The sequence below is a fragment of the Sphingopyxis sp. GW821-FHT02C12 genome (assembly GCF_059421785.1).
In genome coordinates this window covers 115,343-169,580 of record NZ_JBWKVQ010000002.1, presented here as the reverse complement: position 1 = coordinate 169,580, position 54,238 = coordinate 115,343, and the positions used below count along the sequence as shown (strand labels likewise).

Here is a 54,238-nt window from a genome sequence, read left to right as displayed (position 1 = left end):
GCGATCTTCGCCGCGAGCGCGATCATCCCCAAGGGCGCGACGGCAACGCCGCTGACCGTCGGCATCGCGCTGGTCCCCGGCCTCGCGATCCTCGGCTTCATCTGGGCGATCGGCCGCTATTTCACCGAGCTGAAGGACGAATATGTCCGGATGCTCGAGGTGCGCAAGGCGCTGGTCGCGACCGGGCTGACGCTCGCGCTGACCGCGACCTGGGGCATATTGGAACTCTATACCGACGTGCCGCGCATTCCGCTGTTCTGGGTCTTTCCCGTCTGGTGCCTCGGCCTCGGTGTCGGCGCGCTGTTCAACCGGCTGACGCTGGGCGACAGCGGGGCCTGTCCGTGAAGAACCGCCTGAAGGTCCTGCGCGCCGAGCGCGACTGGAGCCAGCAGGACCTCGCCGAGCGTCTGGAGGTGTCGCGCCAGTCGGTGAACGCGATCGAGACGGGCAAATACGACCCCTCGCTCCCCCTCGCCTTTCGCATCGCCGACCTGTTCGAGATGCGCATCGAAGAGATTTTCCAGAGAGATTGAAGCCATGAAACATCGCTTTTCCGTCGCCGCCCCGTTCATCCTGGGGATCGCGTTGCTCATCGGCGCGCGCGCCGAGGCCGCCGAGGCATGTCCCGCGGGCCTCAATGACGGCAAACGCATCACCGTGCTGGTCGAGGGCGAAGGTCCGGATGTCGTGCTAATCCCCGGCCTGTCGAGCCCGCGCGCCGTATGGAACGCGACCGCCGCGCGGCTGAAAGGAAAATACCGCCTGCACCTTGTACAGATTCGTGGTTTCGGTGACGACGCCGGCGTCAATGCCGAAGGCCCGGTGCTGGACGGCGTGGTGACCGAAGTCGCCGACTATATCGACGATTGCATCACCGATGCCGGGCGCCCGGCACCGGCGGTGATCGGCCATTCGATGGGCGGCCTGACCGGGTTGATGGTCGCGGCGCGCGCACCGCAGGAGGTCGGCAGGCTGATGATCGTCGACGCGGTGCCGTTCATCGGGCTGCTCTTCAATCCCGCTGCGACGATCGACAGCGTGACGCCGCAGGCCGACCAGATGGCGGCGATGATGCGCGCGCAATATGGCCAGCCCGCACCGACCGGGCCGGTCGTCGACCCCGGACCGGCGAGCATGGCGGGCGGTATGTCGAACACGGCGGCCGGACGCACCGCGATCGCCGGCTGGATGCGCGAGGCCGACGCGCGGGTTACGGCACAAGTCTTCCGCGACGTGATGACCACCGACATGCGCGGCGAACTGGCGGCGGTGAGCGCCCCGGTGACCCTGCTCTATGCGCAGGACGAAAGCCTGATGCCCGCCGGGCAGGCGAAGGCGGCGTTCGAGCCGCAATATGCGGGGCTGGCGCACTTCACGGCGCAGATGGTGCCGGGGAGCCGCCACTTTATCATGCTCGACCAGCCCGAGGCTTTCGCGAAGGCGGTGGAGGGGCTTCTGGGGGAGTAACGGAGCTCGTCATTGCGAGCGTAACGGAGCAATCCAGAGCGGTGTACGCCTGCTCTGGATTGCCGCGTCGCCTTCGGCTCCTCGCAATGACGAGGCTTTTGGTTGCCCCCTTCGCGCGCCGCCGCTAGGGCGACGGGCACGGAAAAGGAGCCTCCCCCATGTTCAAGCGCCTGTTCGTCGACCATCCCAAGAGCGTCGATGAAAATTACATCGAACATTTCGGGGTCGCGTCGAAATTCGGCGTGACGATGATCTGGGGCGGGATGTGTGCGCTGGTCCATGCGGTGGTCCCCGGCTGGTGCATCACCACCGGCAGCGACACGATTTCGCGGCTCAACAAGATCATGGTCGAACAGCGCCGCGCCAAGGGGCAGGCCGTGATGCAGATGAGCACCATCGACTGGGTGATCTGACCGGCGTGACCGGCGCCATCGACTATCTCGACCGCGCGGCACGGCCGCGGCTGGCGTACCGCCATGTCGCGGGTGCGGGCCCGACGATCATCTTCCTGCCCGGTTACATGTCCGACATGGCGGGCGGCAAGGCGACCGCGCTGTTCGACCGGGCGGCCGCCGAAGGGCGCGCGTGCCTGCTGCTCGACTATGCCGGATGCGGATTGTCGAGCGGGTTGTTCGCCGAACAGACATTGCTCGACTGGCGCGGCGACGTGCTCGACCTGATCGACACGAAGATCGAGGGGCCGGTGATCATCGTCGGATCGTCGATGGGCGGGTGGCTGATGCTGCTGACCGCGCTGGCGCTGACCGCACGCGACGGACCGGGGCGCGTCGCGGGGCTGGTCGGGATCGCGGCGGCGCCCGACTTCACCGACTGGGGTTTCACCGCCGAAGAGAAGGCGATCATCCTCGCCGAAGGACAGCTTCGCGAAGACACGCCATACGGCGACCAGCCCTATGTCACGACGCGCGGCTTCTGGCAGTCGGGGGAGGCGAACCGCCTGCTCGATGCCCCGATCGCCCTCGCCTGCCCGGTCCGCCTGCTCCATGGGCAGGAGGACGGCGATGTGCCGCCCGAGATCAGCCTGCGGCTCGCCTCGGCGCTGACCAGCGACGATGTGCAGGTGACGCTCGTCAAGGGCGGCGACCACCGGCTGTCGCGCGACACCGATATCGCGCTGCTGGTCGACGCCGTCGCGCGGCTCACCCATTAACCCGAAGGATCATCATGGCTCGCAGCGATTTCAAGTTCAGCGTCAAGAAGCGCGTCCGCTATGCCGAAATCGATGCGCAGGCGGTGGTGTTCAACAGTCGCTACCTCGAATATTTCGACATCGGCATCACCGAATATTGGCGCGCGGCCGGGGTCTATGACCGCTGGCCCGCCAATGACAGCCCCGAATTCCACGTTGCGCGCGCCGAGGTCGATTACAAGGTGCCGATCCTGCTCGACGAGGAGATTGACATCTGCGTGCGCTGTTCGCGCGTCGGGCGCAGTTCGATGACCTTCCTGTTCGAACTGCACGGCGCGGGCCGGGACGATCTGCGCGCGACGGGGGTCGAGGTCAGCGTCCATGTCGAGGAAGCGCGCGGCGCGACCGCGCCGGTGCCCGATGCATTCGTATCCCTGTTCGAGACGTTTGAACAAACGTCGCTGCGCGCCTAAGTTCGCGCGATGACCAAATATCTCCACACCATGATCCGCGTCACCGACCCGGATGCGACCGTCGCCTTCTTCAACCTGATCGGGCTGGAGGAGGTGCGCCGCTTCGACAGCGAGGCCGGGCGCTTCACGCTGATCTTCCTCGCTCCGCCGGGACAGTCGGGGGTGGCCGAGGTCGAGCTGACCTACAACTGGCCGCCCGCCGACGGCAGCGCCGCCGAAAGCTATGGCGGCGGACGCAATTTCGGGCATCTGGCGTACCGGGTCGACGATATCTACGCCACCTGCCAGCGGCTGATGGACGCCGGGGTGACGATCAACCGCCCGCCGCGCGACGGCCATATGGCGTTCGTCCGCTCGCCCGACGGGATTTCGGTCGAGCTGCTGCAGGACGGGCACCTGCCGCCGCAAGACCCCTGGGTGTCGATGCCCAACACGGGCGAGTGGTAAGCTGAACCATGCCGGGCCTGTTGATCAATATCGACGTGCCCGACCTGGCCGCCGGCGAAGCCTTTTACACCGCCGCGCTCGGGCTGACCGTCGGACGGCGGTTCGATGACGATATCGTCGAACTGCTTGGCAGCGACGCACCGATCTATCTGATCGCCAAGCCTGCGGGCTCGGCGATCGGTCCGGACGGCGGCACGACGCGCGATTATGCGCGGCACTGGACCCCGGTGCATCCCGATTTTACCGTCGCCAATCTCGATACCGCGGTCGCGAAGGCATTGGCGGCGGGGGCGGTGCAGGAGGGCGAGACGCTGACCCTGCCCTATGGCCGGCAGGCGATGTTCGCCGATCCGTTCGGCCATGGATTCTGCCTGATCGAATTCAACGACGCGGGCTATGACGCGCTGGCGACGGACTGAACCGCGTCAGGCGGCCGCAGCGCCGATGACGGGCCTATCGGGCTGTTGCCAGCGGTCAGTGACCATGCAGTCGCGCCCGCTATGCTTGGCGGCGTAGAGCAACCGATCCGCCTCGGCGAACAGGCGGTCGAAATCGAGTGCGGCGCCGTCGGTCGAGGACTCGAAGATCAGAAGTCCACCGCTCGCGCTGACCGGATCGGGGATTTGCGGCACGTCGGCGGCGACGCGGCGCGCCAGCGCCTGGCGGCAGCGTTCGGCGGTGCCCGCCGCGTCGGGGCGGTCGATCAACAGGAAAAACTCTTCGCCGCCGATCCGCGCGACGACCCCGCCATGGCCTTCGCGCAGACCCGCGGCGGCGGCGCACAGCACCGCGTCGCCGGCCTGATGGCCGTGGAGGTCGTTGACCGACTTGAAATGATCGATGTCGATCAGCGCCGCGGCAGTGAAGCGGCGTCCGCCGCCGGCGAGCAGGTTTTCGAGCCCGCGCCGGTTGCTGAGTCCGGTCAGCGGATCGGTCTGCGCCGCATCCTCCATTGCGCCGGCGCGCGCCTGCGCCCAGTCGCGCTCGCGGCGCATGATCATGAACCGGTCGGCAACGCCGAGCGCGGTGATCACCAGTTCGAGCGCGATCGCGAGGTAGAGCAATTGGTCGAGCCACATCGGCCCGACATACAGGCCAAGCCCGCGCGCCACGCGTTCGAAGCCGCAGGCGATGATCGGCATCCACGCGATCGTCTGAAACCGCGCCGCGCGGCTGCCGCGCCGCCAGGCACGGGTGAGCACGACGACATAGGTGAGGAGGACCGGGAGGTAGCCGGCGAAATAGAGCTTGCTGCCCCATGGCCGCACCCATTCGACCGGCGCCATCGAGACGGCCGCGAACAGCGGCAGCCAGAAGGCGCAGGCGAGCAACGCGCGCCGATCGCCGCGCGTCGTCTTTTCGGGTTCGAGGAAGTTGAGGCAGAACATCGTCGCCGCGAGGATGCCGACGCTGAAACTGATCTGCGACAGATAGCCATAAGCCAGCGCGCTGATCCCCGGCACGACGGCAAAGGCAAGCCCCGACGACAGGCTGGTGTGCAGGATGATGCACACCGCGAGTGTCATGTGCCAGAGCAGGAAACGTTCGCGCAGGACGCGGAAAAAGGCGATATTGAAGACGATCGGCGCGAGCGCGAGGCCGGTGAACAGCGCGATCAGCAGCATCGTCTGGGTCGACCAACCGCCGGTTCCCGCCGGGGCGAGGCGCGCGGTTTTCAGCGTGGTCGGAAAACCGAGGCGGTCGAATGCGACGGCGACCTCGACAGGCGGCGCCGCGCGCTGCGGCAGCGTCAGGTAGAAATCGGGACCCGCGGCGCGATAGGGCATCGCCTGGCTCCCCCGTCGCACGATCGATGCCGTTGCCCCGTCGGCGTAGCGGACATGGAGCGCGATGCGATCGAAGCGGCTCGTCCGCGCGTTGAATTCCAGCGGCCCCTGCCCGGCGGCCGCGATCGCGCGGGCATCGAAGAACAGCCAGCTGCGCTGTCCGGCGAGCGACCAGCGATCGGGGCCGCAATCGCGGCGGACGCCCGGCGCCGATACTGTCCCGTAATCGTCCCAAAGGGTCGATTGCAGCGTGCAAGGCGCCGGACCCGACGCGGCGCGCGCCGGGGCCAAGCCCGCCGCCAGCATGACCGCAAAAACCAGAAACGCCAGACGCAGCAAAGACATGACCCCCAATGTCGTTGGCGCAAGGCTATACCCAAGGGCTTGCAACATGGTTAACTTGGCGGTCGACGGCGAGCCGTGGGTCGATTATCCTTGCCGCATGCTCGAAATCGTCCGCATCCCCGTCCTCAGCGACAATTATGTCTGGCTGGTCCACGAACCCCAAAGCAAGGCGACGATGGTCGTCGACCCCGCGGTCGCCGACCCGGTGCTGGAGGCGGCGGCGGCGCGCGGCTGGACGATCACCGACATCTGGAACACCCATTGGCATCCGGATCACACCGGCGGCAACGCCGCGATCAAGGACGCGACCGGTTGCACGATCACCGGCCCGGCCGCCGAGTTCGCGCGCATTCCGACGCTCGATGTGCAAGTGACGGGCGGCGATACCGTCAGGCTGGGCGATGTGGTCGCCGACGTGTGGGACGTGCCGGCGCACACTGCGGGCCATATCGCCTATCATTTCGCCAACGACGCCGCGATCTTCGTCGGCGACACGATGTTCGCGATGGGTTGCGGCCGCCTGTTCGAGGGCACCGCCGAGCAGATGTTCGCCAATATGCAGCAACTGGCGACGCTCGACGACGCGACGCGCGTCTATTGCGCGCACGAATATACGCTGTCGAACGCACGCTTCGCGGTGACGGTCGAACCCGAAAACGATGCGCTGGCGGCGCGGCTGGCGGCGGTGGAGTCCGCGCGTGCGGCGGGCGAAGCGACGGTGCCGACGACGATCGGCGCCGAGCGCGCGACCAATCCTTTCCTGCGCGCCCCGACCGCCGCCGAACTCGGACGGATCCGCGCGTTGAAAGACGCCGCGTGACCGCTTCAGCAACCATTCATCGCCTCGTCCGTAAAGTGTCATAGTCGCAGGAGTGCCGTGATGGCGAAGTTCAACCCGATCCGTGCCGCGGTGCTCTGCGCCGCAATGGCGCCGCTGCTCGCAAGCTGCGCGTCCTCGGACATGGGGGCGCCGCGCACCGAGGCGCTGACCCCGAAACAGGCCAAGACACTCGAAAAGCAGCTCGCGGGGAAAATCCCCGGCGACCCCGTACGGTGCCTGTCGAGCAGCGGAACCTATGACACGATCCGCGTGTCCGACAACATTCTGATTTATCGCCAGTCGGGCCGGCTGGTGTACCGCAACGACCTGAAAGGCAGTTGTCCGGGGCTCGGCCGCGACAGCGACATCATGGTCATCCGCCAGTTCGGCAGCTCGACCTGCAGCGGCGATTTCTTTCATCTGGTCGACCGGTCGAGCGGCATTCGCGGTCCGACCTGTGTGCTTGGCGATTTTGTCCCCTATCGCAAACCGGCGGGGGACAAAGGCTGAACCCTTGAGGTTCAGCGACGGGCGGGGTTCCGGTTTGCGCCGAGCTCTTCGGGTCGCACCCCCGCCTGTCATCTGGCAAAAGCCATTCAACAATATCCGTCGCCCCCGCGCAGGCGGGGGCCGCATGAGGTCGACACCCTCGTCGCAGCGTCACGACGACAACGGCCCCCGCCTGCGCGGGGGCGACGGTCAGGCCTTGTACATCGCCGCGATCCGGTCGGCGTAGACTTCGCGCAGTACATGACGGCGGATCTTCATCGACGGGGTCATCTGTTCATTCTCGATCGTGAACGCCTCGTCGGCGAGGTCGAATTTGCGGACCTTTTCGATCACCGACAGCTGGCCGTTGACCCGGTCGACCGCGGCGCGGAGCGCGGCGCGGAATTTTTCATGTTCGCGGAGCAGCGCCATTTCCCTGGGCAGCCCCTCGGCCTCCGCCCATTCGGCGGCCCATTCGGGATCGGGGACGAGTAGCCCGACGAGATGCGGGCGCTTATCGCCATAGACCATCGCCTGCAGGATTTCGGGCTGGAGCGTCAGCATGCCTTCGACCCGCTGCGGCGCGACATTGTCGCCCTTGTCGTTGACGATCAGGTCCTTCTTGCGATCGGTGATGACGATGCGGCCCTGCGGGTCGATATGGCCGATGTCGCCGGTGTGCAGCCAGGGTCCCTTGTCGGGTTCGGCGGGATCGACGACCAGCACGCGCGCGGTCTCGGGCTTGTTGCGCCAATAGCCCTTCATCACGAGTTCGCCGCGCACCAGGATTTCGCCGTCGTCGGCGATGCGGACCTCGGTGTTCATCAGCGGCGGGCCGACTGTGTCCATCTTCAGCCCGACCGACGGGCGGTTGCAGCTGATCACCGGCCCCGCCTCGGTCTGGCCATAGCCCTGGAGCAATGTTAGTCCGATCGAGTGGAAAAATACACCGATCTCGGGGTTGAGCGGCGCGCCGCCCGACACGAGCGCCTTCATCCGGCCGCCGAAACGCTGCTGGATCTTGGGGCGGAACAATTTGTCGAGGATCAGGTCGACCGGGCGGTCGAGCACGCCCATCCGGCGCTCATAATCCTTTTCCCCGACGCGGATCGCCTGGTTCAGCATCCAGTTGGCGAGCTTGCCCTGTTTTTCGACCGACTTGATCATCCGGGCGCGGATCACCTCGAACAGCCGCGGCACGACGACCATGATCGTGGGACGCGACTCCTCGATGTTCGAGAGCAGTTTTTCGAGACCCTCGCTGTAATAGATTTGCGCGCCGACCATGATCGGCAGGAACTGCCCGCCCGAATGTTCATAGGCGTGGCTGAGCGGCAGGAACGAGAGAAACACCTCCTCGTCGCCGATGCCGAAGTCGTTGACGAGCACCTCGGCGGCGCCGGCGGCATTGTGCAGGATCGCACCATGATGCTGCATCACCCCGCGCGGCGCCCCGCCGGTGCCGCTGGTGTAGATGAGGCAGGCGACATCGTCGCGGGTGACGCCCAGCCCGCGCGCCTTGGTCTCCTCGACATAGGCGGCGCCATTTTCGACCAGCGGCGCCCAGTCATGGACGCGCACATCGCCCTGCTGGCCAACGCGCAGGCTTTCCATGCTGATGACGAGGCTCGCGTCCGAACGCATCACCGCCGGCATCAGCACGCGGGCCAGCTTGGCGGTCGAGACGATCACCGCCTTCGCCCCGCTGTTGTCGAGAATGTGCTGGTGGTCGCGTTCGGTGTTGGTGGTGTAGGTCGGCACGGTGATGCAGCCCGCCGCCATGATGCCGAGGTCGGCGATGCAGAATTCGGGGCGGTTCTCGCTGATCAGCACGACACGGTCGCCGTCCTTGAGGCCGAGTTCGCGCAGATTATGCGCGAGCGCCGACACCTGGTTCGCGACCTGGCGCCAGCTCATCGGCTGCCAGGCGCGGTCGGCCTTGCGCCACAGAAACGGGTCCTCGCCGCCCTTTTCGGCGCGGTCGAAGAACATCGCGACCAGGCTCGGGAAATGGTCGAGATGGGGGTTTTCCAGCTTCATGCCTCTTGCTCTCCCGGGGAGGTATTCAACAAATAGGAACAGTCCCTATTTAATTTCTTCTGTTTCTTGGCCGTTCTCGGTTAGCCCGAATTAAATAGGGACTGTCCCTATTTATTGGCGCGCCGCGGCTTCTATCATTCCTAGCTCTGCGGCGGAGCGCCGTCGACCGACGACGTGCCGGGGCCGCGCGGATCGGCGGCGCCATGCCATATTTCGCCAACGCGCTGCGCGGCGTTGAGTTTCGATCCGAGGTCGGTGGGGGTGATGGGATAGCCGAAGGGCGCCATCTTGCCGGCGATCGCCTTGCCCGCCGCGTCATTTTCGATCAGCACGCCCTGCTGCCCGAAGAACAGGTTGGGCAGCGCGATCGCATCCTCGGCGCTCAGCCCCCAGTCGAGCACGCCGACCAAAGTCTTGGTGACGTGCATGATGATCCGCTTGCCGCCCGCAGAGCCGACCGCGAGCACGACCTTGCCGTCGGGGCCATAAACGATCGTCGGCGACATCGACGACAGCGGGCGCTTGCCGGCCTGCACGCGGTTCGCCGCGGGCGCGTCGCCGCGCACCGGATTGAGGTCGAAATCGGTGAGCTCGTTGTTGAGGAAAAAGCCGTTGGCGTTGAGGTTGCTGCCGAAGATGCTCTCGATCGTCGAGGTCATCGACGCGACATTGCCGTCCTTGTCGACCGCGACAAAATGCGTCGTGCCCTGTTCGGGAATCGGACCCGACGGGGTGCGCGGCTGCGCGCCCGGCGGGTTGCCGGCGGGATAGGACGCGGCACGGCCATAGGGCGAGATCAGCTGGCGCCGCTGCGACAGATAGGCCTTGTCGAGCAGGCCGGCGACGGGGACATCGACGAAATCGCTGTCGCCCAGATATTTCTCGCGATCGGCATAAGCGAGCTGCATCGCTTCCGACAGCAGGTGCCAGCTCATCGGGTTGTCCTTGCCCATCGTCTTCATGTCCCAGCCCTCGATCATGCCGAGGATGCCGAAGACGGTGGTCGCGCCCGACGAGGGCGGCCCCATGCCGCACACCTTGTAGACGCGGTAGGTGGTGCAGACGGCGGGCTTGTCCTGCGCCTTGTAGGCCGCGAGGTCCTTGGCGGTGAGCAACGCGGGGTTGCGCGTCGATTTTGCCACCGCGTCGCTGATCGCCTTGGCATTGGCACCGGTGTAGAAAACGTCGGGGCCCTTCGCCGCCATGTCGCGCAGCAGCTTGGCATAAGCGGGATTCCTGATCACCGTGCCGACCGGCGCGGGCTTGCCGTCGACATAATAGAGCGCGCGCGCGGCGGGGAAGTCCTTCCACGTGTCCTGGAAGCGGTCGAGCCAGCCATAAAGCGCGGGGGTGACCTGGAAGCCTTCGTCGGCGAGCTTGATCGCCGGCTGGAACAGCGCCTTCCATTCGAGCTTGCCCCATTTCTTGTGGGTCAGCTCCATCAGGCGAACATTGCCCGGGACACCGACCGAAAGCCCGCCGGGGATGACGTCGCCATAACCGCGCGACTTGCCGTCTGGACCCATGAAGCGGTCGGGCTTGGCCGAGGCGGGCGCCATTTCGCGGCCGTTGATCGTACCGATCTGGTCGCTCTTCGCGTCATGATAGACGAGGAAGCCGCCGCCGCCGACACCGCTCGACTGCGGTTCGACGAGGGTGAGCACCAGCATCATCGCCATCGCCGCGTCGGCGGCCGAGCCGCCGTCGTGCAATATCTGGCGTCCGGCCTCGGTCGCGCGCGCATCGGCGGACGAGGTCACGCCCTGCGCCGCGGCGAGCGAGGGAAGCGTTGTCAGGAAAAGGGCGAAGGCGGCGAAGAGTCTCTTGTTCATGCCGGGACATTGGCGCGGGGGGAAGGATGGCGCAACCCCATCCCTATTCCTCCTCGTCGCGAAGCAATGCCGAGGGGTTATGACGCCGGCGTTGCCGGCCCCTTCCCCATCCACTTGCTCAGTCGCCCACCCCGACCGCGTCGGCGACGCGGGTGAAGCCGTCGCGCACCGCCAGATCCTCGAGTCCGCGCGAGATCCGCGCGGCGAGGCCCGGGCCGGCGAAGACCATCGCCGAATAGATTTGCACGAGGCTGGCCCCGGCGCGGATGCGCGCCCAGGCCGTTTCGGCCGTGGCGATGCCGCCAACGCCGATCAGCGGGATCGCGCCGCCGCTCGCGGTGCGAAAATCCTTGAGCCGCTGGAGCGCGAGGTCATGGAGCGGGGCGCCCGACAGCCCACCTGCCTCGTGTGCATGGCGCGACACAAGCGCCGGCCGCGCGATGGTGGTGTTCGACACGATCAGCGCCGCCAGCCCCTTGTCGAGCGCGACGGTTACCAGATCGTCGATGTCGGCGGGTTCGAGGTCGGGCGCGACCTTGAGGAAAACGGGTTTCGCGGCGCCCGTGGGCTGCGCGGCATTGACCGCGTCGAGCAGCGCTTCGAGCGCGCGCCTATCCTGCAGCGCGCGGAGGCCCGGGGTGTTGGGCGAACTGATATTGACGGTCAGATAATCGGCGAGCGGCGCCATTGCGGCGGTGCCCTTGGCATAGTCGGCGATGCGATCGGCGCTGTCCTTGTTCGCGCCGATGTTGATGCCGAGCGGCACAGCGATACCGCAGGCCCGCAGCTTTTCGATGCGCGTCGCCGCCGCAGCCTGCCCGCCGTTGTTGAACCCCATGCGGTTGATCACCGCGCCATCCTCGACCAGCCGGAACAGGCGCGGACGCGGATTGCCCTCCTGCGGCAGCGGGGTCAGCGTGCCGACCTCGACGAAGCCGAAGCCGAAGCGCGGCATCACCGCGGCGGCGCGGGCATCTTTGTCGAAGCCGGGGGCGAGACCAACCGGGTTCGGGAATGTCAGCCCCGCAACCTCGACCCGCAGGATCGGGCTGGTCAGCGCGCTGCGCGCGCGTGGCAGCGGTTCGAGCGCGGCTAGGGTCAGATTGTGCGCGGCCTCGCCGTCGGTCGCATGGACGATCGGGCGGACGAGCGCATAGGCGGCATCAGTGAGCGAGGCGAAGAGCGACATGACCCGCCATTGCGCCGCACCGGCCCCTATGGCAAGCCCCTGTCCGACCAGCAAAGTCCAACGAAAAGCCGGAGAAAATCGTGTCGCACCCCCGTATTCTTGCCTGCCTGTCCACCTCGCTGTTCGCGATCGCTCTCGTGGGCTGCGCGCCGACGGTTGCCGAGCAAGCGCCCGCGACGGTGGCCGCGCCCGCCGATGTCGCGCCGGCGGGCGCCAACCTGGCCGAATTCTTCGACAAATATGACGCGGCGCAACTGTCGCTGTCGCCCGAGACCAAGGCGCGGCGCGGGGTGCGCGACGGCGATTATGGCGCGTGGGACGATGTGTCGGACGAGGCCGCGGTCGCGCGCTTCAAGCTGCAGACCGCGACCGCCGAGGCGATGCGCGGCAGTTTCGATCCCAAGGCTCTGTCGGCCGACGAGGCGCTGTCGTTCGAACTGTTCAACGCGCAGGCGGCGCGCGCCGAACGCCTGTTCCCGTTCCGCGACCATGGCTATATCTTCGACCAGATGAACGGCGCGCAGAGCCAGATGCCGGCGTTCCTGATCAACATCCACCGCGTCGCCAATATCGCCGAGGCCGAGGCCTATATCAGCCGCATTCGCGGCATGGGACCGATCCTCGACGCGCTGTCGGCGCAGTCGGCGGAGCGCGCCGCGAAAGGCTTTGCGCCACCGAAATGGGTCTATCCCTATGTCATTTCGGACATCGCCAACCTGACCAAGCCCGACAATGCGGTGATCGAGGACATCAGCGCGAAGGTGAACAAGCTGGACATCGATGCCGCCGAAAAGACGCGGCTGATCGGCGCCGCCAAGGCCGCCTGGGTGGAGAGTGCCGGCCCGGCCTATACGCGCCTCTCGGCCGAGATGGCGCGCCAGCAGGCGTCGGCGCCGACACAGGACGGCGTGTGGCGTATGCCCGGCGGCAAGGCCTATTATGAGGCTTTGCTCGCCAATTATACGACGACCGACATGACCGCGGCGCAGATCCACGACCTCGGCCTGTCCGAAGTTGCGCGCATCCATGGCGAGATGAAGAAGATCATGGTCCAGGTCGGGTTCAAGGGCACGCTGAATCAGTTTTTCGACCATTTGCGCACCAGCCCGCAATATTATCACACGACGCGCGAGGCCTATCTGGCCGATGTCGACGCGCATGTGAAGGCGATGGAGGCACGGTTGCCCGCCTTCTTCAACACGCTGCCCAAATCGGCGCTGCAGGTGAAGGCGGTCGAGGCGTTCCGCGAGAAGTCGGCGGGCAAGGCCTTCTACTCCTCGCCCGCGCCCGACGGGTCGCGGCCGGGCATCTATTATGTGAACCTCTACGACCTTCGCGACATGCCCAAGACCGAGCTCGAGGCGCTCGCCTATCATGAGGGCGTTCCGGGGCATCATCTGCAGCGCGCGGTGCAGACCGAGCTCACCGGCCTGCCGCCCTTTCGCCGCTTCGGCGGTTTCACCGCTTATACCGAGGGCTGGGGCCTCTATTCGGAGGAATTGGCCAAGGACATGGGTTTCTATACCGATCCCTATGCCGATTTCGGGCGGCTGGGCATGGAGCTGTGGCGCGCGACACGGCTCGTCGTCGACACCGGCATCCACGACAAGCGCTGGAGCCGCGAACAGGCGATCCAGTATCTGAAGGACAATACCCCCAACCCGCAGGGCGATATCGAAAAGGCGATCGAGCGCTATGTCGTCTATCCGGGACAGGCGACCGCCTACCTCATTGGCAAGCTCAAGATCATGGAGCTGCGCGGCCGTGCGCAGGCGGCGCTCGGCGACAAGTTCGATTTCCGCACCTTCCACGACGTCGTCCTCGAATCGGGTCCGGTGCCGCTCGATGTGCTCGAACGCCGCGTCGATGCGTGGATCGCGACCCAAAAGAGTTAATGCTGGCGATTTGCGGGCTTGACGCAGCGCGCCGAAAGGCAAATGACTTGACCTAGTTAAACAGGCGGCGATGCAGCCGCCGGGGGTCGGGTCTCGTCATGACGGAAGCTTCATCCACGCCCACAGGCGCGGACGGCGAAACGCCGTTCGAACTGCAATATTTCCCGCCCGATCCCGATCTGGCGGAAATGGTGTCGAGCTTTTATTTCGTCCGCGTCGATCTGCCCTTGTTCGACGAAAGCGAGCGCGCCGACCGTCCGCAATTCCGCATCATGGACGTGCCCAAGGGCGAATATATCTTTCCCGACGGCTATCGCTTTCCGGCCGGGCGCGCGACGATCATCGGCCCGACCAGCGGCAGCGTGCAGGCGCTCGCCCCCGGACCGCTGCGCATGTACGGATTCGGACTGATGCCCGCCGGCTGGGCGACGCTGATGGGGGCGCACGCCGACAAGCTGACCGACCGCGCGATCGACGCCGCCGACCTGTTTGGCGACTGGATCGAGGAGGTAGTCGATGCGATCGGCAACGCCGCCGACACCGCCGAACGGCTGGTGATCGGCAATAATTTCGTCCGCGAAATCCTGAAGAAGAGCGAGGCGGCACCGGTATGGTTCACGCGCACTGTCGACGAATGGCTGACCGCGTCGCCATCGCCGCAGGTGCCCGAACTGGTGGAAGCCACGGGCATGTCGATCCGCTCGGTCGAACGGATGACCAAGCATTATTACGGCCTGTCGCCGCGGATGCTGGCGCGCAAATATCGCGCGGTGCGTGCGGCATCGGCGTTGGCGCGCGGCGAAAAGCTCGACGATGCCGCGCTGGGTGACGCCTTTTACGATCAGTCGCACCTGATCCGCGAGATCAAGCGCTTCGCCGGCGCGACGCCGGGCCAGCTTTCCAAGCCCTCGCCCTATACCGAGGCGACGGCGAAGGGCCGCAAGCAAATGGCGGGCAAGGTCAGCCCGATGGTTTCGGATACCTGACACTCACCGTCATTGCGAGCGTAGCGAAGCAATCTCCGGCCCTCGGCCTTGCACAAGGTCGAGGGCTGGAGATTGCCGCGTCGCCTCCGGCTCCTTGCAATGACGACACAGCTGCGGGACTCGCCAAATCCCGGATTAACCACCAAAAATCCCGCGCCCTGTCGTTTTGGCGTTTCCGTACAATCGCGAATCGGCGGCGCCCCATATTCGGGGCTTGCGACCCAGAAGAGCTCGCCTCTTTCAGAGGAACGAGACCTTCATCTTGGCACTCATTCGGCTCCGGCCGGATGGGTGCCTTTTTTTCTTGGGCGCCGGAAAAACCGCCTTGCTTGCGCGCCGCCAAAGCCTCGCCTATATAAGTGGAGTAATTTGATCCAGTTAAGAATCGTTCGCAATTTGCGCGCGATAGAGAGTCCGCACCGTCGCAATGCGCCTGTCCAACCTTGCCGATTATGCCGTGGTGCTGATGAGCGCCGCCGCCCGCCAATGCGGGTCGGTACCGATTCACGCCGGCATGCTGGCCGAGCAGACGGGGATTCCGGGACCGACCGCGCAGAAGCTGGTGAGCGGACTCGCGCGCGCCGGGCTGCTGGTTGCTTCGCGCGGCAGCGGCGGCGGGGTAAGGCTGGCACGGCCCGCGGCGGCGATCAGCGTCGCCGATATCATCGAAGCGGTCGAAGGCCCGATCGCGTTGACCGCCTGCGTTGCCGAAGGGCGCCACGATTGCTCGCTCGAGGGCAGCTGCAAGGTCCAGCCGCACTGGGGCGTAGTGAACGGTGCGGTGCGTGGGGCATTGGCGGAGATTAGTCTGGCGAGCCTCAGTAAGCCCCTCCCGCAGGCGGGAGGGGTTTGGGGAGGGCCTGTCTCGGACACCGCCTTCACCAACACCCCCTCCCCCAGCCCCTCCCGCAAGCGGGAGGGGAGGATAGAAGCATGACCGACAACACCGAACTCCCCGTCAAGGACCAGGCCGCGCACGACGCCGCGGCGAAGGTCGCCGATTATGAACATGGCTGGTCGGCCGACATCGAGACCGACTTCGCGCCCAAGGGGCTGACCGAGGATACGGTCCGCTTCATTTCGGCGAAGAAGAACGAGCCCGAATGGATGCTCGACTGGCGGCTGAAGGCGTTCCGCCACTGGTTGACGATGGAGACGCCCGACTGGGCGAAGCTCAACGTCCCGCCGATCGACTACCAAGACGCGTACTATTACGCGGCGCCCAAGGCGAAGCCGAAGCTCTCCAGCCTCGACGAGGTCGATCCCGAGATTCTCGAGGTCTACAAGAAGCTCGGCATCCCGATCGAGGAGCAGAAGGTGCTCGCGGGGGTCGAGGGCGCGCGCAAGGTCGCGGTCGATGCGGTGTTCGACAGCGTCAGCGTCGCGACGACCTTCCGCGAGGAATTGAAGCGCGCGGGCGTGATTTTCCTCTCCATCTCGGAAGCGATCCGCGAATATCCCGAGCTGGTGAAAAAGTGGCTCGGCAAGGTCGTGCCGATGCACGACAATTATTTCGCGACGCTCAATTGCGCGGTCTTCTCCGACGGCACCTTCGTCTACGTGCCCGAGGGTGTGCGCTGCCCGATGGAGCTCAGCACCTATTTCCGCATCAATGCCGAGAATACGGGGCAGTTCGAGCGGACGTTGATCATCGCGGACAAGGGCGCTTACGTCTCCTATCTCGAAGGCTGCACCGCGCCGATGCGCGACGAGAACCAGCTGCACGCCGCGGTGGTCGAACTGGTGACGCTCGACGATGCCGAGATCAAATATTCGACGGTGCAGAACTGGTATCCCGGCAATGCCGAGGGCCTCGGCGGCATCTATAATTTCGTGACCAAGCGTGCGCTGTGCCAGGGCAAGCGCAGCAAGGTGTCGTGGACGCAGGTCGAAACCGGCTCTGCGATCACCTGGAAATATCCGAGCTGCGTGCTCAACGGCGACGACAGCGTCGGCGAATTCTATTCGGTCGCGGTCACCAACAATTACCAGCAGGCCGACACCGGCACCAAGATGATCCACAATGGCAAGCGCACGCGCTCGACGATCGTTTCGAAAGGGATCAGCGCGGGCAAGTCGAACAACACCTATCGCGGCATCGTGCGCGTCGCGCCGAATGCCGAGGGCGTGCGCAATTTCACTCAGTGCGACAGCCTGCTGCTGGGCGACCAGTGCGGCGCCCACACCGTCCCCTACATCGAGGTCCGCAACCCGACCGCGACCGTCGAGCATGAAGCGACGACGAGCAAGATCAGCGACGACCAGCTGTTCTACGCGATGCAGCGCGGGCTGGGACAGGAAGAGGCCGTGGCGCTGATCGTCAACGGCTTTGCCAAGGAAGTGCTGCAGCAACTGCCGATGGAATTTGCCGTCGAGGCGCAGAAGTTGCTGGGGATCAGCCTTGAGGGGAGCGTGGGGTGATGAGCTTAGCCATTTTGTTCGCGCTCCTCTCCACAGCGCAAGCCGACGCACAGCCGACGCGCACGGTGGAAACAACCGAAAAGATCGGTTCGATCAAGGTTCCCGACGAAATCGCGCCTGCGGTCGGCCCCTATATCACTTGCCGTATCATGGCGTCGGGGACGCCGCTGATCGTCGAGGGCAAGCCGGTGAACTATAATCTGCCCGGCCAGACCGACTGCGCCAAAGTTCGCGAAAATGCCGCGCGCGAGGCCGACAAATTGCTCACCCAGCAAGGGATGAGCGACAAGGCGAAGCGCCAGGCCTTTGTCGACAGGGTGCTGGCCGATGCCGACAGCTTCGCCGCAGCGCTTTCGACACCGCAATCCGTTGCCGTTGCGCCCGATTCCCCGCTGGCACCCGATGCCGCGCCGGCCGCAAAAAGGGAACCATGATGCTGCGCTGGCTGTTCGGAAAGCGCGCCGAAAGGCCGCGAGGCTCGAAACCCGAATTGGTGCCCAACCCGGGCAACCAGACCGGGGGATCGCACGAATTTGTTCGCGTCCCGCAAGACCAGTCCCTCTCCATCAACGGCAGTCCGGTTCAGCTGGAAACCAGTGAATTTAAGATCGACCCACATCATGCTAAAAATTGAAAGCCTCCACGCAACTGTTGCTGATAAGCTGATCCTGAAAGGCTTGTCGCTCAGCATCAATGCGGGCGAAATCCATGCGATCATGGGTCCCAATGGCGCGGGCAAGTCGACGCTGTCTTATGTGCTCGGCGGGCGGCCCGGTTATGAGGTCACCGAGGGGTCGGTCGATTTCGGCGGGCAGGATCTGCTCGCCCTCGATCCGCACGAGCGCGCCGCGGCGGGGCTGTTCCTCGGCTTCCAATATCCGGTCGAGATTCCCGGCGTGTCGAACGTCCAGTTCCTGCGCGAAAGCCTCAACGCCCAGCGCAAGGCGCGCGGCGAGGAACCGCTGTCGGGCGGCGACTTCCTGAAGCTGGCGCGCGAGAAGGCGGGGCTGCTCAAGATGGACATGGACATGCTCAAGCGCCCCGTGAACGTCGGCTTTTCCGGCGGCGAGAAGAAGCGCAACGAGATGGTGCAGATGGGCATCCTCGACCCGAAGCTCGCGATCCTCGACGAGACGGACTCGGGCCTCGACATTGACGCGCTGCGCATCGTCGGCGACGGGATCAACAGCATCATGCGACGACCCGATAAGGCAGTGCTGCTGATCACCCATTACCAGCGGCTGCTCGACTATGTGCAGCCCGATTTTGTCCATGTGCTGGCCGCCGGCCGGATCGTGAAGTCGGGTGGGCCCGAGTTGGCGCGCGAGTTGGAAGAACATGGCTATTCCGAGATCGCGGCTTGATGGCGATGCTCGCCCTGATGACCATGACGCCCGCCGCGGCGCTGCCTTCGGCGCCGGCGATCGAGGAAGAGATCGTCGTGATCGCGAGCAAGCTCAAGGACTGGCGCGCCTCGTTGGTCGAGTCTCGTGGCGATGTCCGTTGTTTCACGCAGCGGTCGACCGGCGACGCCGCGATCGACCGCATCGGGTGCCAGTCCATGATGCAATGCCATGCGCGGTACAAGGACCGGTTCGCCGGTTTCAAGGACCATCGCGTCCCGTCGAACAAGCGTAAGGCGATGTACAAGAGCTTCATGAAGGACGAGTTTTCGCCCTGCGTTTTCGAAAGGCGCGAAGCGATGATCACCGATCTCGCCGACGTGAGGGCGGCGGCACGATGAGCGCGCGTCCCCTCCCCTCGCGGCGCGACGAAGCGTGGCGTTATAGCAACATCGACGCGGTTGCCGCAGCGTGGCCGTTGCCCGCCCCCGAGAGCATCATCGTACCCGCCGGCGGCTCGTTCCGCCGCGCGGTCGTGCAGGATGCGGGTGACATCCGGCAGATCGAACTGGTGCTCGGCAAGGGCGCTGCGGCGTCGCTGCATGTCCTCAATATCGGCGGCGCTTATGGCCGCATCGAACTCGCGGTGACGCTGCACGAAGGCGCCGACTTCCATCTCGGCGCGGCGCAGATCGGCGGCGGGGAGCAGAATCTGGAGATCGTCACCACCGTGACCCATTCCGAACCCGGCGCGACGTCGCGGCAGGTTGTGCGGTCGGTGCTCGGCGGTACCGCGACCGGCACCTATCTCGGCAAGGTCGCGGTCGCGCGCGATGCACAGCAAACCGACAGCGCACAGGATGTGAAGGCGATGCTGCTCGACCGCAGCGCGACCGCCAACGCCAAGCCCGAGCTCGAGATCTTCGCCGACGATGTGAAATGTGCGCATGGCTGCGCGATCGGCGAACTCGACGCGATGGCGCTTTATTATCTGCAATCGCGCGGGTTGCCGCCGGGTGAGGCGAAGAAGCTGATGTTGCAGGCGTTTGTCGCGGGGGTGTTCGATGGCGCCGAGGATGAGGCGCGGTTGCAGGACCTGGCGTTGGCGAAGCTGGGGGAATTGGTGTGACCAACCTCCCATCCCCGTTTGTGTCGAGCGAAGTCGAGACACCCACCGGTAGTGCACGCCTTCGTGGTGTCTCGACTTCGCTCGACACGAACGGGCTTAGGGGGCAGTTTCCGGGGCTCGCGGGCAACTGGCACTATCTCGACACCGCAGCGACCGCGCAAAAGCCGCAGGCGGTGATCGACGCGACAGTGAACGCGATGGGCCGCGACTATGCGACCGTCCACCGCGGCGTCTATGCGCGCTCGGCCGACATGACGCTCGCCTATGAGGCGGCCCGGCGGCGGATTGCGGCGTTTATCGGCGCGCGCGAGAATGAGATCGCTTTTGTGCGCGGCGCGACCGAGGCGATCAACCTTGTCGCCTACTCGCATCCGAAAAAGGGCCGCGTGCTGCTCTCCACGTTGGAACATCACAGCAATATCGTGCCCTGGCAGCTTGCGGGCTGGCAGGTCAATGTCTGCCCGCTGACCGCGGACGGACGCATCGATTTGGACGCCGCCGAGACGCTGCTGACCAGCGAACATACTATGGTCGCCTTCGCGCATGTGTCGAACGTGCTCGGCAGCCCGCTCGACGTCGCGCGCGCCGCCGAGCTGGCGCACCGTGTCGGCGCCGAATTGCTGGTCGACGGTTGCCAGGCGGTACCGCGGCTGCCCGTCGATGTCGCGGCGCTCGGTTGCGACTATTATGTCTTCTCGGGGCACAAGCTTTACGGTCCCACCGGCATCGGGGTGCTGTGGAGCGACAAGCTCGATACGCTGCCGCCGTGGCAGGGCGGCGGATCGATGATCGACCGCGTGACCTTTGCCAAAACGACCTATGCCCCGGCGCCGACCCGCTTCGAGGCGGGGACGCCGGCGATCATCGAGGCGCTTGGGCTTGCCGCTGCGGTCGAATATGTCGAAGCGATCGGCGTCGAGGCGATCCACGCGCATGAGGTCGCGCTCGTCGGAAGCCTGCGCGAACAGCTCGCGCGGCGGAACAGCATAACGCTGTTCGGACCCGAAAACAGCGCCGGAATCGTCAGTTTTGCGATGGCGGGGGTTCATCCGCACGACATCGGCACTATCTTGGACGAAAGCGGGGTCGCGATCCGCGCCGGGCACCATTGCGCACAGCCGCTGATGGAGCATCTGGGCGTGCCGGCGACCGCGCGCGCGAGTTTTGGCGTTTACAGCAATGACGATGACGTGGCGGCGCTGATCGAGGGTCTGTCGCGCGTCGAGAGGATTTTCGGATGAGCGAGGATCGGATGATCAAGGTTGAGGAAGTGACGAGCGTCGAGGCGCCGCCCAAAGCGCGCGTCGAGGATATCGAGACCGCGCCCGAGAAGCTGGAGCGCAAGCGCGACTATCTGGAGGGTTTTCTTGCCGCGAAGCCCGCGGCGGTCGAACCGGGCGCCGTCGGCGGCGACCTGTACGAGGCCGTCGTCAATGCATTGAAGGACATCTTCGACCCCGAAATCCCGGTCAACATCTATGACCTCGGGCTGATCTACAATGTCGAGATCGATGAGGGGCATGTCGTCGTCACCATGACGCTGACCACGCCGCACTGCCCGGTCGCCGAATCGATGCCCGCCGAGGTCGAACTGCGCGTCGGCGCGGTGCCCGGGGTCGGCGATGCCGAGGTCAACCTCGTCTGGGATCCGCCGTGGTCGCCCGACAATATGAGCGACGAAGCGCGCCTTGAACTGGGAATGCTGTGATGACCGAAGTGAAAACTCGTGCACGCCCTGCCGCCGTAGCCCTCACCGTCGGCGCGGAAGACCGCATCGCGACATTGATGGCATCGGCGCCCGAAGGCGCGATCGGCGTCCGCCTGTCGACCCCGCGCCGCGGCTGTTCGGGGCTCGCCTATTCGGTCGACTATGTCACCGAAGAAGTGAAGTTCGACGAAAAGATCGAAACCCCCGGCGGCGTCTTCTACATCGACGGCGCATCGGTGCTCTACCTGATCGGCAGCACGATGGACTGGGTCGAGGATGATTTCGCTGCGGGCTTCGTGTTCGAGAACCCGAACGCCAAGGGCGCGTGCGGCTGCGGCGAGAGCTTCACGGTCTAACCCGGCGCATTTTTGCACCGGACATGCTAAGTTTCCCCGTCAAATGAGGGGGGAGCGTCATGGTTCGTGCCTTCTATCTGGTCTATGCGGGCCTGTGCTACGCGATATTCTTCGCGATATTCCTGTACCTTATCGCCTTCGTCGGCAACCTGCCGGTCGTCCCGGTCACCATCGATGCCGCGCGGACGGGGCCGATGGCGACCGCGGTCGCGGTCGATATCGCGCTGGTCGCGCTGTTCGGCTGCTGGTATGCGCTGCCCGCGACGGTGTGGGCGGTCGAGAACGGAATCGGCGCCGGCATCCTGTGGGCGCTGTTTGCGAGCGGCTGGGCGATCGTGCTGCTGAGCACCTTCCTGCTCAACCACTTCGAGCTGTTCGGATTGCAACAGGCGTGGTTCGCGCTGCGCGAGCGGGCGGCCGCCGTGCCGCAGTTGCACCAGCCCTTGTTCTACAAGATCGTCCGCCATCCGCTCTACGCCGGCTTCTTCATCGCCTTCTGGGCGACGCCGCGGATGAGCGTCGGCCACCTGCTCTTCGCGGTCGGCATGTCAGCCTATATGCTGATCGCCATCCGGTTCGAGGAGCGCGACCTGATCGCGACCTTCGGCGGGGACTATGTCGCCTATCGGGAAAGGGTCGGGATGCTGGTGCCGCGACTCTAGTGGCACACCGTCCAGCCGGCGGTCCGCTTCGCCATGTCTAGGTGGAAATGGTCGGCGTGGGCGGCGTTATAGTCGGGCGACAGCACGGTGCTGAACAGGCCGCACGACCCGTCGCGCACGGCGTGCAGGAATTCGCTGCGTGCATCGCCGTCGTTCCAGTCGCCCACCAGCGTGATGCGCGTCCCGTCGGCGAGAACAAAGGCCGATATGTCGATCGCATTGGCGGTCGAATGCTGGCTCTGCGCCTGTTTCCCCGCGATCTTGCGGCAGTTGTAGCTGCCCAGATTTTCGAGTTCGGCCACAGCCTGTCCGAAATGCTTTTGCGCCAGCGGCTGAACGACGTCGCGGTTCCACAGCGCCATCGCCGCGGTCACCGCGCAGCCGGGCGCGACATTCGCGGGGCGCATCGTCGGCACGAGCCGATTGCCGGTCAGCACCATGCGCTGGCTCGCGCGGCAGACGCCCTGCCCCACCACCGGCCGCCGTTCATACCCCGCCTTCGCCCGATCGAAGGCGGCGAAACAGGCGCTATCGTCGCCGACCAGCCCCACCAGCTTGCGATGGGTCGCCCAGCCTTGCGGCTGCGCGAGTTCGAAACGTGCGGTGGGGTCATGCTGGGGATGATCGCGCAGCCACTGCATCGCGTAGACCGCGGCGGTCGCGAGCAACAGGGCGACGGCGAACCCGATCAGATAAGGACGAAAACTCTTCACCCCTGTCCAATGCCCGCGCGGCACCGCCCGTTCCAGCACCAAATTACCGCTTGTTGAAAGCCGCGGGGCGCGTGATAGCGTTCCCATGGCGAAGCGCTCGATCCTGATCGTCGGCGGCGGCACCGCGGGCTGGCTGACCGCCGCCTATCTCGCGCGTTTTTTCGATCTCGCGCGCAACCCGCGGCTGTCGATCACGCTGCTCGCGTCGGACGAGATCGGCAGCATCGGGGTCGGCGAAGGCGCCTTTCCGACGATCCGCAACACGCTGCAATATATCGGTGTCGACGAAAGCGAGTTCGTGCGCCGCGCGTCGGCGACGTTCAAGCAGGGCATTCGTTTCGACGATTGGGTTCGCACGCCCAGGGATGGCCGGTCGAGCCATTTCCTCCACCCGTTCGAGGCGCCCTATCATGGCGACGGCCACAGCCTGGTTTCCTATTGGCTGCTCCAGGACGAAGCCACGCGGCGGCCGTTCGCCGAGGCGATGACGATCCAGAACCGCGTCGCCGAGGCGCGGCGTGCGCCCAAGCGGCCGGGCGAGGAAGCGTTTGGCGGGCCGTTGAACTATGCCTATCATTTCGACGCGACGCGGCTGGCCGAGGTGCTGTCGAACCAGGCGCGGACGCTGGGCGTCGACCACCTGCCGGGCACGCTGACCGCTGTCGCGCTGCACGCTGAAAGCGGCGCGATCGACCATGTCGTGACCGCCGAGCATGGGGTGCTAACCGCCGATCTTTACATCGACTGTTCGGGTTTCCGCGCCGAACTGATCGACGCGCTAGGCGCGCCGTTCCGCAGCGTGAAGCACCAGCTGTTCACCGACCGCGCGCTGGCGTGCAAGATTCCCTATGACGCCCCCGACACGCCGCTCGAAAGCTATACGATCGCCGCGGCGCATGAGGGCGGCTGGACGTGGGACATCGGCCTCGCTGGCGCGCGCGGGGTCGGCTGCGTCTATTCGAGCGACCATCTGAGCGACGATCGCGCCGCCGACATCCTGTCGGGTTATACCGGCGGGCGCAGTCAGGACGTCGGGGTGCGCAGCATTCCGTTCGCGGCGGGGTATCGCCCGACGCCGTGGGTGAAGAATTGCGTCGCGGTCGGGTTGTCGGGCGGCTTCCTCGAGCCGCTGGAATCGACGGGGCTGGTGACGATCGAGACCGCCGCGGCGATGATCGCCGAGATGTTTCCGCTCGGCGGTCCGGTCGCGGCGCCAGCGCGGCGCTTCAACGAATTGATGACCGCGCGCTATGAGAATATCGTCAACTTCCTGAAGCTCCATTATTGCCTCAGCCGCCGCGACGAACCCTTCTGGCGCGACAATGCCGACCCGGCGTCGATCCCCGACCGATTGAAAGAATTGCTCGACGAGTGGCGCTATCGTCCGCCGGGCCGTTTCGATTTCATCCTCGACCTCGAAAGCTTCGCCTTCTTCAACTACCAATATATTCTCTATGGCATGGAATATCGCACCGACCTGACCCCGGTGCGCGAGGAATTCCCCGATGTCGCCGAGGCCGAGCGCATCTTTGCCCGCATCCGCAGCTTCGGCGCCCAGGCAGCGCACGAGCTGCCGTCGCACCGCGCGCTGGTCGACCAGATCAACGCCGCGTCCTACGCCTGACCGCCTAGAGCGCCCACTCGAGAGTCAGCCAGAGCCGGTCGGTGTCGGTCGCGAAAGCGTCGGCGCGGTAGTGCGCATAGCGGACCGAGCCGCCGGTGCGGCCGCGCTTTGCGGTGAGCGCGAGCCCGATTTCGTCGCCATAATGTTGGTCGGCGCGGTCGCTGTCGAAATGGTGCCAGACGCCGATGACGCCGATCGCATCGAAACCCGCCGTCTTTTTCCAGCCATAGCCGAGGCTCGCGTATAGATCGCGCAGGCCGTTCGGCGGCGTGGTGACGAATTTTCCGGCCCAGCCGTTGAAGCGGAAATGCGACGCGAGCGGGGTCTGGACGCTGGTGAACGCCGCGCCGCCATCCGCCCCGAGTATTTCGTAACCACCGGTGGCGCTCAGCCCGCCAGCACTCACTCCCACTTCAGCGAGCCAGTAATCGGCGGCATAGTCATTCGGGTTGCGGTGCCAGTCGCTCTGCCGCGCCCAGCTCGCGACATAGGTGAGTTTCACATCCTTCGCGAGCGGCTGGCTGCCCGCGAAGCGCGGCCCCCAGGTCTGGTTCGCCAGTCGATAGCCCTGAACCGCGACCTCGTCCTGATCGACCAGATAAGCGAAACCGCTCACCGTACCGATGGGGGTGCCATAGCCGACGACCGCGAGAATATTGTCGCCGCCGATCGCCTGCGGCCGCGCCGTTGCGGCCGTTCACCGTCCGCACGCTCCAGCCATAGGTCAGGTCGGCGCTGAGGCCCGTCGGCTTGCCGACTTGCAAGCGCACCGCGTCATAGGTCTGCTCATTCTGGCGGAAGCCCGCCGAGCCGACGAAGCGCTGGTCGGCAAGTTCGATCCGCTGGCGCCCGGCGGTCAACGCCAGCCCGTTCGCGCCCGCATAACGGATCTGCGCGCGGTTGAGTTCGAGGTTCGGCGGGTCGGCGATCAGCGGGAAAGTCGTCTTGCCGTTGGTGCCGTCGTTATAGTCATAGGCGATCGCCAGATTGGCCTCGCCCTCAACCAGCAGCGACCAGCGTCCCTTGGTGGCTTGCACTCCGGGGCGCACGCGCAGCGTCAGCGCGTCGGCCTTTTCGGCGAGGCCGTCCTGCTCGGTCGCCTCGTAGCGCAGACGCGCGTCGATCAGCGGTTTGACCTTCACCTCTTGCGCGCACGCGGTGCCGCTGAGCAGCGCCAGCGGCGCCGCCATCCAGAGTCTCTTCATATCGGAAGCTCCAAAAATCCTCCCCGCCTTCGGCGCGGGGCCAAAGACGGGGGAGGCAGGAGGGATGGGTCAGGCCGGCTTGGCGGCCAAAGGCGTCGCGGGCTGCGCATCGTCCGGCGCCTCGATGCCGAGCGCGCCGAGTTCGCCGGTTTCGCGCGCCTTGCGGCCGTAGACGATTTCGAACAGCGGCCCCGCCATCACGGTGGTGACGATCGCCATCAGCACCATGATCGCGAACAGGGTCGGACCGATGATGCCTTTTTGCAGGCCGATGTTGATGATGATCAGTTCCATCAGCCCGCGCGCGTTCATCAGCGCCCCGATGCCCATCGCGGTGCGATTGTCCTCACCCGCGAGCCGCGCCGCGAGCCAGCAGGCACCGAACTTCGCCGCGATCGAGACGAGCAGGATGCCGAGCGCGATCGCGAGCAGCGACAGGCTGTTCACCGTCGTCAGCTGGGTGTTGAGGCCCGAAAAGGTGAAGAACATCGGCAGCAGGAAGACGACCGTCATCGGCTCGATCTTCTTCTTGATCTCTTCGGTGAGCAGCCCGCGCGGCATGCAGGCGCCAAGCAGGAAACCGCCGAACACCGCATGGATGCCGACCGCGTCCATGAAGAAGGCCGACATGGCGTAAAGCATCAGCACGACGGCGAGCAACGCGTGGGTGAGTTCGCCCTTCGCCTCGACCGCGCGGCCGAGCGGGACCAGCAGCTTGCGGCCGATAAAGAACATGAACAATGCGAAGCCGACCCCGCCGACGATGGCGAGCAGGGCAACACCGGGTCCGGCGCCGAAGGTCGCCAGCACGACCGCCAGCACGCACCACGACACCGCGTCGTCGAACGCCCCTGCGGTCAGCGTCAGTGTGCCCAGCGAGGTATTGGCGAGGCCGCGCTCGTTGATGATCCGCGCGAGCATCGGAAAGGCGGTGAGCGCGATGCAGGCGCCCATGAACAGGGTCGCCGGGCCTTGGCCCAGTCCCTCGGTGAACAGCCCCGGAACGCCGATCAGGAAGGGAGTGATCAACGCCGCGAACAGGAACGGCGCGGCGATGCCCGCCGCCGACACGCCGACCGCGCTTTTCGCCTTCGACTGGAAATGGTCGAGGCGCAGCGTCGTGCCGACGAGGAACATGTACAGGCCGACGCCGAATTGCGCGCCGACATAGAGCATGTTGCGCGTTTCCTTGGGGAAGAGCGCGCCCTGGACGTCGGGGAAGAAGAGGCCGAACAACGAGGGGCCGAGGATCACGCCCGCGATCATCTCACCCACCACCTGCGGCTGGCCGAAAAAGCGGTTCGCGAGCCAGCCGACGATGCGGCAGACGAGCAGGATCACCGCGATCTGCAGGAAAAAATGGATGCTGTAGTCGGAGGGCGCATAACTCTGCGCCGCGTCCACCGCCGGTCCGTGCTTGCCCATGACATCGCCGACGGCGCGCCACAGTTCCGCGAACATATCTGATACCAATGACCGTCTCCCCTCTGGCGCCCGTACGGTTCGAAAACCACCGATACGCTCCATTCCCACCATCAGGAGACATGAATACGGCACAGGCGCAAGACCGGCGCGATGATTGGGCGCGCCCTGTCTTGTCGATTTCCGGGCAAAGGATCATTTCTGTTGCGAGCCGGTAACAGTGTAGTAACATACCTACATGTGAACGATCCCGGTAGCGCTACCAGATGTATGAGGGAAATGGCGAAATGAAGCGCGTCACCAGCCGCGAATTCAACCAGGACGTGAGTCGCGCAAAGCGACTCGCGGCGATCGAGCCGGTGTTCGTCACCGATCGCGGCCGCCCCACCCATGTCCTGATCAGCATCGATGCGTGGCGGCAATTGAGCGGCGAGCGCGAGACGATCGTGCAACTGCTTGCCGCGCCGCCGGGCGAGGTCGCGCTCGATCGCACGCCCTTGCGCAAGGCGCTCGCCAGCCGGGGGCGCGGCTGATGTTTCTGCTCGATGCCGAGGTCGCGCTCGACCTGCGCCATGCCGGCATCGCCGGCGAAAGCGCTGCGCTCGCGGCGTGGGCGCAGCGGACATCGCGCCATGCGATGTTCCTGTCGGCGCTGACGCTGGTCGAACTCGACAACGCCGCCGCGCTGGCGGCCAAGCAAGGCAAGGCGGCGGGCGCCGCGTGGCGAAGCTGGATCGACGACCAGTTGCTGCCGGCGTTCGAGGGGCGCATCATCGCGGTCGACCTGGCCGTGGTTCGCCGCCGCGCCGCGCTGGCGCTCGATCAGGATCGCGACGCGCTGCTCGCGGCGACCGCGCTCGAGCATGGGCTGGCGCTCGTTACCTATGCCCCCGCATCATTCCGCACCGCGCGGCTCAAGCTGATCGACCCCCGCCGCGCGGCTCCCGACGCCGGCGAAGCGACCGACTGGCGCGAAGCGACGCGCGAACGCGCGCCCTGGCTCCGGAACCTGTTTATTCGCGGCTAGCGGGCGGTTCGCCGGCCGTCATTGCGAGGAGCCGGAGGCGGCGCGGCAATCTCCAGCTATCGGCCTTGCGCAAGACTGATGGCTGGGGATTGCTTCGCTTCGCTCGCAATGACGGGAATCAGGCGAGCTTCTCGAACGTCACCAGCAAGCCGTCCTTGGGACGCGGGATCGGCCACATATACCAGTCTGGGTCATAACCCTCGGCGACGCTGATGCGGTGCGTCGTGATCACATGGTGGAAAAAGATCTTCGCCTGCATGTAAGCGAAATGCAGCCCCAGGCACATATGCGCGCCGCCGCCGAACGGCACCCAGGCATATTTGTGTCGCCCCTTCGCCCCCTCTGGCGAAAAGCGCATCGGGTCGAACGTCTCGGGCTCGGGCCAATATTCGGGCATCATGTGCGTGTAGCCGGGATTGACCCCGACGCTGGTGCCGGCGGGGATGGTATAGCCGCCGAATTCGAAATCGCGCAGTGCGCGGCGCGGGATGCTCGGCACCGGCGGGATCATCCGCAGCGCTTCCTTGAATGCCCATTCGGTGAGCTCGAGCTCGTTCAGCGCATTGTGACCGACGCCCTCGCCCGCCGGCGCGACGCGCAGCATTTCCTCGCGTAATTTTTCCTGCCACTCCGGGTTCTTGGCGAGCAGCCAGACCATCGAACTGATCGAGCTGGTGATCGTGTCGTGCGCCGCCATCATCAGGAAATTCATATGATCGACGATGCCCTCGACGCTCAGATAATCGCCATTCTCGTCGCGCGCCTGACAGATTTGCGTGAACATGTCCTCGCCGTCCGACGTCCGGCGTTCGGGGACCATCCTGCTGAAATAATCGACCAGATATTTGCGCCCCGCGACGCCGCGCCCCATCGCGGTGAAGGGCAGCGGGCGGCGGACGATGCCGATCGACGCCTGCACCATGTCGACGAAGCTTTTGTTGATCTTCTCCGCCTCGGGACCCCAGGGGATGCCGAGGAAGCTGGTCGCGGCAAGGTCGAGCGTCAGCTGCTTGATCGCGGGATAGAATTTGAACGTCCGCCCGCTCCACGACGCGACGCGCGCCTTGATCCCGGCATTGAGGCTGTCGGCGTAGAGCCGCATCGGTTCGGGCTTGAAGGCGACCGACAAAGTCTTGCGGTCGGCGCGATGCTTTTCGAAATCCATCAGCATCAGCCCGCGCGGGAAGAGCAGGTTGAGCACCGGGCCCCAGCCCTGTTCGGACGAGAAATTCTTGTCGCGATCGAACATCGCCAGCTCGTTCGCCTCGGGCCCGTGGATCGCGACGCTGCGCCCGCCGAAGCTTTTGGTGCGATAGACCTTGCCATATTTGGCGACCATGCGGCGCGAAAAGCCCTGCGGGTCCTTGAGCTGGTCGAGCGTCGTGCCGAGCAAAGGCAGGCCATCCTCGCCCGGGATATGATCGAGCAGGCTTTCGTCGTTGCGCGGCAGCCAGTGCTGCGTGTCGGAACCAAAGCGCGCTTCGGACCATGTGATTTTGGCGGGGGCGTTCATCGTGGGAGATCCTCGTCAAAAGGGCTGTCGTCCTTTGGGTATCGCACTACTGACATTGATGCAAGTAACGTCCCGTCGTCGCTGCGACTCTATTCACCGCAAATTCAACTCGACTCGCGCAAATTGGCGGCCATGATGATCGGACTGCCCCGGCAGTCCGCAACCAAGGACAAGAGCATGGCCAACTTCCTTCGCCGCCCCCTCGGGATCGCGCTCGGCGCGCTGGCGACGACCAGCCTCGGCGGCTGCTATTACGGCAACGTCAATGGCTATGGGTCAAGCTACGCCGGCAACGACTGCGTCGCGCAATATGGCAACGATTATTACGACGCCGATCCTTATGCCTATGACGACGGCTATGGTTATGACTGCTACGACGGCGGCGATTATGGCGCGGGCTTCGTCAACATCGGCTTCGGCGGCGGCTGGTACGATAATTATTATTATCCCGGTTCGGGCCTGTGGCTCTTCGACAGCTATAACAACCGCTATCCGCTGCGCGGCCAGTATCTGAACTATTGGGGAGGACGCCGCGCGTGGTGGAAACATCATGGCGGACGCGGCGACGGCCATTGGAACGGCAGCCGTCCGGGCCGTGGCGACGGTCCGCGCGGCGATGGCAGGCCCGGTGACCGCCCGGGCGGCTGGGACGGGCGCGATCGCGACAATGACGGACCGCGCGGCACCCACCCGCCGCGCCCCGGAACGGGCGCCGGCAATCCGCCGACGACTACAAACCCGATCGATCCCGGTCGCGGCAACGGTCGTCCGGGCGGCTGGGGTGGCCCAGGCCGCGGCGACAATGACGGACCGCGCGGCACACGCCCGCCGCGGCCCGGCGCCGGCAACGGCAATCCGGCTCCGCCGACGGGGACGGTGCCGATCCGCCCCGGCCGCCCCGATCGCGGGGTCGGCAACACACGCCCGTCGCGACCCGACGGCAATAACGGCGGCGGTCGCCCGCGCCAGCAATGGCAGGGAAATCCCGGCGGCAATACCGGCGACAACGGATCGATGGGCATGCCGCCGCGTTCCGGTGGCAGCGCAGGGACCGCTCCGCGCCCGGCGCCGTCGCAGGCCGCCCCTCCCGTCCGGTCGGCACCACCCGCTGCGAGCGCGCCGCGCCCGTCGCCGTCAACGCGGGTAAGCCCTGCCGACCGACCGAACCGCGTCCGTGAGGACTGAACCGACGTCAGCCGGCGGCGCGCGGCGCCGCCGGCGTGGCCGCGACACCCTTTGACACCACCGTCGCGGCAACGAGGTCGCCGACGACGTTGAGCGTCGTGCGGCACATGTCGAGGAAGCGGTCGACGCCCAATATCAGCCCGATCCCCTCGGACGGCACCCCGACCGAGGCGAGGATCAGCGCGATCACCGGCAGCGATCCTGCCGGCACGCCCGCGGTGCCGATCCCGCCAAGAATGCACACGAGCATCACGAAAATCTGTTGCTGCAGCGTCAGGTCGACACCGAAGAATTGCGCGAGGAAGATCACCGTCACGCCCTCGAACATCGCGGTGCCGTTCTGGTTCGCGGTCGCTCCTATCGTCAACACGAAGCGCGCGACGCGGTCGGGCAGGCGCAACCGATCGTGCGCGACACGCAACGCCGTCGGCAAGGTCGCGTTCGACGAGGCGGTCGCGAAGGCCATCATCGAGGCCTCCTGCGTTTCGCGGAAAAAGGCGACCGGAGATTTTCCGGCGAAGATTTTCAGGATGATCGGGAAAACGACGAGCATCTGGATCGACAGCGCGAGCAGCACGACGCCGACAAAGGCCGACAGGCGAATGAGGAGGTCGAACCCGAACTGCGCCCCCAGATTGAACATGAAACAAAAGATCGCGATCGGCGCGAGCTGGATGACGAGGCCGATCAGCTTCATCGCGACTTCGAACACCCCCTCGACGACCGTCTTGAGTTGCCGGGTCTGTGGCGATTGCACCAGCATCAGCCCGATGCCGAAAAAGAGCGCGAAGAACATGACCGCGATCACGTCATTCTCGCTCATCGCAAGGAAGACATTACTGGGCACGATGGCGACGATCGCGTCTGCCCCGGTCTTCGCCTCGTGGCTGCTTTGAACGATGCTGCCCGCGCGATCGGCGCCCTCGGCGATCAGCGACCGGGCCAGTCCCGGATCGACGCCCCCGCCGGGCTGTAGCAGGTTGACGACGAGCAGACTGATCGCGACGGCGATCGACGATACGATGACGGTGTAGACGAGCGTTCGCAGTCCGACCGTCCTGAGCGCCCGCATTTCGCCCATTTCGGCGACGCCGACGATCAGCGCGGACACCAGCAGCGGGATGACGAGCATGAACAGCAGGCGCAGGAATATCTCGCCCAATTTGCCCAGATAATAGGTGGCGGTATCGACCCACGCCGCGTCGGACGTGCCATAATGCGCCGCGAGACCGAAGAGCAGGCCAGCGACGAAGCCGATCAGCATCCGCCATTGCAGTCGGCGGGCGCGCAGACCCTCGCGCTCCGCCTCGTCCATCGCTGCTTCGCCGGCCATGTTCAGCTCCTTGCTCGCCCCCGTGGGACGGCCAGAAACTGCGCCTACACGCTATCCGGCCGCTGGCTTGCCGTCACCCTCCCCATCATCATCACGAAGATCGAGCCCGCGGGTTCCATGGTGCGGCGTATGCGCGGGGGCGTGCGGCCATTCAGCATCGGCCGGTTCGGGCACTTCGAGCATGCCTTCCCACTTGGCGATGACCGACGTTGCGACCGCATTGCCCACGACATTGGTCGCCGAGCGGCCCATGTCGAGGAACTGGTCGATCCCCAGGATCAGCGCGACGCCCTCGACCGGCAGGCCGAACTGGGTCAGCGTCGCGGTGATGACCACCAGGCTGGCGCGCGGCACGCCCGCGATCCCCTTCGACGTCACCATCAACGTGAGCAGGATCAATATCTGCGTGCCGACCGACAGATCGATGCCATAGGCCTGCGCGATGAAGAGCGTCGCAAAGCTCATATACATCATCGAGCCGTCGAGATTGAAGCTGTAGCCCAGCGGCAGGACGAAGCCCGAAACACGGCGCGGGACGCCGAAGCGGTCGAGCTGTTCGAACAGCTTGGGCAGCGCCGCTTCCGACGACGCAGTCGAAAAGGCGAGCAGCAGCGGTTCGACGATATAGCGCGCCAACGTCAGGATTCGCTTGCCGAGGAAGATTGCGCCGAGTCCGAACAGGATCATCCACAGCAAGGCGAGGCCGAGGTAGAACTCGAGGATCAGGCGCAGGAAGTCGAGCAGGATGCCGAGCCCGTTGACCGTGATCACGCCGGCGAGCGCGCCGAACACCGCAAAGGGCGCGAACAGCATCACATAGTTGGTGACCTGCAGCATCAATTCGGCAAGCACATCGACGGCGCGGACCAGCGGCGCCCCCCGCTCGCCCAGCGCCGACAGACCCACGCCGGCAAAGATCGAGAAGACGAGGATCTGGAGGATATTGTTCGCCGCCATCGCCCCGAAGATCGATTCGGGAAAGATATGCAAGATGAAGTCGCGCAGGTTGAGCGCCGAGGTTTTCACTTCGCCGATCTCCGCGGTCGGCGTCAGATCGAGCCCGACCCCCGGCTGAAGCAGGTTCACGAGCAGCAAACCCAGCGTGATCGACATGAAGCTGGCGCCGATGAACCACAACAACGACTTCAGGCCGATCCGGCCGAGCGCGGCGCTGTCCCCCATATTGGCGATGCCCGCGACGATCGTCGCCAGCACCAGCGGAGCGATGATCATCTTGATGAGATGGAGAAAGACGTCAGGCAGAATCTTGAAATAGCCGGCGATCGTCGCCGCGGCGTCCCTGTCGGCGCCAATCTGGGCATGTCCGATCGCGCCGGCGATAATGCCCAGCACCATGCCGACAAGAATGAATAAGGTCAGGCGTTTTGCCATGAAAAAATGCTCCCTGATTCCGGGCTCGCCGGATTTTATGCGGGTGGGGTAACAGCCCCTCCGACGAGGGGCAATCGCATGTTGCCGGATGGCGCGATCAAGGGGTCCAGAAGCTCAAGGCGAGCACCCCGGCGATGCCTGTCAGGATGTTGAGCGGCACCCCGATGCGTACGAAATCCATAAAGCGATAGTCGCCCGCAGCATAGACGAGGGTGTTGGTCTGATATCCGACCGGGGTCGCGAAACAGGCCGATGCGCCGAGCATCAAGGCGATCAGCAGCGGTTGCGGCGCCACCCCCGTCGACTGGGCGATCCCGATGACCAACGGCCCCATCAGCGCCGCGACGGCATTGTTGCTGAGCAGTTCGGATAGCAGCAGCGCCGAGAAATAGACGATCGCGATCACCGCCCATTGCGGTGCGCCGATCAGGATCGGGTCGAGCGCGCCGACCATCAAGGCGACCGTTCCCGCCTGTTCGAGCGCGGCGCCGACCGCGAGCATCGCGAAGATCAGGATCAGCACATCGCCATCGATGCTGCCCCACGCCTCCGACGCGTCGATGCAGCGCGTGAGGAGGACGATGGCGACACCGATGAACGCCGCGATGCCGATCGACATGATGCCGGTCGCCGACAGCAGCACCGCGCTCGCCATCACCAGCATCGCGATCCAGGCCCGGCGGCGGCGGAAGGCCGTGGCCGAGGCCATGGCGAGGCCGATCAGATTGGGATTGTCGCGCAACTGCGCGATATTCGCCTCGTCGGCATCGACCAGCAGCCGGTCGGCGGCGCGAATGCGGTTTTCCGACAGCGTTGGCCCCGGCAGATGGCGAAAGCGCGAGACGCCGAGGATGCGGACGCGCTGGCGCTGGAGGAAGGGAATTTCGGCGAGCGGACGATCGATCGAGCGATGGCTGGGCGCCACCGTCACCTCGACGACGGTCGAATCCGGATCGGGACTTTCGCCGATGCCGATCGCGAAACGCCGCTCGTTGCGCAGCGTCATCAGCGTCGCGCCGTCGAGCCGCGCGACGATCCGGTTGCCCGCCGCGAGGCGATGATTCTGAGCATCGCCTCCCGTAACCAAACGCCCTCCCGCGATCACGCCGACGATCTGCGTGGGCGCGACACCAAGGCTCGCGGCCTCCATCGCCATGTCGACCGCCGGATCATCCTCCGCCAGCCCCAGTTCGGTAAGATAAAGCTGTTCGGTCCCGTCGGCCTTTTCAGCGATGCGCGGGTAATCGGACGGCAGGAAGCGCGCCATGATCAGCAAGCCGACGACACCCGCCGCAGCGACCCCCAGCCCATAAGGCGTGATGCTGAACAGCCCGAAGCGTTCGATCCCCGCCTGTTCGGCGATCCCCGCGACGACGAGGTTGGTCGAGGTACCGATCAGGGTCAGGCAGCCACCGAGCACCGCGATCACCGACAGCGGCATCAGCAGTTTCTTCGGCGAAACCCCCAGCGCCTCGGCGAGCCGGAAACAGACGGGCATCATCACCACGACAAAGGGGGTGCTGTTGATGAAGCCCGAGACGAGCAGGCCGCCGCCGAACACTTCGAGTACCGCAAGGCGCGGGTGTTTGCGCGCGCGGTCGACGACATAATTACCGACCTTGTCGATCACCCCGGTGCGGATCAGCGCGCCCGACAGGATGAACATCGCGCCGACGGTCAGCGGCGCGCTGTTCGAAAAGACGCTGTACGCGCCCTTTTCGTCGAGCAACCCGAGCGCGAGCATCGTGCCCGCCCCCGCCACCGCGACGACCGAGGGTGAAAAGCGTTCCCAGACGAAGGCCGCGAACATGCCCGCGAGCACAAAGAGGCCGATGACCGCCTTTTGCTCCGCGACAAATGCGGCAACGAACTCCACTAGGGCATCAGCCGTTTTGGGCTCTGTGCAGCAACTTGTGGTCGGCGAGGACAAGCGCCATCATCGCTTCGACCACGGGGGCGCCGCGGATGCCGACGCAGGGGTCGTGGCGGCCCTTGGTGACGATGTCGGCGGCCTCGCCGGCCTTGTTGATCGTCGGCACCGGGGTCAGGATCGAGCTGGTCGGTTTGAACGCGACGCGCACGACGACGGGCTGGCCGGTCGAGATGCCGCCCGCGATGCCGCCGGCGTTGTTCGACAGGAAATCGGGGCGATTGCTGCCGTCGCTCGCGGGGCGCATCGGGTCGGCGTTTTCTTCGCCGCGCAGCCGCGCCGCATGGAAACCCGCACCGATCTCGACGCCCTTGACGGCGTTGATCCCCATCATCGCGGCGGCAAGATCGCTGTCGAGCTTGGCATAGATCGGGGCGCCCCAGCCGGCGGGGACGCCGCTCGCGGCGCATTCGATGACGGCGCCGAGCGAGCTTCCGGCCTTGCGCGCGGCGTCCATCAGACCCTCCCAGCGCTGCGCCGCGGCGGGATCGGGGCAGAAGAAGGGGTTGCGGTCGATTTCTTCCAGATCAAAATTGTCGGGGGTGATCGCGTCGCCGCCGATTTCGGCGACCCAGGCGTGAATCTGAACCTCGGGGATCACCAGCCGCGCGACGCCGCCCGCCGCGACCCGCGCCGCGGTCTCGCGCGCGCTCGACCGGCCGCCGCCGCGATAGTCGCGAATGCCGTACTTCGCGTCATAGGCATAATCGGCGTGGCCGGGGCGATAGGCCTGCGCGATCTCGCCATAATCCTTCGACCGCTGGTCGACATTGTCGATCATCAGGCTGATCGGGGTGCCGGTGGTCTTGCCCTCGAAGGTGCCGGACAGGATGCGCACCTGATCGGGTTCCTGCCGCTGCGTCGTGTGGCGCGACTGGCCGGGGCGGCGCTTGTCGAGATAGGGCTGGATGTCGCCTTCGGACAGCGACAGCCGCGGCGGACAGCCGTCGACGACCGCGCCGAGCGCGGGGCCATGGCTTTCCCCCCAGGTCGTGAAGCGAAAGACGCGTCCGAAGCTGTTGAAACTCATAGCCTACCCCAAGCGACCGAATGCGGGTGCATAGTCCGCCCGTCCGCCTAGCGGCCAAGCCGCGTGCGAGTCCAGCATCATCGCCATGAAATGCGGCCCGGCAAAGGGCGAGGCGAAACGCGCGGCGAGGTCGGGCGAATAACCGAAACGGGGGTAATAGGCGGTGTGGCCGAGGACGAAGCTGATCGCCACGCCTTGTTCGCGAAGCGCGTCGAGCCCGGCGCGGATCAGCGCGTCGCCGATGCCCTGCCCCTGCAGTTCGGGTGGAACCGACACCGGCGCGAGACCGGCACCCGATAGCGCGGCGCCGTCGGCCTCGATAGCCATCCGGCTGAACAGCACATGCCCGGCGACAGCGCCGCCCCGTTCGGCAATCAGCGACACCAGCGTGTCGCCGTCCTCGCCCACCATCCGCACCAGTTCGGCTTCACCCTGATGACCGAAATCGGTGCCGGCGAAGGCGGCGCGAATGACGGTGTCGATAGCGTCGGCGTCTTTTGCGGTCGCGGGCCTTATCGTGGTGGTCATACCCTCACCCCTCCCATCACTTCGCGACGGGCCCCTCCCTCTCCCTCAAGGGGAGAGGGGTTTAAGCTAAAGCGATGTCGGGCGCGTCTTCCTGCTTCATGCCGATGGTGTGATAGCCCGCATCGACATGATGCGTTTCGCCGGTGACGCCGCTCGCCAAGTCGCTGAGCAAATACAGCGCCGAGCCACCGACGTCGTCGATGGTGACGTTGCGGCGCAGCGGGGCGTTATACTCGTTCCATTTCAGGATCAGGCGGAAATCGCCGATGCCGCTCGCGGCCAGCGTCTTGATCGGGCCTGCCGAGATCGCGTTCACGCGCACCCCCTGCGGCCCGTAGTCATTCGCGAGATATTTGACGCTGGTTTCGAGCGCCGATTTGGCGACCCCCATGACGTTGTAATGCGGGATGACCTTTTCGGCGCCATAATAGCTCAAGGTCAGCAGCGAGCCGCCGCCCTTGCCGGTTTCGGGATCGAACGGCGTCATCATCGCCTGGGCGCGCTTCGCGACCGCGGTGAAGCTGTAGACGCTGATGTTCATCGTCATGAGGAAATCGTCCAGCGTGACATCGGCATACGCCCCACGCAGCGCTTCCTTGTTGGTGTAACCTATGGCGTGGACGACGAAATCGATCGTCGGCCAGCGCGCGGCCAGCGTCGCGAAGGTCGCGTCGAGATTATCCATGTCGGACACGTCGCAATCGATCAGGAAATCGCAGCCAAGCTCGTCGGCGAGCGGCTTCACGCGCTTGAGCATCACGTCGCCCTGATAGCTGAACGCCAGTTCGGCGCCCGCTCCGTGCAGCGCCTTGGCAATGCCCCAGGCGAGCGACTTGTCGTTGGCCAGCCCCATGATCAGCCCGCGTTTACCCTGCATCAGACCCGTCATTTTGTGTCTCCGGTCTTTTCAATAATGATATCGTCGACGCGCCCAATAGCGTCGTGGCCCAAATCCTCAACCTCGACGAGCGCGGCGTTCAATTCGGCGCCCATCACCATACCCAATCCGACGAGGTAGAAAAAGAACAGCGCGACCATCACACCCGCGAGGCTGCCATAGGTTGCGTCATAGCTGAGCAGGGTGGCGAGAAGCGGCGGCAGCGCCAGCGTGACCCCGATCCACCACAGGGTGGTGAACAGCGCTCCCGGCCATTTGGGGAATTGTTTGCGGCGATATTTCGACGGGGTGAGGCTGTAGAACAGCATATAGATGGCGAGGAACAGCCCCGCGCCCGACACCCCGCGCGAAATCGCGACGACCCCGACCGACTGGAAGCGTTCAGGCAGCACCCGGGTCACGAATTGCTCGATACCGACGATCAGCACCTGCATGCTGAACGACAACAGCATCAGCACGACCGCGCCGGTGATGATGCCGATCGACAGCAGCCGGTAGTGGAAAAACCCCTTGGAAAAATGAGTGCCATAGGCGCGGCGCAATATGTCGCGCACCGTCTCGATCAGGCTGCCCACCGTCCACAGCGCGACGAGCGCGCCGAGCCACAGGAAAATGCCGGTGCGCGCGGTCATCACTTCGCGGATCGGCCCCGACAGCGCCTTGGCGACGGTCGGCGGCATCGTCGAGAACACCGCCTCGATCGCTGCCTCGCCGCCGACGCTGCCGCCGAAGATCGAAAAGGCGGCGGCGAGCAGGATGAAGAAGGGGAACAGCGCGATCAGCGCCAGATAGGCGAGATTGCCCGCGTGGATGAAGCCGTCGGTATAGGTGCCGACGACGACGCGGCGCAAAATCCGGAAGACTCGGGTGCCGGGGCCGAGCGTCTCGCGCCCGCGGTCGATCACCCCCTGCGCCCGCGCGCGCAGCTTGACGCGCTTGGCACGCTCGGCGCGGGCTTCGGGCGAATGCGGCGAATGGCCTTCGGCGAGGAACTCCTTGCCTACCTCTTGGGCGACCTCGCGCTCAAGTTCGGCGACGATCTTCTTCTCGGTCGCCTCAGCCACGCATCACACGCCAAGGTCCGCGCGTACGGCACGCGCGTCGGTCCATTCGCCGACGAATTGGGTCAGCGCCGTATCGCCGGCGGGCAGGTCGACGACGAGTCGCACCAGCTGGTCGCCGCGCTCGCCATTCTTCTGGCTGAAGCCCTTGCCCTTGAGCCGCATGACCTTGCCCGAGGTCGAACCGGCGGGGATCGACAGCATCACCGGACCATCGACCGTCGGCACCTTGATCTTCGCCCCCAGCACCGCCTCGTTCAACGTCACCGGCAGGTCGAGGCGAATATTCGCCCCGTCGCGGACATAGAAGGGATGGTCCTTGACGCTGATCGTCACGATACCGTCGCCATGGCCGCCCGGCCCCGGCTGCCCCTTACCGCCGATGCGCATCTGCGTTCCCGTCTCGACCCCGGCGGGCAGTTTCAGGTCGATCGTGCCGCCATCGGCGAGCGTGATCCGCTGCGGTGCCTGTGTTGCGGCATCGACGAAGGACACGCCAAGGCGATAGGAGACGTTGGCGCCCTTTTGCGGCGGCGCGCTGCGCCCACCGAAACCGCCGAACGGTCCGCCACCCCCGCCACCGCCGCCGCGCCCGCCGAACAGCTCGTCGAAAATGCCGCCGAAATCGCTGCCTTCGTTGCCGAAGCCGCTGAACCCGCCCGGACCGCTCCGCTGGTCGCCGCGGAATCCACCGCCGCCGCCATAGCCGAAGGGCATCGCCGGATTGCCTTCGCCGTCGATCTCGCCGCGATCGAACTGGCCGCGCTTGGTCTTGTCCGACAAGATGTCATAGGCCTTGGTGACGTCGGAGAATTTCTCCGACGCCTTCGGATTGTCCTTGTTCTTGTCGGGGTGCAATTCCTTGGCGAGTTTGCGATACGCGGATTTGATTTCCGCTTCGCTTGCGCTCTTTGCGACGCCAAGGGTGGAATAGGGATCTGCCATGCTGCTCCAATAGCCCGATAAGATGTTGGCCGGAAAGGCCCGATTGCGTCGCGATGTGGGAACGGGGTGGAAGGCGGTCAAGTTCCCCTTATCGCGCGTCTTTCGCTCGACCGCGCCCGCGCGCCGCATTAGAAGCGCGCGCATGAGCAACGACCCTTTCCCCCAGTTCGACGCCTGGTTCGCCGAAGCGCGGGCCAGCGAGCCGAATGACGCCAATGCGATGGCGCTCGCGACCACGACCGCCGCCGGGCATCCGTCGCTGCGCATGGTGCTGCTCAAGGGCCATGGCCCCGACGGCTTCATCTTCTACACCAACCTCGACAGCCGCAAGGGCGGCGAGCTGGCGGCGAACCCGCATGTCGCTTTGCTCTTCCACTGGAAGTCGCTGCGCCGCCAGATCCGGATCGAGGGGCCGGTCGCCCCGGTCGACGACGCCACCGCCGATGCCTATTTCGCGACGCGCAGCCGCGACAGCCAGCTCGGCGCCTGGGCCAGCGACCAGTCGCGCCCGCTCGACAGCCGCGCGACCTTCGAGGCGCGCTTCGCCGAGGTGCAGGCGCGGTTCGAGGGGCAGGATGTCCCGCGCCCGCCGCGCTGGTCGGGCTGGCGCGTTACCCCCGAGCGCATCGAGTTCTGGCAGGATCGCGAACATCGCCTCCACGAGCGCACGCTGTTCGTGCGCGAGGGCGACGGCTGGTCGAAAGGATTTCTCTATCCATGAGCTGGCGCCGTTTTCCGATCACCCAGGTCGATGCCTTTGCCGACCGGCCCTTCGCGGGCAATCCCGCTGCCGTGATGCCGCTCGACGAATGGCTCGCCGACGATGTGCTGCAGGCGATCGCGGCCGAGAACAACCTCGCCGAAACCGCCTTTCTGGTCCCCGACGAAAGCGGTGAGGCCGATTATGAGCTGCGCTGGTTCACGCCGGGGGTGGAGGTCGCGCTGTGCGGTCATGCGACGCTGGCGAGCGGGCATGTGCTGCTGTCCGCCGCGCCCTGGCGCGACGACATGCGCTTTCGCACCCGCAAGGCCGGCATCTTGCGCGTCGCGCGCGACGGCGACGATGGGTACAAGATGGCGCTGCCGGCCTATCCGCCCGCGCCCAAGGCGATGCCCGACACCGTCAAGGCGCTCGGCGGCAATCCGGTCGAAACGCTGTGGCACGAAGGCGGCTATGCGCTGATCGTCTATCCCGATGCCGCGAGCGTGCGCGCCCTCGAGCCCGACCTGCGCATATTGAAGGAGGGCGGCGACATCCTCTATATCGCGACCGCACGCGGCACCGGCGACGCGTCGGGCGCCGATGTCGTCAGCCGCTGCTTCGCCCCCGGTGCGGGGATCGACGAGGACCCGGTGACGGGATCGGCGCACAGCGTACTGACCCCCTATTGGGCGGCGCAACTCGGCCGCGACCGCTTCGCCGCCTATCAGGCAAGCGCTCGCGGCGGCCATGTCGGGTGCCGGATGGACGGCGCGATGGTCGAGCTCAGCGGCACCTGCATCACGACGCTGGTGGGTGAGTTCCTGCTATAACGCTTCGGTCAGGTCGGCGAGGTGCCGCCGCAGTTCGGGAAACTGGTCGTCCTTGGTGATCCCGAGCCGCACGATCGTCACCCGCTGCGACGGCGAGACGATGATATATTGCCCCTGATGCCCGATGCAGGCGAACAGGTCGTTCGGGCCGCGGTCGGGCCATAGGGCGACATCTGCGCCGCGTGGGCGCGGGCGGTTGAGCCAGATATGGCCGCCATAACCCGGGTCCCTCGGCGACGGCGCGAGCATGAAGCTCATCCAGCTTTCGGGAAGCAGGCGCTGGCCGTTCACCACGCCATGGTTGCGCAGAAATTCGCCGAACTTGGCATAATCGCGTGCGGTCGCGTGCATCACCGACCCGCCGATCATCGTCCCCGCCGCGTCGAACTCCGGGGTCAGGCTGGTCATGCCGAGCGGTTCGGCAAGGCGCCCGCCGATGAAGTCGCGCATCGCATCGCGCCGCGCGTCGGGGCTTTTCGACGGGGTCAGCGTGTCGGCCAATATGTCGGCGAGGATGACGCTGGTCGCCGAACTGTAGTTGAAGACCTCGTCGGGCTGCGCCGCTGCGGGTTTGGCCTCGGCAAAGGCCGCCATGTCGGGCGCGCCGGTGCCGAACAGCATCGTCACGGTATCGCCCTGCCACACCGGGTCGCCATTTTCGACATGCTCGAGCCCCGAGGACATGTGGAGCAGATGCTTGAGGCCGATCGCGCCGCGCGGGTCGCCGCTACGTTGCCATGCCGCGACCGGCGCGGGGCCGTCCAGCGACAATTGCCCGTCGGCGACGAGGAAGCCGGTGAGCACAGCGGTGATGCTTTTCGCCATCGACCAGCTGATCAATTTGGAGTCGGGGCCGAAACCCTCACCATAACGTTCGTAGATCGGCTGGCCATCGCGCAGCACATAGAGCGCGCGCGTTTCGCCCACCGCGTCGGCATCGGCGAACAGCGCGTCGGCCTTTGCCTTGATCGCGGGCGCCAGCGCGGGCAGCGGCGTCAAGGTCTCGACCGCGCCCTTCGGCATCGGCACGCCGATCGCCGGGCCGGGTGCGGCGGGCGCGATCGTCGCGGAACCCGCGGCATGGGTCAGCGACCAGACACCGCACAGCGCGAGCGCGGCACTTGCCAGCATGGCTTTTTTCGTGATCATGGGGCCAGTGACTAACACCAACCCGCCCGCAGCCGCAACGCCCGAGCCGGTGCCGCCCCCGGCACCGCCGCCGACGAGCGAGTCGCCCATCGTGCCCGAGCGGCTGCGCAAACCGCGCCGCCCGAGCCGCTGGGGCGGCTGCCTGCCGTGGGTGGTGATCCTCGGCGTGCTCGCGGCGATTTTCCTGATCTGGAAATTCCCCTCGTTCAAGGCGCAGGCCGAACTCGGGTCGGCCTATGCCGCGCGGGTCGGTTGTTCGTGCCGCTATGTCCAGGGCCGCAGCCTCGAAAGCTGCCAGAGCGATTTCGAACCCGGCATGGAACTGGTGTCGCTGGCCGAAGACCCGGCGACCAAGACGGTCACCGGCAGCGTGCCGCTGCTAGCGTCGCGCAGCGCGCGCTTCGCCGGTGCCAGCGGGTGTTTGCTCAGGCCCGAGGATTAGGGCCGAACAGCGCCGCGCCCACCGCGACCGCCGCGGGCGTGCCGAAAACGAGGATCCAGATCGCCGCCTCTTCGCTCCAGCCGTAACCGGCGTAGAGCACCCCGACGAGCAAATTGCCGATCGAGATTATCAGCCACAGCAGGATGAACAGCCGCGTCGCGCGGCGGGTGTCACGGATCGCCAGGCGCAGGACGATCAACAGCAGGACACCCGCGATCAGCATGATGACGGTGTGCGACATAATCATTCTCCCCCTGTGATGGCGGCACTGGCGTTCCGCCGCCGCCATTCGCCCGGCGACGCCCCGAGCTTCGCACGAAAGGCCGCGCACAGATGCGCGTGGCTCGAAAAGCCCGAGGCAAAGGCGATTTCGGCGACCGACAGCGGCCGGTTCATCAGATACCAGCAGGCGCGCCGCAACCGCTGACGCAGCAGATATTGGGCCGGGGTGCGTCCGGTGGCGCGCGCGACATGGACGATCAGGCTGTTGACCGACATGCCCGCTTCGGCCGCCATATCCTCGACGGTCAGCGACATCTCGATCCGCGCTTCGATCAGCGCCAGCAGCGCGTCGATCCGCCGCGCGACCGCGACCGGCGCGGGACGCACCGCCGCGCCGTCGAGCGTGGCCGCCAGCAGCGTCAGCAACGGCGTTGCCGCCGAGGCCTCGCCCGCCGCGAGCCCGCGCACCAGCGCCGCCAGCGCGCGGTCATCGTGACCGGCAAGCGCGCGCCCGCCGGCTGCAATCGTCAGCGCATCGGCTGGAATCTCGACCGCGACATAGCGGACCGCGCCCCCTTCGGCGGCGCCGCGATACTCGCGTCCGGCCGGCGCAAGCCACATCTCACCGGGCAAGGGATCGCCGAGCGAGGTGCGGCGCCCGTCGAGCCATGTCTGCAGCCGGTGATAGCTGCCCGCTTCGTGGAGCATCAGCGCATGGGCGTCGCGTTCGATCACCCAGGTGGCCGGACCGCCCAGCCGTTCCTCGATCCTCGCCGCGGTGAGTCCCCCCTGCATCGGGCGATTATGCGCAACTGTGGGAGAATCTGAAAGCCCCGAATCACGAGCGATCCTAGCGTGACATGCCACTCTTCCAACCATGGGACCAAGTTCATGAGCATTCACGACATCAAGAGCAAAACCGTCCTCATCGCAGGCGGCGCCAAGAATCTCGGCGGCCTGATCGCGCGCGATTTCGCCGCCCAGGGCGCCGCTGCGGTCGCGGTCCATTACAACAGCGATGCGGCGCGCGCCGAGGCCGATGAGACCGTCGCCGCGATCGAGGCGGCGGGCGCGAAGGGCTTCGCCTTTCAAGCCGACCTGACCACCGCCGGCGCGGTCGAGAAGCTGTTCGCCGACGCCAGGGCCGCGATGGGCAGCATCGACATCGCGATCAACACCGTCGGCAAAGTGCTGAAAAAGCCGATGGTCGAAATCAGTGAGGCCGAGTTCGACGAAATGAGCGCGGTGAACAGCAAGTCGGCCTTCTTCTTCCTGAAGGAAGCGGGCCGCAACGTCAGCAACGGCGGCAAGGTCTGCACCCTCGTCACCTCGCTGCTCGGCGCCTATACGCCCTTTTATGCGAGCTATGCCGGCACCAAGGCGCCGGTGGAACATTATACCCGCGCCGCGTCGAAGGAATTCGGCGACCGCGGCATCTCGGTGACCGCGATCGGGCCGGGTCCGATGGACACGCCCTTTTTCTACCCGGCCGAGGGGCCCGAGGCGGTCGCCTATCACAAGACGGCGGCGGCGCTGTCGCCCTTCAGCCCGACGGGGCTGACGCATATCGAGGATATCGTGCCGTGGATCCGTTTCCTCGTCACCGACGGCTGGTGGATGACCGGCCAGACGATCCTCGTCAACGGGGGCTATACGACCAAATAGAACCCCCGAGGCGGGCGGCCCCACACCCCTCCCGGGGCCGCCCGCCGCTTCCTTCGAAGGGCGTCAGGCGAGGAAGGCGTCCATCGCGGCATTGACCGCACCCGGCGCTTCCCACGTCACGAAATGGCCGCAGCCCGGCACCTTCACGATCGTCGCGTTCGGCACCAGTTCGTCCATGCCATCGAGATTGCTCGGCGGCAGCGCGACGTCGTCGAGCGCCCAGATGACGAGCGTCGGGATTTCGAGCTTCGGAAAGGGCATCGCCGGCGGCTCGACGAAAGGCGCATCCATCGCGGGCACGTCGAGCGGCGAGGCCCGATACCAGTTGAGCATGCCGAAAGCGGCGTCGGGGTCCTCCCAGTCGGCCAGCGACCGCGCGATTTCCTCGGGCGGGGCGACCGTGCCCGCGAGGCGACCCTCGAACGCCTTGGCGAGCAGCCCTGCGAGCCCCTGTTCGCGGACCAGCGCGTCGCTCGCGGGGTCTCGGAACAGGCGGATATATTGGCTCGCGGCGCGCTGCGCGGGATCGACATGCAGAAGCCGGCCGAAGATGCCGGGGTGCGGCGCGTTGGCGATCACCGCGCGCGTGACGCGCCCGGCCCACGCCGGATACAGCCCGCCCGGCTGGCCGGCGAGCGCCACGCCCCAGCTGATCGCCCCGCCCCAGTCGTGCCCGACGATGGTGAAGGTTTCGACCCCCAGCGCATCGGCGAGCGCGAAGAGGTCGGCGATCAATTTGTCGGGGGTGTAGTCGGCAGCATCCTGCGGCTTCGACGACCCGCAATAACCGCGCTGGTCGGGCGCGATACAGCGAAAGCGGTCGGCGAAATACGGTAGCTGGTGCCGCCAGGTGCGATGCGATTCGGGAAAGCCGTGGAGGAAGATGAGCGCCGGTGCATCGCGCGGGCCGATGTCGACGACGTCGAGTTCGACCCCGGTCGAAAGCTTCACCCGCTGCTGCTCGAAATCGCCGGCCATCCTGTGCTCCCTTGAGTTGCGTTTCGCAACGAGATGGCGGGGATCGGCGAGACTGGCAAGCCATGTTGCGGCGGCCGTGGTACCGAAGGCCCGAAACCCGGCTTAAGGGCACAAAAGCCCCGCATGGATGCGCAGAAAATGTGGCCTTTGTGACTTTAAGCGGGTCAGGCGAGATAGGGGCGATCTATTCCGCGAGGCCGGCGACATGGTCATCCGACAGGATAGATCATGCCGATGTTTTTTAGGAAAGCCTTTTCGCGGGAGAGGTCGGCTTTTGGGCGGTTGCGGACATATGGATCCTCCCTGTGGCGAAGCCATGGGGAGGGGGACCGCCGCCGCAGGCGGTGGTGGAAGGGGCCGAAAACTTGCACGACGCCTGACCGCGTCGGCCCCTCCGTCAGCAGCCAACGCCGCTGCCACCTCCCCATCGCTTCGCCACAGGGAGGATTGCGAACGGCCGCTTCCCAAACCAATGCCGCGCCGGCGCGCACCTGCAGCAGACTTATGGATAGCTGACCGTCTTCGGCACCTCGGGGATCGGGATGAACTCTTCGCTGTCGCCGGGAACGAGCGGGAAATTGCCCGCTTTCCAGTCGTGCTTCGCCTGGTTGATCCTCTCGCGGCTCGAACTGACGAAATTCCACCAGACATGGCGCGGGGTCGTGAAGGCTTCGCCGCCGAGCAGCATCACCCGCGCATCGCTGTCGGCGCGCAGCGTCATCGCCTGTCCGGGTTTCAGGATATAGAGGCTGTAGCGGTCGAGCTTTTCGCCATCGAGGCTCGCGTCACCAAGCGCCACCAGCACCGCACGCTCGTCGGCATCGGCCTCGATCGGCATCGTCGCACCCGCGAGCATCAATATATCGGCATAGATCGTCGCCGCATGCTGGGTGATCGGCGAGGTCTTGCCCCACAGGCTGCCCATGACGATCCGCGCCGACACGCCGCTGTCCTCGACCAGCGGCAGATCGTCCTTTGCGACATGTTCGAACGCCGGGTCGATCTCTTCCTTGCCGTCGGGCAGCGCGAGCCAGGTCTGCATCCCCGAAATGCCCGATCCGCTCGCGCGCTCGGCCGGGGGGGTGCGCTCCGAATGGACGATGCCGCTGCCCGCGGTCATCAGGTTGCACGCGCCGGGGCGAATGGTCGCGAGCGTGCCGAGGCTGTCGCGATGCTCGATCGCGCCCTCGAACAAATAGGTGACGGTGGCGAGGTTGATATGCGGATGCGGGCGCACGTCCATGCCCTTGCCGATGTCGAAATGCGCCGGACCGAACTGATCGACGAAAATGAAGGGGCCGACCATCGTCCGCGCCTTGTTCGGCAAGGTCCGCCGCACCTCGAAAGCACCGAGATCGTGACTCGAGGGGATAATGATGTCCATCGGTCAGTCCAGCCTTTCGAGCGTCTTTCGCGTCTTTTCGGTTTCGACATTGCCGGTGTTCAGCGTCGAACCGGGTTCGAGCAGCAGCACCTGGCATTCGCCGTCGAGCGCTTCGGGACAATGTTCGGTTCCGTGCGGCACGATGATGAACTCGCCGGGTTCGACGATCACGTCGCCGGTGCGCAGCCCCATCCTCATCCGTCCCGCGACGACGAGGAACAGTTCGTCCTCGGCATCATGGTGATGCCAGTCGAACTTGCCCGCGAACTTCACCAGCTTGACCTGAAAATTGTTGATGTCGCCCGCAACGCGCGGGTTCCAATGGTCGTGAAAGCTCGCGAACGCCTCCGCCAGATTGACCTTGTCCGTCATCACCCCTCTCCCGGCGCCGTCGCCCGGATCGCGAGCGCATGAACGCGCTGCCCGGGAAGGTCGCCGAGCGCCTTGTTCACCGCCCGCTGGCGCGCGACGCGGTTCAGGCCGGCGAAGCCCGACCATTCGATGGTCAGGCTGAAATGCGATTCGCCGCTGCCGTCGTCGCCGCTGTGGCCATGATGTTTGGCGCTGTCGTTGCTGAGGGCGAAATCGGCGTCGGGAAAGGCCGCGGTCAGCAGGCTTTCCATCTCTTTTTGTACAGGTCCGGGCGTGCTCATGACTTGACCATAAGCGCTTCGTCGCCAAATGATAAGCCCTCCCCCCAACGCTTCAGACGCCCCGAGAGCCCGCCTTGCCGTCCCCGACCCGCCCGACCCGTTTCCATGGCCGCGTGCCCCGCGAAGACCGCTGCGCCGCGCCCGGATGCCGCGAGGCGGGCGAATTTCGCGCCCCGATTCCCGCGACCCGCTCACCCGACGGGCCGCCACAATATCGCTGGCTGTGCCTCGACCATGTCCGCGAGTTCAACAGCGGCTATAATTATTTCGAGGGAATGAGCGCCGACCAGATCCTGGCGGCGCAGACCCCGACCGCGGGCTGGGAAACCGAAAGCCGCACCTTCCGCCCCGCCGGCAGCGCCGACCTGCCGCCGCGCTGGGCCGATTTCAAGGACCCGATCGACGCGCTTGGGGCGCGGTTCCGCCAGCGGATGGACGAGGCGCGGCGTGAAGCGGCGAACCCCGGCCTGTCGCGCGAAGAGCATGCCGCGATGCAATTGCTGGGGCTGCCGGCAGACGCCGACCGCGCGGCGCTGCGGCGGCGCTACAGCGAGCTGGTGCGCAAATACCACCCCGACCGCAACGGCGGCGACCGCAGCCATGAGGCGAGACTCGGCGAGGTTGTTGCGGCATATCAGTTGCTGCGAAAGACGAAGGCCTTCGCCTAGGGGCTATGCAGGGAGAGCGGCGATGAGCGAACTGGACAAGAAGCGCATCGAGGTGGTTCGCCGCCATATGGCGCTGGAAATCACCCACGACTGGGACGGGGTGATCGCGACCTTCGACCATCCGCGCTACGAGCTGCTCGGTCCCGGCACGGTGTTCGACGGCGAAGCCGCCGTCCGTTCCTATTTCGCCGCCTCGCGCGAGCCTTTTCCCGACCAGGCGAACGAGGTGATCGCGATCGCCGCCGATGCCGCGACCGACACGGTGCTTGTCGAATTCTGGCTGACCGGCACCCATCTCGGGCCGCTCCGGCTCGGCCTGCGGACGGTCGAGCCGACCGGCAAGGCCTTTCGCGTGCGCATGGCGGCGAGCTTTCAGTTCGCGCCGGGCAGCGACAAGATCGTCTGCGAACGCCCCTATTACGACCAGTCGGCGGTGATGAAGGCGCTCGATCTCATCTGAAAAGGCGTTGCAAGGCGAAACCTACGCCTATACCGCGCTAGCCGAAGCGTCGGACGAACCGGCGACTCTCCCCCTGTTTGTTACGCTGGACCTCTGACATGACCGATATCCCCAACAGCCTCGCCGACCATCATGGTTCGACCCTGCTCGCCGCCCCCGATGTCGAGGTCAGCGCGCGCGAGATGTTCGGGGTCGATATCGACATGATGGTCCCCGCGTTCAGCGAGGCCGACGCACGTGTCCCCGATCTCGACCCGGCCTATGTCTTCGACGGCGACACCACGCTCGCGATCCTCGCGGGCTTCAAATACAACCGCCGCGTGATGGTGCAGGGCTATCATGGCACCGGCAAGTCGACGCATATCGAACAGGTCGCGGCGCGGCTGAAATGGCCGTGCATCCGCGTCAACCTCGACGCGCATATCAGCCGCATCGACCTGGTCGGGCGCGACGCGATCGTGCTCAAGGACGGCCAGCAGGTCACCGAGTTTCGCGAAGGCCTGCTCCCCTGGGCGCTGCAGACCCCCACCGCGCTCGTCTTCGACGAATATGACGCCGGCCGCCCCGACGTGATGTTCGTGATCCAGCGCGTGCTCGAGACCGAGGGCAAGCTGACCCTGCTCGACCAGAATCGCGTCATCCGCCCGAACCCTTACTTCCGGCTGTTCTCGACCGCGAACACCGTCGGGCTCGGCGACACGAGCGGGCTGTATCATGGCACGCAGCAGATCAACCAGGGCCAGATGGACCGCTGGAACATCGTCGTCACGCTTAACTATCTGCCCGCCGCGACCGAAAGCGCAATCATCCTCGCCAAGGTTCCCGACACCGACGACACCACCGTCGCCAATATGGTCAAGGTCGCCGATCTGACCCGCCAGGGTTTCATCAATGGTGACATCTCGACCGTGATGTCGCCGCGCACGGTGATCAGCTGGGCGCAGAATGCCGCGATCTTCAACAACCTCGGCTTCGCCTTCCGCCTAACCTTCCTCAACAAGTGCGACGAGGCCGAACGGATGATCGTCGCCGAATATTATCAGCGCGTGTTCGGCGAAGATTTGCCCGAGGGGGTGGTCGGCAAGTGATGCCGCTTCGCCACCTCGCGGTGGCGTGCGCAGCGCTGACGCTCTCCGGCTGCGCCGTCGCGGTCGACTATGGCAAGGTTCGTCATGCCGACTATGTCGCCGACGCGCGCTGCACCGCGGCGCCGGGCGCAACGCTCGATACTGATGCGCTGCCGCTGTTCTTTGCGACGAGCCGGCTGCCCGATTGCCGCACGACCGATATCCAGTTGTTGAACCATCGCGGCGACCGGATGCGTTATGGCCGGTTCAACGCGCCGCAAGAAGCCAAGGTGGACGGCAAAAAACAATTGCGCACCCCGATGGCGTTCCAGGCGCCGGGCGACTGGTGGAAGGCGCTGCAGGCCGAGACCGACCGGCGGCAGGGCCGCGTGCTGCTCTATGTCCATGGCTATCGCGAGAGTTTCGCGACCACATCGCGCGACGCGGCGCAGATCGCCCGCATGACGAATTTCGACGGGCCGGTGATCGAATATAGCTGGCCCTCGCAGCACAAGCTGCTCGGCTATGCGGTCGATGAAACCAACATGTATCACGACGTCCGCAACTTCCGCGATTTCCTCAAGACGTTGGCCGAGCAGGGCTGGGTCAAGGAAATCGTGATCGTCTCGCACTCGCTCGGCGCGCGGCTGGTGATTCCGGCGATATCCTATGTCGATCGCACGTCGAGCAGCGCCGACAGCAGCAACATCTCGAACATCATCCTCGCCTCGCCCGACATCGACCGCGAAACGTTCGAACGCGACATCGAGGAGGAGGTGCTCGCCCCCCGCCGGGTCGCGCGCGACCGGCGGATCACCGTCTATGTGTCGCACAAGGACAAGGCGCTGGCGGCGTCGCGCACGCTGCACGGCTATCCGCGGCTCGGTTCGCCCTATTGCTTCGACCCGTTCGAAGCGGCGGACCTGAAGGCCAAGGGATTGCCGGTGCGCTGCTATCCCGCGGCGGTCGCGGGCCTCACCGTCGTCGACGCGACCGACGTGTCGCGCGGCGCGACGGGGCACAGCAATTTCCTGCGCAGTTCGGTCGTGTGCCGCGATTTCGTCGACGTCGTCGCGGGCAAGCGGACGCGGCCCGAGCGGACGGCAACCCAGTTCGCGCATGTGTTCCGGCTGATGCCCGATCCCGCGATGCCGATCGAGCAGGATCAGGCGGTCTGCAACTGGATCTTCTAACCGAAGCCGCACATGATCGCGACATTGCTGAGCCAGACCACCGGCCCCTCGCCCGTCCACAGCCACAGCCCGCCGACCGCGACCACCAGGAAAATCGCGAGCGCGATTCCATCCTGGCGCTGGAGCTTCATGCCGGTTGCAACCGTTTGACCGGTCCGTCGGCGATCGGCAGGTGGATGAGCCCCGCGAACAGCCCGAGCGCGATCGAGAAGCCCCAGGCGATATTATAGCTGCCGGTGGCGTCGAAGATCAGCCCGGCGGTGTAGGCGCCAAAGAAGCTGCCGAGCTGGTGGCTGAGGAAGACGATGCCGTACAGCATCGAGAGATAGCGGATGCCGAAGACGCGCCCGACGATGCCGCTGGTCAGCGGCACGGTGCCGAGCCACAGGAACCCCATCGCGCCCGCGAAGACCAGCGCGCTGGCGTGGGTCAGCGGCAGGAACAGGAAGAGCGCGATCACCGCCGAGCGCGCGACATACAGCCCCGACAGGACATATTTCTGGCGCAGCACATCGCCCGCGCGGCCGAACACATAGGACCCGAGGATGTTGAACAGCCCGACGAGCGCGAGCACCTGCGCCCCGATTTCGATGCCGAGCCCCTTGTCGTCGAGATAGGCCGGCAGGTGCGTCGCGATGAAGGCGATGTGGAAACCGCAGACGAAGAAGCCGGCGTTGAGCAGCCAGAAGCCGCGGTGGACCGCCGCTTCGCGCAGCGCCTCGCGCGCGCTCTGCTCGACCTCCACCATGAGGTCCGAACCGCCGTCGGTCCGTCCCGCCACCCCGATCGCCAGCAGGCCGCATAGCGCGACGAGACCCGCCATGATCCACAGCGTTTCGTGATAGCCGATATCGCGCAGGAGCATCGACGCGAGCGGCACGACGAGGAACTGCCCGAGCGAGCCGCCCGCGGTGACGATGCCGAAGGCGCTGCTGCGCTTTTCAGGGCTGACGACGCGGCCGACGGCGCCGAGCACAACGACAAAGGTGGTCGCCGACTGCGCCATGCCGATCAGCAGGCCGAAGCTGATATGCAGCCCGATCGCGTCGGTCGCGAACGCCGCGCCGATCAGCCCGAGCGCATAGAGCAGCGCGCCGCCGAGCACGACCCGCCCCGCGCCATGTTTGTCGGCGAGCGCGCCGACGAAGGGCTGGACCAGCCCGAACAGCAGATTCTGCAGCGCCATCGCCAGCCCGAAGTCCGACCGGCTGATCCCGATGTCGACGCTCATCTGCGGCAGGAAGAGGCCAAAGCTCTGACGCACGCCCATCGCCAGCGTGACGATGAACGCCGCGCAGAGAATGACGATCCAAGGCTTTTTCATGGGAGAGGTCATGCCCGGCGGATGCGCCCGCGCCCGGCGAGCGTCAAGCAAGCATCGCTATACCTCCGTCATCCCGTGCTTGACCCGGGACCCGCCTTTTTCTTCAAGACAGGCGGGTCCCGGATCGAGTCCGGGGTGACGTGCGGGAATTGCCACCGCGCCATCTTCCTTCGATGGCAAAAGCTGGTTAGAGCCGAGTCACCATGACCGCCTCCTCTCCCCTCGACGATTTCAAGGCCGCGCTGTCGAGCGTCGCGCGCGCGGTGACGCGCGATGCCGAGGTCGAGGTCGGGTTCACCGCCGACGCCCCGGCGCAGATCGGCAAGACGATCAAGGTCCCCACGCCGTCGCGCACCCTGCCCGCCGACCAGGTCGCCGAAGCGCGCGGATTCGCCGACGGTTATGCGCTGCGGATGAAGCACCATAGCGAAAAGCTGCACGCCGCCGCGCGTCCCGCCGAACCGCTCGCCGCCGCCGCCTTCGACGCGATGGAGCGCGCGCGCATCGAGGCACTCGGTGCGCGGCACATGGACGGGATGCGCGCGAACCTGTCGGCGAGCCTCGCGATGCGGATGCGCAGCGACCCGATCGCCCGTGCGCAGAGCCGCGACGACGTGCCGGTATCCTCGGCGCTCGAACTGATGCTGCGTCAGGCGCTGACCGGCGAAGCGCCGCCGCAGGGCACCGAAACCGGACTCGGCCTGATCAGCGACTGGATCGCCAAGCAGGCCGGCGGCGACATCGACGCGCTGGCGATGCAGATCGACGATCAGGTCGCCTTCGCGGAAACAGCGAAGCTCGCGCTGCGTCACCTCGACCTGATCTATGGCGACGAGCCGATGGACGAGGGCGCCGAGGATGGCGGCGACGAGGACCAGAGCGAGGCCGAAGAGTCGCAGGACGAACAGGACAGCGAAGAGGGCGGCAGCAGCGAGCAACAGGTCGACGCCCGCGCCGAAACCGCGGGCGACCAGGCCGACGACGGCGACAGCGATCCCGACGCGCAGGAGATGGAGGCCGACGGCGAGCCCGAGATGGGCGGCGAAGGCGATGAGGGCATGTTGCCGGTGCGTCCCAACCGCCTGCCGACCGACGTCCCGGATTTCAACTATCTGCGCTTTACTGAAAAGCATGACGAGATCATCGCCGCGACCG

Annotated in this window: 60 protein-coding genes and 1 pseudogene (2 of these 61 cut by a window edge); 36 read left to right on the top strand and 25 right to left on the bottom strand. The window is 65.9% G+C overall.

The genetic code is table 11. From position 1 onward, the window contains the following. From AC07U1_RS15970 to AC07U1_RS15935, 8 genes are all read left to right on the top strand, one after another. Positions 1-345 carry the 3' portion of a hypothetical protein gene (locus AC07U1_RS15970; protein ID WP_056348976.1) on the top strand. It extends 69 nt beyond the left edge of the window, so 345 of the gene's 414 nt are visible here — the last part of the coding sequence; its start codon lies off the left edge, out of view; the stop codon is at positions 343-345. After that, positions 342-533 carry a helix-turn-helix transcriptional regulator gene (locus AC07U1_RS15965; protein ID WP_056348973.1) on the top strand — a complete coding sequence of 64 codons (192 nt, stop codon included), beginning with the start codon at positions 342-344 and terminating at the stop codon, positions 531-533. The genes AC07U1_RS15970 and AC07U1_RS15965 overlap by 4 nt, the downstream gene beginning before the upstream one ends. A 4-nt stretch (positions 534-537) precedes the next feature. Beyond that, entirely contained in the window at positions 538-1,467 is a 930-nt protein-coding gene (locus AC07U1_RS15960; RefSeq protein WP_495178337.1) for an alpha/beta fold hydrolase, read from the top strand. A 158-nt stretch (positions 1,468-1,625) separates the two neighbouring features. Continuing rightward, complete coding sequence (locus AC07U1_RS15955; protein ID WP_058808361.1) at positions 1,626-1,880, top strand: DUF6356 family protein; 255 nt, start codon at positions 1,626-1,628, stop codon at positions 1,878-1,880. A 5-nt stretch (positions 1,881-1,885) separates the two neighbouring features. Beyond that, the gene (locus tag AC07U1_RS15950) at positions 1,886-2,638 is read left to right on the top strand and encodes an alpha/beta fold hydrolase (protein WP_495178338.1); all 753 of its coding nucleotides are present in this window, start codon (positions 1,886-1,888) and stop codon (positions 2,636-2,638) included. A 14-nt stretch (positions 2,639-2,652) separates the two neighbouring features. Further along, positions 2,653-3,090, top strand: coding sequence for an acyl-CoA thioesterase (locus tag AC07U1_RS15945; protein ID WP_492739960.1), 438 nt, complete (start codon positions 2,653-2,655; stop codon positions 3,088-3,090). A 9-nt stretch (positions 3,091-3,099) separates the two neighbouring features. Continuing rightward, positions 3,100-3,537: a VOC family protein gene (locus AC07U1_RS15940; protein ID WP_495178339.1), complete on the top strand. Its 438-nt coding sequence runs from the start codon at positions 3,100-3,102 to the stop codon at positions 3,535-3,537. A gap of 8 nt (positions 3,538-3,545) precedes the next feature. After that, a complete protein-coding gene (locus AC07U1_RS15935) occupies positions 3,546-3,956 on the top strand; it encodes a VOC family protein (RefSeq protein WP_495178340.1) in 411 nt (136 codons plus the stop codon). Between the two features lie 6 nt (positions 3,957-3,962). Here AC07U1_RS15935 and AC07U1_RS15930 read toward each other — a convergent pair whose 3' ends face one another. Then, entirely contained in the window at positions 3,963-5,669 is a 1,707-nt protein-coding gene (locus tag AC07U1_RS15930) for a sensor domain-containing diguanylate cyclase (RefSeq protein ID WP_495178341.1), read from the bottom strand. A 97-nt stretch (positions 5,670-5,766) separates the two neighbouring features. On the opposite strand from AC07U1_RS15930, the gene gloB reads away from it, so the two are divergent. Then, positions 5,767-6,489, top strand: coding sequence for a hydroxyacylglutathione hydrolase (gloB, locus tag AC07U1_RS15925; RefSeq protein ID WP_495178479.1), 723 nt, complete (start codon positions 5,767-5,769; stop codon positions 6,487-6,489). A 60-nt stretch (positions 6,490-6,549) separates the two neighbouring features. Further along, positions 6,550-6,999 (top strand): hypothetical protein, encoded by a 450-nt coding sequence (locus AC07U1_RS15920; RefSeq protein WP_495178342.1) that lies wholly within the window; start codon positions 6,550-6,552, stop codon positions 6,997-6,999. Between the two features lie 189 nt (positions 7,000-7,188). On the opposite strand, the gene AC07U1_RS15915 is transcribed toward AC07U1_RS15920, so the two are convergent. The 3 genes from AC07U1_RS15915 to AC07U1_RS15905 form a co-directional block, all read right to left on the bottom strand. Further along, the gene (locus AC07U1_RS15915) at positions 7,189-9,018 is read right to left on the bottom strand and encodes an AMP-dependent synthetase/ligase (protein WP_492739952.1); all 1,830 of its coding nucleotides are present in this window, start codon (positions 9,016-9,018) and stop codon (positions 7,189-7,191) included. A gap of 140 nt (positions 9,019-9,158) precedes the next feature. Then, on the bottom strand, positions 9,159-10,850 hold the full coding sequence (ggt, locus tag AC07U1_RS15910) for a gamma-glutamyltransferase (protein WP_495178343.1): 1,692 nt from the start codon (positions 10,848-10,850) through the stop codon (positions 9,159-9,161). A 118-nt stretch (positions 10,851-10,968) separates the two neighbouring features. Next, complete coding sequence (locus AC07U1_RS15905) at positions 10,969-12,039, bottom strand: quinone-dependent dihydroorotate dehydrogenase (RefSeq protein WP_495178344.1); 1,071 nt, start codon at positions 12,037-12,039, stop codon at positions 10,969-10,971. 80 nt (positions 12,040-12,119) lie between these two features. Here AC07U1_RS15905 and AC07U1_RS15900 point away from each other — a divergent pair, with 80 nt between their 5' ends. The 13 genes from AC07U1_RS15900 to AC07U1_RS15840 all read left to right on the top strand — a co-directional run bounded on the left by AC07U1_RS15900 (position 12,120) and on the right by AC07U1_RS15840 (position 22,539). Beyond that, a complete protein-coding gene (locus tag AC07U1_RS15900; RefSeq protein ID WP_495178345.1) occupies positions 12,120-13,934 on the top strand; it encodes a DUF885 domain-containing protein in 1,815 nt (604 codons plus the stop codon). A 98-nt stretch (positions 13,935-14,032) separates the two neighbouring features. After that, on the top strand, positions 14,033-14,920 hold the full coding sequence (locus tag AC07U1_RS15895) for an AraC family transcriptional regulator (protein WP_056348935.1): 888 nt from the start codon (positions 14,033-14,035) through the stop codon (positions 14,918-14,920). A gap of 427 nt (positions 14,921-15,347) precedes the next feature. Further along, a complete protein-coding gene (locus AC07U1_RS15890) occupies positions 15,348-15,857 on the top strand; it encodes an RrF2 family transcriptional regulator (RefSeq protein WP_495178346.1) in 510 nt (169 codons plus the stop codon). After that, on the top strand, positions 15,854-17,341 hold the full coding sequence (gene sufB, locus AC07U1_RS15885; protein ID WP_495178347.1) for a Fe-S cluster assembly protein SufB: 1,488 nt from the start codon (positions 15,854-15,856) through the stop codon (positions 17,339-17,341). Before AC07U1_RS15890 ends, sufB begins: the two co-directional genes overlap by 4 nt. Next, complete coding sequence (locus AC07U1_RS15880) at positions 17,341-17,775, top strand: hypothetical protein (protein WP_495178348.1); 435 nt, start codon at positions 17,341-17,343, stop codon at positions 17,773-17,775. The genes sufB and AC07U1_RS15880 overlap by 1 nt, the downstream gene beginning before the upstream one ends. Beyond that, positions 17,775-17,975, top strand: a complete 201-nt coding sequence (locus AC07U1_RS15875; protein WP_187141684.1) for a hypothetical protein — start codon at positions 17,775-17,777, stop codon at positions 17,973-17,975. Before AC07U1_RS15880 ends, AC07U1_RS15875 begins: the two co-directional genes overlap by 1 nt. Continuing rightward, a complete protein-coding gene (gene sufC / locus AC07U1_RS15870) occupies positions 17,962-18,705 on the top strand; it encodes a Fe-S cluster assembly ATPase SufC (protein WP_495178350.1) in 744 nt (247 codons plus the stop codon). The genes AC07U1_RS15875 and sufC overlap by 14 nt, the downstream gene beginning before the upstream one ends. 17 nt (positions 18,706-18,722) lie before the next feature. Continuing rightward, positions 18,723-19,085 (top strand): hypothetical protein, encoded by a 363-nt coding sequence (locus AC07U1_RS15865; protein ID WP_495197744.1) that lies wholly within the window; start codon positions 18,723-18,725, stop codon positions 19,083-19,085. Further along, complete coding sequence (locus tag AC07U1_RS15860; RefSeq protein WP_495178352.1) at positions 19,082-19,813, top strand: SufD family Fe-S cluster assembly protein; 732 nt, start codon at positions 19,082-19,084, stop codon at positions 19,811-19,813. The genes AC07U1_RS15865 and AC07U1_RS15860 overlap by 4 nt, the downstream gene beginning before the upstream one ends. After that, positions 19,810-21,054 (top strand): aminotransferase class V-fold PLP-dependent enzyme, encoded by a 1,245-nt coding sequence (locus AC07U1_RS15855; protein ID WP_495178353.1) that lies wholly within the window; start codon positions 19,810-19,812, stop codon positions 21,052-21,054. The genes AC07U1_RS15860 and AC07U1_RS15855 overlap by 4 nt, the downstream gene beginning before the upstream one ends. Further along, complete coding sequence (locus AC07U1_RS15850) at positions 21,051-21,521, top strand: SUF system Fe-S cluster assembly protein (protein WP_495178354.1); 471 nt, start codon at positions 21,051-21,053, stop codon at positions 21,519-21,521. The genes AC07U1_RS15855 and AC07U1_RS15850 overlap by 4 nt, the downstream gene beginning before the upstream one ends. Continuing rightward, complete coding sequence (locus tag AC07U1_RS15845) at positions 21,521-21,877, top strand: HesB/IscA family protein (protein ID WP_056348917.1); 357 nt, start codon at positions 21,521-21,523, stop codon at positions 21,875-21,877. Before AC07U1_RS15850 ends, AC07U1_RS15845 begins: the two co-directional genes overlap by 1 nt. A 59-nt stretch (positions 21,878-21,936) precedes the next feature. Further along, positions 21,937-22,539: a methyltransferase family protein gene (locus AC07U1_RS15840; RefSeq protein ID WP_495178355.1), complete on the top strand. Its 603-nt coding sequence runs from the start codon at positions 21,937-21,939 to the stop codon at positions 22,537-22,539. Here AC07U1_RS15840 and AC07U1_RS15835 read toward each other — a convergent pair. Continuing rightward, positions 22,536-23,252 (bottom strand): extensin-like domain-containing protein, encoded by a 717-nt coding sequence (locus AC07U1_RS15835; protein ID WP_495197743.1) that lies wholly within the window; start codon positions 23,250-23,252, stop codon positions 22,536-22,538. The genes AC07U1_RS15840 and AC07U1_RS15835 overlap by 4 nt on opposite strands. Before the next feature lie 85 nt (positions 23,253-23,337). On the opposite strand from AC07U1_RS15835, the gene AC07U1_RS15830 reads away from it, so the two are divergent. Continuing rightward, positions 23,338-24,876 carry a tryptophan halogenase family protein gene (locus AC07U1_RS15830; protein WP_495178357.1) on the top strand — a complete coding sequence of 513 codons (1,539 nt, stop codon included), beginning with the start codon at positions 23,338-23,340 and terminating at the stop codon, positions 24,874-24,876. Between the two features lie 4 nt (positions 24,877-24,880). On the opposite strand, the pseudogene AC07U1_RS15825 reads toward AC07U1_RS15830, so the two are convergent. Both AC07U1_RS15825 and AC07U1_RS15820 read right to left on the bottom strand, forming a co-directional pair. After that, a pseudogene (locus AC07U1_RS15825) lies at positions 24,881-26,081 on the bottom strand (alginate export family protein). 69 nt (positions 26,082-26,150) lie between these two features. Continuing rightward, positions 26,151-27,542 (bottom strand): cation:proton antiporter, encoded by a 1,392-nt coding sequence (locus AC07U1_RS15820; RefSeq protein WP_200938087.1) that lies wholly within the window; start codon positions 27,540-27,542, stop codon positions 26,151-26,153. A 248-nt stretch (positions 27,543-27,790) separates the two neighbouring features. Here AC07U1_RS15820 and AC07U1_RS15815 point away from each other — a divergent pair, with 248 nt between their 5' ends. Together AC07U1_RS15815 and AC07U1_RS15810 are read left to right on the top strand one after the other, a co-directional pair. Next, positions 27,791-28,036: a type II toxin-antitoxin system prevent-host-death family antitoxin gene (locus AC07U1_RS15815; RefSeq protein WP_495178358.1), complete on the top strand. Its 246-nt coding sequence runs from the start codon at positions 27,791-27,793 to the stop codon at positions 28,034-28,036. Continuing rightward, a complete protein-coding gene (locus tag AC07U1_RS15810; protein ID WP_495178359.1) occupies positions 28,036-28,530 on the top strand; it encodes a PIN domain-containing protein in 495 nt (164 codons plus the stop codon). The genes AC07U1_RS15815 and AC07U1_RS15810 overlap by 1 nt, the downstream gene beginning before the upstream one ends. 118 nt (positions 28,531-28,648) lie before the next feature. Here AC07U1_RS15810 and AC07U1_RS15805 read toward each other — a convergent pair whose 3' ends face one another. Continuing rightward, positions 28,649-30,043 (bottom strand): cytochrome P450, encoded by a 1,395-nt coding sequence (locus AC07U1_RS15805; RefSeq protein ID WP_495178360.1) that lies wholly within the window; start codon positions 30,041-30,043, stop codon positions 28,649-28,651. Positions 30,044-30,220: 177 nt separating this feature from the next. On the opposite strand from AC07U1_RS15805, the gene AC07U1_RS15800 reads away from it, so the two are divergent. Further along, on the top strand, positions 30,221-31,228 hold the full coding sequence (locus AC07U1_RS15800; protein ID WP_495178361.1) for a hypothetical protein: 1,008 nt from the start codon (positions 30,221-30,223) through the stop codon (positions 31,226-31,228). A 7-nt stretch (positions 31,229-31,235) separates the two neighbouring features. Here AC07U1_RS15800 and AC07U1_RS15795 read toward each other — a convergent pair whose 3' ends face one another. The 8 genes from AC07U1_RS15795 to AC07U1_RS15760 all read right to left on the bottom strand — a co-directional run bounded on the left by AC07U1_RS15795 (position 31,236) and on the right by AC07U1_RS15760 (position 40,345). Further along, positions 31,236-32,561 (bottom strand): dicarboxylate/amino acid:cation symporter, encoded by a 1,326-nt coding sequence (locus tag AC07U1_RS15795; RefSeq protein WP_495178362.1) that lies wholly within the window; start codon positions 32,559-32,561, stop codon positions 31,236-31,238. A gap of 51 nt (positions 32,562-32,612) precedes the next feature. Then, the gene (locus tag AC07U1_RS15790) at positions 32,613-33,953 is read right to left on the bottom strand and encodes a dicarboxylate/amino acid:cation symporter (protein WP_495178363.1); all 1,341 of its coding nucleotides are present in this window, start codon (positions 33,951-33,953) and stop codon (positions 32,613-32,615) included. Positions 33,954-34,050: 97 nt separating this feature from the next. After that, entirely contained in the window at positions 34,051-35,829 is a 1,779-nt protein-coding gene (locus AC07U1_RS15785) for an SLC13 family permease (protein ID WP_495178364.1), read from the bottom strand. Positions 35,830-35,836: 7 nt separating this feature from the next. Next, entirely contained in the window at positions 35,837-36,913 is a 1,077-nt protein-coding gene (aroC, locus tag AC07U1_RS15780; RefSeq protein WP_495178365.1) for a chorismate synthase, read from the bottom strand. A 3-nt stretch (positions 36,914-36,916) separates the two neighbouring features. Further along, positions 36,917-37,441 carry a GNAT family N-acetyltransferase gene (locus AC07U1_RS15775; protein ID WP_495178366.1) on the bottom strand — a complete coding sequence of 175 codons (525 nt, stop codon included), beginning with the start codon at positions 37,439-37,441 and terminating at the stop codon, positions 36,917-36,919. A gap of 61 nt (positions 37,442-37,502) precedes the next feature. Further along, the gene (gene fabI, locus AC07U1_RS15770; RefSeq protein WP_056348874.1) at positions 37,503-38,330 is read right to left on the bottom strand and encodes an enoyl-ACP reductase FabI; all 828 of its coding nucleotides are present in this window, start codon (positions 38,328-38,330) and stop codon (positions 37,503-37,505) included. Further along, positions 38,327-39,403, bottom strand: coding sequence for a YihY/virulence factor BrkB family protein (locus AC07U1_RS15765; protein WP_082545094.1), 1,077 nt, complete (start codon positions 39,401-39,403; stop codon positions 38,327-38,329). The genes fabI and AC07U1_RS15765 overlap by 4 nt, the downstream gene beginning before the upstream one ends. A gap of 3 nt (positions 39,404-39,406) precedes the next feature. Continuing rightward, positions 39,407-40,345 carry a DnaJ C-terminal domain-containing protein gene (locus AC07U1_RS15760; RefSeq protein WP_495178367.1) on the bottom strand — a complete coding sequence of 313 codons (939 nt, stop codon included), beginning with the start codon at positions 40,343-40,345 and terminating at the stop codon, positions 39,407-39,409. Positions 40,346-40,487: 142 nt separating this feature from the next. On the opposite strand from AC07U1_RS15760, the gene pdxH reads away from it, so the two are divergent. Both pdxH and AC07U1_RS15750 read left to right on the top strand, forming a co-directional pair. Next, a complete protein-coding gene (gene pdxH / locus AC07U1_RS15755) occupies positions 40,488-41,066 on the top strand; it encodes a pyridoxamine 5'-phosphate oxidase (RefSeq protein WP_495178368.1) in 579 nt (192 codons plus the stop codon). Then, positions 41,063-41,878, top strand: coding sequence for a PhzF family phenazine biosynthesis protein (locus AC07U1_RS15750; RefSeq protein WP_495178369.1), 816 nt, complete (start codon positions 41,063-41,065; stop codon positions 41,876-41,878). The genes pdxH and AC07U1_RS15750 overlap by 4 nt, the downstream gene beginning before the upstream one ends. Here the strand turns inward: AC07U1_RS15750 and AC07U1_RS15745 are convergent. Further along, positions 41,873-43,027 (bottom strand): serine hydrolase domain-containing protein, encoded by a 1,155-nt coding sequence (locus AC07U1_RS15745; RefSeq protein WP_495178370.1) that lies wholly within the window; start codon positions 43,025-43,027, stop codon positions 41,873-41,875. The genes AC07U1_RS15750 and AC07U1_RS15745 overlap by 6 nt on opposite strands. Between AC07U1_RS15745 and AC07U1_RS15740 the strand changes: the two genes are divergently transcribed. Beyond that, positions 43,026-43,469, top strand: coding sequence for a hypothetical protein (locus AC07U1_RS15740; RefSeq protein ID WP_492739916.1), 444 nt, complete (start codon positions 43,026-43,028; stop codon positions 43,467-43,469). The two genes, AC07U1_RS15745 and AC07U1_RS15740, sit on opposite strands and share 2 nt — an antisense overlap. Here AC07U1_RS15740 and AC07U1_RS15735 read toward each other — a convergent pair. Both AC07U1_RS15735 and AC07U1_RS15730 read right to left on the bottom strand, forming a co-directional pair. Then, positions 43,453-43,710 carry a hypothetical protein gene (locus AC07U1_RS15735; protein WP_495178371.1) on the bottom strand — a complete coding sequence of 86 codons (258 nt, stop codon included), beginning with the start codon at positions 43,708-43,710 and terminating at the stop codon, positions 43,453-43,455. The genes AC07U1_RS15740 and AC07U1_RS15735 overlap by 17 nt on opposite strands. A gap of 2 nt (positions 43,711-43,712) precedes the next feature. Beyond that, on the bottom strand, positions 43,713-44,486 hold the full coding sequence (locus AC07U1_RS15730; protein ID WP_495178372.1) for a helix-turn-helix domain-containing protein: 774 nt from the start codon (positions 44,484-44,486) through the stop codon (positions 43,713-43,715). Positions 44,487-44,582: 96 nt separating this feature from the next. On the opposite strand from AC07U1_RS15730, the gene AC07U1_RS15725 reads away from it, so the two are divergent. Beyond that, positions 44,583-45,356, top strand: a complete 774-nt coding sequence (locus AC07U1_RS15725) for an SDR family oxidoreductase (protein ID WP_495178373.1) — start codon at positions 44,583-44,585, stop codon at positions 45,354-45,356. A 63-nt stretch (positions 45,357-45,419) separates the two neighbouring features. On the opposite strand, the gene AC07U1_RS15720 is transcribed toward AC07U1_RS15725, so the two are convergent. The 4 genes from AC07U1_RS15720 to AC07U1_RS15705 form a co-directional block, all read right to left on the bottom strand. Next, on the bottom strand, positions 45,420-46,334 hold the full coding sequence (locus AC07U1_RS15720; protein ID WP_495178374.1) for an alpha/beta fold hydrolase: 915 nt from the start codon (positions 46,332-46,334) through the stop codon (positions 45,420-45,422). Between the two features lie 502 nt (positions 46,335-46,836). Next, positions 46,837-47,718: a pirin family protein gene (locus tag AC07U1_RS15715; RefSeq protein ID WP_495178375.1), complete on the bottom strand. Its 882-nt coding sequence runs from the start codon at positions 47,716-47,718 to the stop codon at positions 46,837-46,839. A 3-nt stretch (positions 47,719-47,721) separates the two neighbouring features. Then, positions 47,722-48,090, bottom strand: coding sequence for a cupin domain-containing protein (locus AC07U1_RS15710; protein WP_495178376.1), 369 nt, complete (start codon positions 48,088-48,090; stop codon positions 47,722-47,724). Continuing rightward, positions 48,090-48,371 (bottom strand): BolA family protein, encoded by a 282-nt coding sequence (locus AC07U1_RS15705; protein WP_262408131.1) that lies wholly within the window; start codon positions 48,369-48,371, stop codon positions 48,090-48,092. The genes AC07U1_RS15710 and AC07U1_RS15705 overlap by 1 nt, the downstream gene beginning before the upstream one ends. 113 nt (positions 48,372-48,484) lie before the next feature. On the opposite strand from AC07U1_RS15705, the gene AC07U1_RS15700 reads away from it, so the two are divergent. From AC07U1_RS15700 to AC07U1_RS15685, 4 genes are all read left to right on the top strand, one after another. Next, the gene (locus tag AC07U1_RS15700; protein ID WP_187141387.1) at positions 48,485-49,039 is read left to right on the top strand and encodes a J domain-containing protein; all 555 of its coding nucleotides are present in this window, start codon (positions 48,485-48,487) and stop codon (positions 49,037-49,039) included. A gap of 22 nt (positions 49,040-49,061) precedes the next feature. Continuing rightward, the gene (locus AC07U1_RS15695; RefSeq protein WP_056348843.1) at positions 49,062-49,499 is read left to right on the top strand and encodes a nuclear transport factor 2 family protein; all 438 of its coding nucleotides are present in this window, start codon (positions 49,062-49,064) and stop codon (positions 49,497-49,499) included. A gap of 98 nt (positions 49,500-49,597) precedes the next feature. Continuing rightward, complete coding sequence (cobS, locus tag AC07U1_RS15690) at positions 49,598-50,587, top strand: cobaltochelatase subunit CobS (RefSeq protein ID WP_056351951.1); 990 nt, start codon at positions 49,598-49,600, stop codon at positions 50,585-50,587. Further along, positions 50,587-51,759: an alpha/beta hydrolase gene (locus tag AC07U1_RS15685; protein ID WP_495178480.1), complete on the top strand. Its 1,173-nt coding sequence runs from the start codon at positions 50,587-50,589 to the stop codon at positions 51,757-51,759. The genes cobS and AC07U1_RS15685 overlap by 1 nt, the downstream gene beginning before the upstream one ends. Here the strand turns inward: AC07U1_RS15685 and AC07U1_RS15680 are convergent. Both AC07U1_RS15680 and AC07U1_RS15675 read right to left on the bottom strand, forming a co-directional pair. After that, positions 51,756-51,890, bottom strand: a complete 135-nt coding sequence (locus AC07U1_RS15680; RefSeq protein ID WP_262408132.1) for a hypothetical protein — start codon at positions 51,888-51,890, stop codon at positions 51,756-51,758. The two genes, AC07U1_RS15685 and AC07U1_RS15680, sit on opposite strands and share 4 nt — an antisense overlap. Further along, a complete protein-coding gene (locus AC07U1_RS15675; RefSeq protein ID WP_495197742.1) occupies positions 51,887-53,095 on the bottom strand; it encodes an MFS transporter in 1,209 nt (402 codons plus the stop codon). Before AC07U1_RS15675 ends, AC07U1_RS15680 begins: the two co-directional genes overlap by 4 nt. A gap of 191 nt (positions 53,096-53,286) precedes the next feature. Between AC07U1_RS15675 and cobT the strand changes: the two genes are divergently transcribed. Beyond that, positions 53,287-54,238 carry the 5' portion of a cobaltochelatase subunit CobT gene (cobT, locus tag AC07U1_RS15670; RefSeq protein ID WP_495178378.1) on the top strand. It continues 872 nt past the right edge of the window, so the window shows 952 of its 1,824 coding nt (coding positions 1-952); its start codon is at positions 53,287-53,289; the stop codon falls past the right edge of the window.

Excerpts from the sequence above, each read along its gene's own strand:
- cobS (WP_056351951.1), top strand. The coding sequence starts at position 49,598 with ATGACCGATATCCCCAACAGCCTCGCCGACCATCATGGTTCGACCCTG.
- AC07U1_RS15750 (WP_495178369.1), top strand. The coding sequence starts at position 41,063 with ATGAGCTGGCGCCGTTTTCCGATCACCCAGGTCGATGCCTTTGCCGAC.
- AC07U1_RS15715 (WP_495178375.1), bottom strand. The coding sequence starts at position 47,718 with ATGGACATCATTATCCCCTCGAGTCACGATCTCGGTGCTTTCGAGGTG.
- AC07U1_RS15730 (WP_495178372.1), bottom strand. The coding sequence starts at position 44,486 with ATGCAGGGGGGACTCACCGCGGCGAGGATCGAGGAACGGCTGGGCGGT.
- AC07U1_RS15720 (WP_495178374.1), bottom strand. The coding sequence starts at position 46,334 with ATGGCCGGCGATTTCGAGCAGCAGCGGGTGAAGCTTTCGACCGGGGTC.
- AC07U1_RS15930 (WP_495178341.1), bottom strand. The coding sequence starts at position 5,669 with ATGTCTTTGCTGCGTCTGGCGTTTCTGGTTTTTGCGGTCATGCTGGCG.
- aroC (WP_495178365.1), bottom strand. The coding sequence starts at position 36,913 with ATGAGTTTCAACAGCTTCGGACGCGTCTTTCGCTTCACGACCTGGGGG.
- AC07U1_RS15935 (WP_495178340.1), top strand. The coding sequence starts at position 3,546 with ATGCCGGGCCTGTTGATCAATATCGACGTGCCCGACCTGGCCGCCGGC.
- AC07U1_RS15800 (WP_495178361.1), top strand. The coding sequence starts at position 30,221 with ATGGCCAACTTCCTTCGCCGCCCCCTCGGGATCGCGCTCGGCGCGCTG.
- AC07U1_RS15840 (WP_495178355.1), top strand. The coding sequence starts at position 21,937 with ATGGTTCGTGCCTTCTATCTGGTCTATGCGGGCCTGTGCTACGCGATA.
- AC07U1_RS15805 (WP_495178360.1), bottom strand. The coding sequence starts at position 30,043 with ATGAACGCCCCCGCCAAAATCACATGGTCCGAAGCGCGCTTTGGTTCC.
- gloB (WP_495178479.1), top strand. The coding sequence starts at position 5,767 with ATGCTCGAAATCGTCCGCATCCCCGTCCTCAGCGACAATTATGTCTGG.
- AC07U1_RS15735 (WP_495178371.1), bottom strand. The coding sequence starts at position 43,710 with ATGTCGCACACCGTCATCATGCTGATCGCGGGTGTCCTGCTGTTGATC.
- AC07U1_RS15955 (WP_058808361.1), top strand. The coding sequence starts at position 1,626 with ATGTTCAAGCGCCTGTTCGTCGACCATCCCAAGAGCGTCGATGAAAAT.
- AC07U1_RS15820 (WP_200938087.1), bottom strand. The coding sequence starts at position 27,542 with ATGTTCGCGGAACTGTGGCGCGCCGTCGGCGATGTCATGGGCAAGCAC.
- AC07U1_RS15685 (WP_495178480.1), top strand. The coding sequence starts at position 50,587 with ATGCCGCTTCGCCACCTCGCGGTGGCGTGCGCAGCGCTGACGCTCTCC.
- AC07U1_RS15960 (WP_495178337.1), top strand. The coding sequence starts at position 538 with ATGAAACATCGCTTTTCCGTCGCCGCCCCGTTCATCCTGGGGATCGCG.
- sufB (WP_495178347.1), top strand. The coding sequence starts at position 15,854 with ATGACCGACAACACCGAACTCCCCGTCAAGGACCAGGCCGCGCACGAC.
- AC07U1_RS15895 (WP_056348935.1), top strand. The coding sequence starts at position 14,033 with ATGACGGAAGCTTCATCCACGCCCACAGGCGCGGACGGCGAAACGCCG.
- AC07U1_RS15710 (WP_495178376.1), bottom strand. The coding sequence starts at position 48,090 with ATGACGGACAAGGTCAATCTGGCGGAGGCGTTCGCGAGCTTTCACGAC.
- sufC (WP_495178350.1), top strand. The coding sequence starts at position 17,962 with ATGCTAAAAATTGAAAGCCTCCACGCAACTGTTGCTGATAAGCTGATC.
- AC07U1_RS15740 (WP_492739916.1), top strand. The coding sequence starts at position 43,026 with ATGGGGCCAGTGACTAACACCAACCCGCCCGCAGCCGCAACGCCCGAG.
- AC07U1_RS15875 (WP_187141684.1), top strand. The coding sequence starts at position 17,775 with ATGCTGCGCTGGCTGTTCGGAAAGCGCGCCGAAAGGCCGCGAGGCTCG.
- AC07U1_RS15845 (WP_056348917.1), top strand. The coding sequence starts at position 21,521 with ATGACCGAAGTGAAAACTCGTGCACGCCCTGCCGCCGTAGCCCTCACC.
- AC07U1_RS15905 (WP_495178344.1), bottom strand. The coding sequence starts at position 12,039 with ATGTCGCTCTTCGCCTCGCTCACTGATGCCGCCTATGCGCTCGTCCGC.
- AC07U1_RS15815 (WP_495178358.1), top strand. The coding sequence starts at position 27,791 with ATGAAGCGCGTCACCAGCCGCGAATTCAACCAGGACGTGAGTCGCGCA.
- AC07U1_RS15915 (WP_492739952.1), bottom strand. The coding sequence starts at position 9,018 with ATGAAGCTGGAAAACCCCCATCTCGACCATTTCCCGAGCCTGGTCGCG.
- AC07U1_RS15795 (WP_495178362.1), bottom strand. The coding sequence starts at position 32,561 with ATGGCCGGCGAAGCAGCGATGGACGAGGCGGAGCGCGAGGGTCTGCGC.
- AC07U1_RS15850 (WP_495178354.1), top strand. The coding sequence starts at position 21,051 with ATGAGCGAGGATCGGATGATCAAGGTTGAGGAAGTGACGAGCGTCGAG.
- AC07U1_RS15890 (WP_495178346.1), top strand. The coding sequence starts at position 15,348 with ATGCGCCTGTCCAACCTTGCCGATTATGCCGTGGTGCTGATGAGCGCC.
- AC07U1_RS15790 (WP_495178363.1), bottom strand. The coding sequence starts at position 33,953 with ATGGCAAAACGCCTGACCTTATTCATTCTTGTCGGCATGGTGCTGGGC.
- AC07U1_RS15725 (WP_495178373.1), top strand. The coding sequence starts at position 44,583 with ATGAGCATTCACGACATCAAGAGCAAAACCGTCCTCATCGCAGGCGGC.
- AC07U1_RS15830 (WP_495178357.1), top strand. The coding sequence starts at position 23,338 with ATGGCGAAGCGCTCGATCCTGATCGTCGGCGGCGGCACCGCGGGCTGG.
- AC07U1_RS15680 (WP_262408132.1), bottom strand. The coding sequence starts at position 51,890 with ATGAAGCTCCAGCGCCAGGATGGAATCGCGCTCGCGATTTTCCTGGTG.
- AC07U1_RS15865 (WP_495197744.1), top strand. The coding sequence starts at position 18,723 with ATGACCATGACGCCCGCCGCGGCGCTGCCTTCGGCGCCGGCGATCGAG.
- AC07U1_RS15920 (WP_495178342.1), top strand. The coding sequence starts at position 6,550 with ATGGCGAAGTTCAACCCGATCCGTGCCGCGGTGCTCTGCGCCGCAATG.
- AC07U1_RS15945 (WP_492739960.1), top strand. The coding sequence starts at position 2,653 with ATGGCTCGCAGCGATTTCAAGTTCAGCGTCAAGAAGCGCGTCCGCTAT.
- fabI (WP_056348874.1), bottom strand. The coding sequence starts at position 38,330 with ATGACGGGTCTGATGCAGGGTAAACGCGGGCTGATCATGGGGCTGGCC.
- AC07U1_RS15810 (WP_495178359.1), top strand. The coding sequence starts at position 28,036 with ATGTTTCTGCTCGATGCCGAGGTCGCGCTCGACCTGCGCCATGCCGGC.
- AC07U1_RS15745 (WP_495178370.1), bottom strand. The coding sequence starts at position 43,027 with ATGATCACGAAAAAAGCCATGCTGGCAAGTGCCGCGCTCGCGCTGTGC.
- AC07U1_RS15940 (WP_495178339.1), top strand. The coding sequence starts at position 3,100 with ATGACCAAATATCTCCACACCATGATCCGCGTCACCGACCCGGATGCG.
- ggt (WP_495178343.1), bottom strand. The coding sequence starts at position 10,850 with ATGAACAAGAGACTCTTCGCCGCCTTCGCCCTTTTCCTGACAACGCTT.
- AC07U1_RS15880 (WP_495178348.1), top strand. The coding sequence starts at position 17,341 with ATGAGCTTAGCCATTTTGTTCGCGCTCCTCTCCACAGCGCAAGCCGAC.
- AC07U1_RS15675 (WP_495197742.1), bottom strand. The coding sequence starts at position 53,095 with ATGACCTCTCCCATGAAAAAGCCTTGGATCGTCATTCTCTGCGCGGCG.
- AC07U1_RS15705 (WP_262408131.1), bottom strand. The coding sequence starts at position 48,371 with ATGAGCACGCCCGGACCTGTACAAAAAGAGATGGAAAGCCTGCTGACC.
- AC07U1_RS15760 (WP_495178367.1), bottom strand. The coding sequence starts at position 40,345 with ATGGCAGATCCCTATTCCACCCTTGGCGTCGCAAAGAGCGCAAGCGAA.
- AC07U1_RS15775 (WP_495178366.1), bottom strand. The coding sequence starts at position 37,441 with ATGACCACCACGATAAGGCCCGCGACCGCAAAAGACGCCGACGCTATC.
- AC07U1_RS15695 (WP_056348843.1), top strand. The coding sequence starts at position 49,062 with ATGAGCGAACTGGACAAGAAGCGCATCGAGGTGGTTCGCCGCCATATG.
- AC07U1_RS15860 (WP_495178352.1), top strand. The coding sequence starts at position 19,082 with ATGAGCGCGCGTCCCCTCCCCTCGCGGCGCGACGAAGCGTGGCGTTAT.
- pdxH (WP_495178368.1), top strand. The coding sequence starts at position 40,488 with ATGAGCAACGACCCTTTCCCCCAGTTCGACGCCTGGTTCGCCGAAGCG.